Origin of the sequence: Mesorhizobium sp. J428 (assembly GCF_024699925.1) — a bacterium.
Lineage (GTDB): Bacteria > Pseudomonadota > Alphaproteobacteria > Rhizobiales > Rhizobiaceae > Mesorhizobium_A.
Map to the genome: position 1 here is coordinate 1,340,001 of NZ_JAJOMX010000001.1, position 55,581 is coordinate 1,395,581.

The 55,581-nt window shown below is 65.7% G+C and carries 53 protein-coding genes, 1 tRNA gene and 5 pseudogenes (1 of these 59 cut by a window edge); 18 read left to right on the forward strand and 41 right to left on the reverse strand.

The window, feature by feature from the left end; translation table 11 throughout:
• Positions 1-201 precede the first annotated feature (201 nt).
• The gene (locus tag LRS09_RS06640; RefSeq protein WP_257810139.1) at positions 202-2,160 is read left to right on the forward strand and encodes a M23 family metallopeptidase; all 1,959 of its coding nucleotides are present in this window, start codon (positions 202-204) and stop codon (positions 2,158-2,160) included.
• Between the two features lie 33 nt (positions 2,161-2,193).
• Here the strand turns inward: LRS09_RS06640 and LRS09_RS06645 are convergent, their stop codons facing one another.
• The 6 genes from LRS09_RS06645 to LRS09_RS06670 form a co-directional block, all read right to left on the reverse strand.
• A complete protein-coding gene (locus LRS09_RS06645; RefSeq protein WP_257805005.1) occupies positions 2,194-3,714 on the reverse strand; it encodes an MFS transporter in 1,521 nt (506 codons plus the stop codon).
• A gap of 89 nt (positions 3,715-3,803) precedes the next feature.
• Entirely contained in the window at positions 3,804-5,201 is a 1,398-nt protein-coding gene (locus LRS09_RS06650; RefSeq protein ID WP_257805006.1) for a L,D-transpeptidase, read from the reverse strand.
• Positions 5,202-5,325: 124 nt separating this feature from the next.
• A complete protein-coding gene (locus tag LRS09_RS06655) occupies positions 5,326-6,003 on the reverse strand; it encodes a BA14K family protein (protein WP_257805007.1) in 678 nt (225 codons plus the stop codon).
• 158 nt (positions 6,004-6,161) lie between these two features.
• On the reverse strand, positions 6,162-7,478 hold the full coding sequence (locus tag LRS09_RS06660; RefSeq protein ID WP_257805008.1) for a flavin-dependent oxidoreductase: 1,317 nt from the start codon (positions 7,476-7,478) through the stop codon (positions 6,162-6,164).
• Between the two features lie 87 nt (positions 7,479-7,565).
• Positions 7,566-7,964 (reverse strand): SH3 domain-containing protein, encoded by a 399-nt coding sequence (locus tag LRS09_RS06665; protein ID WP_257805009.1) that lies wholly within the window; start codon positions 7,962-7,964, stop codon positions 7,566-7,568.
• A 31-nt stretch (positions 7,965-7,995) separates the two neighbouring features.
• Positions 7,996-8,421 carry an EF-hand domain-containing protein gene (locus LRS09_RS06670; protein WP_257805010.1) on the reverse strand — a complete coding sequence of 142 codons (426 nt, stop codon included), beginning with the start codon at positions 8,419-8,421 and terminating at the stop codon, positions 7,996-7,998.
• Between the two features lie 251 nt (positions 8,422-8,672).
• Here LRS09_RS06670 and LRS09_RS06675 point away from each other — a divergent pair, with 251 nt between their 5' ends.
• The 5 genes from LRS09_RS06675 (at position 8,673) to LRS09_RS06695 (ending at position 10,703) form a co-directional block, all read left to right on the forward strand.
• Positions 8,673-9,077 carry an EF-hand domain-containing protein gene (locus LRS09_RS06675; RefSeq protein WP_257805011.1) on the forward strand — a complete coding sequence of 135 codons (405 nt, stop codon included), beginning with the start codon at positions 8,673-8,675 and terminating at the stop codon, positions 9,075-9,077.
• Between the two features lie 162 nt (positions 9,078-9,239).
• Positions 9,240-9,737 (forward strand): RNA polymerase sigma factor, encoded by a 498-nt coding sequence (locus LRS09_RS06680; RefSeq protein WP_257805012.1) that lies wholly within the window; start codon positions 9,240-9,242, stop codon positions 9,735-9,737.
• Complete coding sequence (locus tag LRS09_RS06685; RefSeq protein ID WP_257805013.1) at positions 9,689-9,862, forward strand: sigma factor-like helix-turn-helix DNA-binding protein; 174 nt, start codon at positions 9,689-9,691, stop codon at positions 9,860-9,862. The genes LRS09_RS06680 and LRS09_RS06685 overlap by 49 nt, the downstream gene beginning before the upstream one ends.
• Entirely contained in the window at positions 9,859-10,314 is a 456-nt protein-coding gene (locus LRS09_RS06690; protein ID WP_257805014.1) for a hypothetical protein, read from the forward strand. The genes LRS09_RS06685 and LRS09_RS06690 overlap by 4 nt, the downstream gene beginning before the upstream one ends.
• Before the next feature lie 23 nt (positions 10,315-10,337).
• Positions 10,338-10,703: a periplasmic heavy metal sensor gene (locus LRS09_RS06695; protein WP_257805015.1), complete on the forward strand. Its 366-nt coding sequence runs from the start codon at positions 10,338-10,340 to the stop codon at positions 10,701-10,703.
• Positions 10,704-10,749: 46 nt separating this feature from the next.
• Here LRS09_RS06695 and LRS09_RS06700 read toward each other — a convergent pair whose 3' ends face one another.
• The 10 genes from LRS09_RS06700 to LRS09_RS06745 form a co-directional block, all read right to left on the reverse strand.
• A complete protein-coding gene (locus tag LRS09_RS06700; RefSeq protein WP_257805016.1) occupies positions 10,750-11,676 on the reverse strand; it encodes a hypothetical protein in 927 nt (308 codons plus the stop codon).
• Positions 11,624-12,787, reverse strand: a complete 1,164-nt coding sequence (locus LRS09_RS06705; RefSeq protein WP_257805017.1) for a radical SAM protein — start codon at positions 12,785-12,787, stop codon at positions 11,624-11,626. Before LRS09_RS06705 ends, LRS09_RS06700 begins: the two co-directional genes overlap by 53 nt.
• 12 nt (positions 12,788-12,799) lie before the next feature.
• Entirely contained in the window at positions 12,800-13,072 is a 273-nt protein-coding gene (locus LRS09_RS06710; RefSeq protein ID WP_085466837.1) for a hypothetical protein, read from the reverse strand.
• 147 nt (positions 13,073-13,219) lie between these two features.
• Entirely contained in the window at positions 13,220-13,450 is a 231-nt protein-coding gene (locus LRS09_RS06715; protein ID WP_257805018.1) for a hypothetical protein, read from the reverse strand.
• 204 nt (positions 13,451-13,654) lie between these two features.
• Positions 13,655-16,264: an ATP-dependent chaperone ClpB gene (gene clpB, locus LRS09_RS06720; protein WP_257805019.1), complete on the reverse strand. Its 2,610-nt coding sequence runs from the start codon at positions 16,262-16,264 to the stop codon at positions 13,655-13,657.
• A gap of 203 nt (positions 16,265-16,467) precedes the next feature.
• Positions 16,468-17,136 carry a DUF4167 domain-containing protein gene (locus tag LRS09_RS06725; RefSeq protein ID WP_257805020.1) on the reverse strand — a complete coding sequence of 223 codons (669 nt, stop codon included), beginning with the start codon at positions 17,134-17,136 and terminating at the stop codon, positions 16,468-16,470.
• A gap of 293 nt (positions 17,137-17,429) precedes the next feature.
• Entirely contained in the window at positions 17,430-18,287 is an 858-nt protein-coding gene (prmC, locus tag LRS09_RS06730) for a peptide chain release factor N(5)-glutamine methyltransferase (RefSeq protein ID WP_257805021.1), read from the reverse strand.
• A 256-nt stretch (positions 18,288-18,543) separates the two neighbouring features.
• Positions 18,544-19,620: a peptide chain release factor 1 gene (prfA, locus tag LRS09_RS06735; RefSeq protein WP_257805022.1), complete on the reverse strand. Its 1,077-nt coding sequence runs from the start codon at positions 19,618-19,620 to the stop codon at positions 18,544-18,546.
• Positions 19,621-19,628: 8 nt separating this feature from the next.
• Positions 19,629-21,899: a phosphoenolpyruvate--protein phosphotransferase gene (gene ptsP / locus LRS09_RS06740; RefSeq protein WP_257805023.1), complete on the reverse strand. Its 2,271-nt coding sequence runs from the start codon at positions 21,897-21,899 to the stop codon at positions 19,629-19,631.
• A gap of 75 nt (positions 21,900-21,974) precedes the next feature.
• Complete coding sequence (locus tag LRS09_RS06745) at positions 21,975-23,249, reverse strand: aspartate kinase (protein ID WP_257805024.1); 1,275 nt, start codon at positions 23,247-23,249, stop codon at positions 21,975-21,977.
• 228 nt (positions 23,250-23,477) lie between these two features.
• Between LRS09_RS06745 and LRS09_RS06750 the strand changes: the two genes are divergently transcribed.
• Positions 23,478-24,170, forward strand: coding sequence for a gamma-glutamylcyclotransferase (locus tag LRS09_RS06750; protein ID WP_257805025.1), 693 nt, complete (start codon positions 23,478-23,480; stop codon positions 24,168-24,170).
• Here the strand turns inward: LRS09_RS06750 and LRS09_RS06755 are convergent.
• Both LRS09_RS06755 and LRS09_RS06760 read right to left on the reverse strand, forming a co-directional pair.
• Entirely contained in the window at positions 24,160-24,921 is a 762-nt protein-coding gene (locus LRS09_RS06755) for an ABC transporter permease (RefSeq protein ID WP_257805026.1), read from the reverse strand. The genes LRS09_RS06750 and LRS09_RS06755 overlap by 11 nt on opposite strands.
• A complete protein-coding gene (locus LRS09_RS06760; protein ID WP_257805027.1) occupies positions 24,918-25,844 on the reverse strand; it encodes an ABC transporter ATP-binding protein in 927 nt (308 codons plus the stop codon). Before LRS09_RS06760 ends, LRS09_RS06755 begins: the two co-directional genes overlap by 4 nt.
• 224 nt (positions 25,845-26,068) lie before the next feature.
• On the opposite strand from LRS09_RS06760, the pseudogene ubiG reads away from it, so the two are divergent.
• Positions 26,069-26,820 (forward strand): annotated as a pseudogene (ubiG, locus tag LRS09_RS06765) (bifunctional 2-polyprenyl-6-hydroxyphenol methylase/3-demethylubiquinol 3-O-methyltransferase UbiG).
• Positions 26,821-26,881: 61 nt separating this feature from the next.
• On the opposite strand, the gene LRS09_RS06770 reads toward ubiG, so the two are convergent.
• The 6 genes and pseudogenes from LRS09_RS06770 to LRS09_RS06795 all read right to left on the reverse strand — a co-directional run bounded on the left by LRS09_RS06770 (position 26,882) and on the right by LRS09_RS06795 (position 30,006).
• Positions 26,882-27,295 (reverse strand): type II toxin-antitoxin system VapC family toxin, encoded by a 414-nt coding sequence (locus LRS09_RS06770; RefSeq protein WP_257805028.1) that lies wholly within the window; start codon positions 27,293-27,295, stop codon positions 26,882-26,884.
• Positions 27,292-27,541: pseudogene (locus tag LRS09_RS06775) on the reverse strand (plasmid stabilization protein). Before LRS09_RS06775 ends, LRS09_RS06770 begins: the two are co-directional and overlap by 4 nt.
• A 112-nt stretch (positions 27,542-27,653) precedes the next feature.
• Positions 27,654-28,079: a DUF1178 family protein gene (locus LRS09_RS06780; RefSeq protein ID WP_257805029.1), complete on the reverse strand. Its 426-nt coding sequence runs from the start codon at positions 28,077-28,079 to the stop codon at positions 27,654-27,656.
• Complete coding sequence (locus LRS09_RS06785; protein ID WP_257805030.1) at positions 28,076-28,933, reverse strand: carbon-nitrogen hydrolase family protein; 858 nt, start codon at positions 28,931-28,933, stop codon at positions 28,076-28,078. Before LRS09_RS06785 ends, LRS09_RS06780 begins: the two co-directional genes overlap by 4 nt.
• 11 nt (positions 28,934-28,944) lie before the next feature.
• Complete coding sequence (grxC, locus tag LRS09_RS06790) at positions 28,945-29,202, reverse strand: glutaredoxin 3 (RefSeq protein WP_257805031.1); 258 nt, start codon at positions 29,200-29,202, stop codon at positions 28,945-28,947.
• Between the two features lie 30 nt (positions 29,203-29,232).
• Positions 29,233-30,006 (reverse strand): ComF family protein, encoded by a 774-nt coding sequence (locus LRS09_RS06795; protein ID WP_257805032.1) that lies wholly within the window; start codon positions 30,004-30,006, stop codon positions 29,233-29,235.
• A gap of 97 nt (positions 30,007-30,103) precedes the next feature.
• Between LRS09_RS06795 and LRS09_RS06800 the strand changes: the two are divergent.
• Positions 30,104-30,977, forward strand: a pseudogene (locus LRS09_RS06800) (methyltransferase domain-containing protein).
• Positions 30,978-30,989: 12 nt separating this feature from the next.
• Here LRS09_RS06800 and LRS09_RS06805 read toward each other — a convergent pair.
• The 6 genes from LRS09_RS06805 to LRS09_RS06830 all read right to left on the reverse strand — a co-directional run bounded on the left by LRS09_RS06805 (position 30,990) and on the right by LRS09_RS06830 (position 34,474).
• The gene (locus LRS09_RS06805; RefSeq protein ID WP_257805033.1) at positions 30,990-31,160 is read right to left on the reverse strand and encodes a Flp family type IVb pilin; all 171 of its coding nucleotides are present in this window, start codon (positions 31,158-31,160) and stop codon (positions 30,990-30,992) included.
• A 94-nt stretch (positions 31,161-31,254) separates the two neighbouring features.
• Entirely contained in the window at positions 31,255-31,626 is a 372-nt protein-coding gene (locus LRS09_RS06810; RefSeq protein ID WP_257805034.1) for a hypothetical protein, read from the reverse strand.
• 46 nt (positions 31,627-31,672) lie between these two features.
• On the reverse strand, positions 31,673-32,101 hold the full coding sequence (locus tag LRS09_RS06815) for a (deoxy)nucleoside triphosphate pyrophosphohydrolase (protein WP_257805035.1): 429 nt from the start codon (positions 32,099-32,101) through the stop codon (positions 31,673-31,675).
• Positions 32,102-32,114: 13 nt separating this feature from the next.
• On the reverse strand, positions 32,115-32,891 hold the full coding sequence (locus LRS09_RS06820) for a GNAT family N-acetyltransferase (protein WP_374684899.1): 777 nt from the start codon (positions 32,889-32,891) through the stop codon (positions 32,115-32,117).
• A complete protein-coding gene (gene argJ / locus LRS09_RS06825; RefSeq protein WP_257805037.1) occupies positions 32,888-34,129 on the reverse strand; it encodes a bifunctional glutamate N-acetyltransferase/amino-acid acetyltransferase ArgJ in 1,242 nt (413 codons plus the stop codon). The genes LRS09_RS06820 and argJ overlap by 4 nt, the downstream gene beginning before the upstream one ends.
• Positions 34,130-34,204: 75 nt before the next feature.
• The gene (locus tag LRS09_RS06830; RefSeq protein WP_257805038.1) at positions 34,205-34,474 is read right to left on the reverse strand and encodes a hypothetical protein; all 270 of its coding nucleotides are present in this window, start codon (positions 34,472-34,474) and stop codon (positions 34,205-34,207) included.
• Between the two features lie 98 nt (positions 34,475-34,572).
• On the opposite strand from LRS09_RS06830, the gene LRS09_RS06835 reads away from it, so the two are divergent.
• Both LRS09_RS06835 and LRS09_RS06840 read left to right on the forward strand, forming a co-directional pair.
• The gene (locus LRS09_RS06835; RefSeq protein ID WP_257805039.1) at positions 34,573-35,166 is read left to right on the forward strand and encodes a TetR/AcrR family transcriptional regulator; all 594 of its coding nucleotides are present in this window, start codon (positions 34,573-34,575) and stop codon (positions 35,164-35,166) included.
• A 461-nt stretch (positions 35,167-35,627) separates the two neighbouring features.
• Positions 35,628-36,077, forward strand: a complete 450-nt coding sequence (locus LRS09_RS06840) for a hypothetical protein (protein ID WP_257805040.1) — start codon at positions 35,628-35,630, stop codon at positions 36,075-36,077.
• A gap of 253 nt (positions 36,078-36,330) precedes the next feature.
• Here the strand turns inward: LRS09_RS06840 and LRS09_RS06845 are convergent, their stop codons facing one another.
• Positions 36,331-37,206 (reverse strand): peptidylprolyl isomerase, encoded by an 876-nt coding sequence (locus tag LRS09_RS06845; RefSeq protein WP_257805041.1) that lies wholly within the window; start codon positions 37,204-37,206, stop codon positions 36,331-36,333.
• Between the two features lie 237 nt (positions 37,207-37,443).
• On the opposite strand from LRS09_RS06845, the pseudogene secA reads away from it, so the two are divergent.
• Positions 37,444-40,169: pseudogene (gene secA, locus LRS09_RS06850) on the forward strand (preprotein translocase subunit SecA).
• A gap of 1,696 nt (positions 40,170-41,865) precedes the next feature.
• Positions 41,866-41,934: pseudogene (locus tag LRS09_RS06855) on the forward strand (SEC-C metal-binding domain-containing protein); the annotation flags it as partial.
• A gap of 32 nt (positions 41,935-41,966) precedes the next feature.
• On the opposite strand, the gene LRS09_RS06860 reads toward LRS09_RS06855, so the two are convergent.
• From LRS09_RS06860 to LRS09_RS06875, 4 genes are all read right to left on the reverse strand, one after another.
• On the reverse strand, positions 41,967-42,449 hold the full coding sequence (locus LRS09_RS06860; protein ID WP_257805042.1) for a hypothetical protein: 483 nt from the start codon (positions 42,447-42,449) through the stop codon (positions 41,967-41,969).
• A gap of 181 nt (positions 42,450-42,630) precedes the next feature.
• The gene (locus LRS09_RS06865; protein WP_308240349.1) at positions 42,631-43,839 is read right to left on the reverse strand and encodes an aminotransferase class I/II-fold pyridoxal phosphate-dependent enzyme; all 1,209 of its coding nucleotides are present in this window, start codon (positions 43,837-43,839) and stop codon (positions 42,631-42,633) included.
• A gap of 523 nt (positions 43,840-44,362) precedes the next feature.
• Positions 44,363-45,448, reverse strand: a complete 1,086-nt coding sequence (locus tag LRS09_RS06870) for a helix-turn-helix transcriptional regulator (RefSeq protein ID WP_257805043.1) — start codon at positions 45,446-45,448, stop codon at positions 44,363-44,365.
• A 79-nt stretch (positions 45,449-45,527) separates the two neighbouring features.
• Entirely contained in the window at positions 45,528-45,836 is a 309-nt protein-coding gene (locus tag LRS09_RS06875; RefSeq protein ID WP_257805044.1) for a hypothetical protein, read from the reverse strand.
• Between the two features lie 160 nt (positions 45,837-45,996).
• On the opposite strand from LRS09_RS06875, the gene LRS09_RS06880 reads away from it, so the two are divergent.
• Together LRS09_RS06880 and LRS09_RS06885 are read left to right on the forward strand one after the other, a co-directional pair.
• The gene (locus LRS09_RS06880) at positions 45,997-47,406 is read left to right on the forward strand and encodes a lipopolysaccharide biosynthesis protein (protein WP_257805045.1); all 1,410 of its coding nucleotides are present in this window, start codon (positions 45,997-45,999) and stop codon (positions 47,404-47,406) included.
• Positions 47,406-48,689: a GNAT family N-acetyltransferase gene (locus LRS09_RS06885; RefSeq protein WP_257805046.1), complete on the forward strand. Its 1,284-nt coding sequence runs from the start codon at positions 47,406-47,408 to the stop codon at positions 48,687-48,689. The genes LRS09_RS06880 and LRS09_RS06885 overlap by 1 nt, the downstream gene beginning before the upstream one ends.
• Here LRS09_RS06885 and LRS09_RS06890 read toward each other — a convergent pair whose 3' ends face one another.
• Positions 48,690-50,327: an AMP-binding protein gene (locus LRS09_RS06890; RefSeq protein WP_257805047.1), complete on the reverse strand. Its 1,638-nt coding sequence runs from the start codon at positions 50,325-50,327 to the stop codon at positions 48,690-48,692.
• A 354-nt stretch (positions 50,328-50,681) separates the two neighbouring features.
• Positions 50,682-50,766 (reverse strand) — tRNA-Leu (locus LRS09_RS06895).
• 176 nt (positions 50,767-50,942) lie between these two features.
• Between LRS09_RS06895 and LRS09_RS06900 the strand changes: the two genes are divergently transcribed.
• On the forward strand, positions 50,943-51,449 hold the full coding sequence (locus LRS09_RS06900; RefSeq protein ID WP_257805048.1) for a disulfide bond formation protein B: 507 nt from the start codon (positions 50,943-50,945) through the stop codon (positions 51,447-51,449).
• A 32-nt stretch (positions 51,450-51,481) separates the two neighbouring features.
• Here LRS09_RS06900 and LRS09_RS06905 read toward each other — a convergent pair whose 3' ends face one another.
• Complete coding sequence (locus LRS09_RS06905) at positions 51,482-52,039, reverse strand: HNH endonuclease (protein WP_257805049.1); 558 nt, start codon at positions 52,037-52,039, stop codon at positions 51,482-51,484.
• A 111-nt stretch (positions 52,040-52,150) separates the two neighbouring features.
• Positions 52,151-52,819 (reverse strand): DNA-3-methyladenine glycosylase, encoded by a 669-nt coding sequence (locus LRS09_RS06910; RefSeq protein WP_257810143.1) that lies wholly within the window; start codon positions 52,817-52,819, stop codon positions 52,151-52,153.
• A gap of 56 nt (positions 52,820-52,875) precedes the next feature.
• Here LRS09_RS06910 and gluQRS point away from each other — a divergent pair, with 56 nt between their 5' ends.
• Positions 52,876-53,796 carry a tRNA glutamyl-Q(34) synthetase GluQRS gene (gluQRS, locus tag LRS09_RS06915; RefSeq protein WP_257805050.1) on the forward strand — a complete coding sequence of 307 codons (921 nt, stop codon included), beginning with the start codon at positions 52,876-52,878 and terminating at the stop codon, positions 53,794-53,796.
• Here gluQRS and LRS09_RS06920 read toward each other — a convergent pair.
• Positions 53,793-54,089, reverse strand: a complete 297-nt coding sequence (locus LRS09_RS06920) for a hypothetical protein (RefSeq protein ID WP_257805051.1) — start codon at positions 54,087-54,089, stop codon at positions 53,793-53,795. The genes gluQRS and LRS09_RS06920 overlap by 4 nt on opposite strands.
• Before the next feature lie 120 nt (positions 54,090-54,209).
• On the opposite strand from LRS09_RS06920, the gene LRS09_RS06925 reads away from it, so the two are divergent.
• Positions 54,210-55,082, forward strand: a complete 873-nt coding sequence (locus tag LRS09_RS06925) for a DMT family transporter (protein WP_257805052.1) — start codon at positions 54,210-54,212, stop codon at positions 55,080-55,082.
• Here the strand turns inward: LRS09_RS06925 and LRS09_RS06930 are convergent.
• Positions 55,065-55,581, reverse strand: the 3' portion of a protein-coding gene (locus LRS09_RS06930) for a YihY/virulence factor BrkB family protein (protein ID WP_257805053.1). It continues 335 nt past the right edge of the window; the window shows 517 of its 852 coding nt (coding positions 336-852); its start codon lies beyond the right edge, outside the window — the gene reads right to left on this strand; the stop codon is at positions 55,065-55,067. The two genes, LRS09_RS06925 and LRS09_RS06930, sit on opposite strands and share 18 nt — an antisense overlap.

A 55,581-nucleotide genomic window follows, 5' to 3' on the forward strand; every position in this document is an offset into this window, starting at 1 on the left:
AGTCGTACTCAGGCCGCATTTCGCCGGCACTCCTCCTCATAAGGGATAGCCGACGGGATCCGGTCGCTCGTCCCACGCTTGCGCAAGGCGTGTGAAAGACGAGCTCAATCAGGCCGGTTCGTTGACTTGGCCCAGCGGGACAGGCAATTGTCTCGCCCACAAAAACGAAACGGGATGCACGCGGGGAAAACGCCGTCCTTCATGCCCTATATAGAGGACACCATAGAAGCGCTCGGCAACGAGCCGCCCCTGCTCGCGGATGGCCGCGGCGGGCCGCCCGATCGGCGTGAGGTGTCCGCCCGCTGGTTGTCGGGGCATGCGTTCCTTACCGGTTTGACGTCGAGCGTGCTGATGGGCGTGGCGCTTCTGGCCGCCCTCGACGGCCGCGAGCAGCTCGCGACGCCGCCCGAGATCGCAACCATCAACAAGGCTGCGAGCGACGGTCAGTCCGGTGAGGCGGCAAAGACAACCCGTCTCGTCGTTGCCCGCAGCGCGCCTAGGGCGCGCGACCGCCGCCGCATGGAAGTTTCCATGATGAGCAAGGTCGGTGACCGCAACGTGGTGCGCACCCTGCCCTTCGTCCAGGTGAAGATGGCGCTCGGCGCCGGCCACACCACCTCGCGCAGCTATCCCCCCTTCGATCCGCTCAGCGTTTTCTCCGACGACGATACTCCGGGACCGGCCCCGGCCGAGGCGTCGGGCGTCATCTACGGCGCGAAGGTCGAGAGCGAAGTCAGCCTGCGCACGATCGACTTCCCCGTGGCGACGGCTGCCTTCGACGAGAAGAGCGCGCTGAGCGCCGACGAGATCGAAGAAGTGGTGCGCGAGACAGGCATCGCGCTGTCGGACGGCGCGGTCCAGGTCGCCGCCCTTCATTATGTCGATCCGGAACGCTTCGGACAGTCGCTCGGCGGCCCCGGCATCGGCCAGTCCTACGCCCGCATCATCCCCGAAAACGTCTCGACCGCGATTCGCGCGCCGATGGACGGTGGTTCGGTCGGATTCTCCGAGGATTACGCACCGATTCGCGCCGAGAAGGATCTCAGCGCTGCCTTCAAGGACGCCGGCTACGACGAGGACATGTCGTCCGGCATGGTGAAGGCGCTCGCCTCCCACCTCGGTGGACCGGCGATCAAGCAGGGCAGCGTGCTGCGAATCGGCGTCGAGTCGACCGGCACGCAGAACAGGATCGTTCGCTGCAGCCTTTATGACGGCCAGCAGCATATCCTTTCGATCGCGATCGACGACCGGAACAGGTTCGTTCCGGCCGACGAACCTGAGACGACTCCGGAACTTGCGAGCGCCTTCGACGATTCCCCGGCGCCGCTCAGGGCCCGCGGCGACCTGCCGAACGTCTATGACGGCATCTACCGCGCCGCCTATTCCTACGGCATGTCGCGGCCGATGACGCAGCAGCTCATCCGCCTGCTCGCCTCGGACGTCGACTTCCAGTCGCGTCTGAACCCGTCCGACCGGATCGAGGTGTTCTTCTCGCAGCCTGCAGACGACGATTCGGCCTCGGACGAATCGGAGCTTCTCTATGTGAAGGCCTCGTTCAACGGCAACACGCGCACGCTCTACCGTTTCCAGATGCAGGACGGCTCGGTCGACTATTTCGACGCCGACGGCCGCTCGGCTCGCCAGTTCCTGCTGCGCAACCCGGTGCCCAACGGCAAGTTCCGCTCCGGCTTCGGCGGCAGGCGGCACCCGATCCTCGGCTATGTGCGCATGCACACCGGCGTCGACTGGGCGGCGCCGCGCGGCACGCCGATCATCGCGGCCGGCAACGGCGTCGTGGAAAAGGCCGGATGGACCGGCGGCTACGGCCGGCAGACCATCATCCGCCACGCCAACGGCTACGAGACTTCCTACAACCACCAGAGCGCGATCGCCCAGGACGTCGTTCCGGGCGCCCGCGTCCGCCAGGGCCAGGTGATCGGCTATGTCGGCTCGACCGGCCTGTCGACCGGACCGCATCTCCACTACGAGCTGATCGTCAACGGCAACAAAGTCGACCCGATGCGCGTGCGCCTGCCGGTCGGCAAGGTGCTGAAGGGCGAGGAGCTGGAGGCCTTCAAGAAGGAGAAAGAGCGCGTCGACACGCTGCTGGCGGACGACGAGAAGAATCCGCTCAAGGTCGCGGAAGCCGCCGCGAAATAGCGCGGCGCGAACCGGCCTCCCCGGACGGCTCGACTATTCTTCCGATTCGGTCCGCTTCGGCGAGCCCGGTACTGTCGCGAGCGCGACGAGCGCCGACAGTACGCACAATCCGGCATTGAGGAACGCGACCGTGGCGAAGGCGCTGTCGCCCGCCGCGATTCGCGCTGCCTCGCTCGCCGCGTCGAGCGCCGTCTCCGGCGCAACGCCGAATTCGGGCACTTTGCCCGCGAGATCCCCGAGGGCCGCGGCATACCCGAACGCGGTGACGACCCCCATCGCCGCCACCGCAATCAGACCGGCGATGCGCGATACGGCGTTGTTGATTCCGGACGCCGCTCCGGTCTGCTTGTCCTCGACCACCGTCATGACGGCGGTCGACAAGGGCGAGACGACCAGCGCCATGCCGAGCCCCATGACCACCATCATTGGGAAGACGCCGGCCCAGAACGAGTGATACTGCGCCAGCGCGACGAAGCCGAGGGCGGCGAATGCCGCGCCGACGATCAGGCTGCCGATTGCGATCGGCAGCCTTGGTCCGATTCGGTCGGATAGTTTCCCGACGATCCCGGACAGGAGCGCGATGAAAACCGAAAGCGGAAGAAAAAGAAAACCGGTCTGCGCCGGGCTGACGCCCCAGCCGGCAATCAGCAGCATCGGCAGATAGAACAGGATCGCCGACAGCGCGAAATAGAGGAAGAATGTCGAAACGTTCGCTCCACTGAAGGCGCGGTTGTCGAACAGGCCGAGGTCGACCATCGGCTCCGACGCTCGGCGCTCCCAGAAGACGAATGCCGCGATGATCGCCAGTCCTGCGACGATCGCCAGCACGGACTGCGTCGGCGAGGCGCCGTTCTCGCCCTCGGTCAGTATCGTCAATCCAAAGGCGAGCAGGCCGAAGCCGACAGCGGCGAGCACCGCGCCGTTGAGGTCGAGCGCCTTTTGGCTGCCGGGCGGGTCCGCCGGAACACGGGCCGCCAGGAGCCAGACCGCCACCGCGCCAAGCGGCAGGTTGATGGCGAAGATCGCACGCCAGATCGAATCGTCGAAGGCCGAGAGCGCAAGCCCGCCAAGAACCGGGCCGAGCGCGGTGGTCATGGCAGACGCCGCCGCCCAGATGCCGATCGCCCTGCCCCGCTCCGCCTTCGGATAGGCCTTGGCAATTATCGCCAGGCTGCACGGCACCATGATCGCCGCGCCGACGCCCTGTACGGCGCGGAATACGATGAGCAGCGCCGCATTGGGCGCCAGCGCACAGGCGACCGACGCGGCGACGAAAAAGGCGATGCCGGCGATGAAGGTGAGCCTGAGGCCGAATCGATCGCCCGCCGCGCCTCCCGTCAGGATCAGCGCCGACAATGTCAGAGCATAGGCGTTGGAGATCCATTGAGCGTCGGCGAGCGAAGCGCCGAGATCCGCGCGGATCGCCGGCATGGCGATGGAAACCACCGATCCGTCGATGAAGCCTATGCTCGACGCGAGGATCGAGGCGGCCAGCACATATCGCCGGCTTGAAGACGGGCAGAAGGTCGATGCGGAAGCGGACGATACGGCCATGAAGGCAGTCTAGCCGCAAAAGAATGGAGGGTGGCCGGAATTCGTTCAGGCCAGTGGCCGGCGGCGCGAATCGCCGCCTGCCTCCTGCCCTACTCGACGAACTCCACCGTCACGCCCTTGGTGACCAGCTTGGCGAGCTCCTGCGCGTCCCAGTTGGTCAGCCGCACGCAGCCATGGCTGTTTGTCTTGCCGATCTTGGAGGGATCGGGCGTGCCGTGGATGCCGTAGGTCGGTTTCGACAGCGCGATCCAGACCGATCCCACCGGGCCGTTCGGGCCGGGCGGGATGCGCAGCACCTTCGTATTGTTGCCCTGGGTGAAATTGATCTTCGGATTGTAGGTGTATTCCGGATTGATCGCCACGCGCTCGACCGAATGCGTCCCGCTCGGCGACGGCGTGTCGGACGAGCCGATCGTCGCCGGATAGGCCACCACGAGCCGACCCATCGCATCATAGGCGCGCACCTGCTCGCGGCCCTTGTCGGCAATGATGCTGGCCACCTTGCGCGTGACGTTGCCGCCCGTGTCGGCGACGCGAATCACAGCGCCCGGCCGGAACTCGACGCCCTTGTTGAGATCCTTCAGGTAGGCCTCGCTCATGTGGAAGCGCTCGGCGAGCATCTCCACCACCGAGGTGTAGCTCATTGCCTCGAGCTGCGCCTTCTCGCCATAGTCGGCCGGGATCGACGCGACATACGGACCCGCGACATCCTCCGGCGTGATCGTGTAGTCCATGAAGGCCTCGCCGCCGCGTGCGGCGAGCTCGCTCTCGACCGTCGCGAAATCGACCATCGACAGCTTCACCCCTGTGATCTCCTGATAGGCGGCGACCGCCTTGTCGACATTGCCGCCCATGTGGCCGTCGATCACTCCGGGCGACACGCCGGCGCGGTCGAGCAGCACTTGGAGCTTGGCCACGTTGAGGTCGGCCTTCTTGGAAATGGTCGGCTGGTCGGCCGGCGCCGAGGGCGACAGCCTCGGCTCGTCCGAGGGTGTTGGCAGCGCGCGGCGTTCGACGGGCTCGTCATAGACGGCCCCGCCGGGTGCCGGGGGGAAATAGGTGCCGTCGATCGAGGCTTCGTCGCCGGGATAAGCCTGGTCCTCGTACGGATCGGCATAGGCCGGATCGTATTCCTCGCGCGACACGCCATAGCCGCGAGCGCGGTCTTGCTCCAGGCGGCGCATGTCCTCCGGGTCGTCCAGATAATAGCGCCCGCCGCGCTCGGCATATGGGTCCTGGTAGCGCGGCTGGCCGGGCGGCACCGATCCGGTGGCGCGGCGGTCGAGGTTGCGCGGCCGCTCGATGCGCAGGATCTCGCCCGTATAGGCGTCGCGGATCACCCGGCGGCCGTACTGGTCGTAGTAGACCTCGATCTCGCGGGCTTGGGCGAGACGGTAATCGTCCTGCGCAAAGGCCGGAACGGCGGACAGCGAAGTGGAGGAAATCGCGGTTGCGAGGACCGGCAGCAGGATGGTCTTGAGCTTCATGCGGCGAAAACTCGTTAGATCGGATCAGGTTGCGGGACGCAGATGATTTCTCCCGCGCTCTCCTTCAATGCGCAGATTATGGTTTCTCGAAGATGAACCGGGGATGAAAGTCGACAGTCTCATCCTATTGGCACTGGCGGCGCGGGCCGCCGCCGTAAGGCTGGTAGGTATTGTCCTCTGGCCGATATGACCGATAGCGGCTGAAACAATACTCGATGTGATCGCCGTCGAGTCCCTCCGACGCATAGGCGACATCGGTGGCCGATAGATCCTCATCGGCAACGGCATAACCCTCCGCCTCCGGCTCGGCGGAGACCGGCATCGCCACGAATCCCTGTGCGCTCTCCGAGTAAGGAGAGATGCACCGGCGCCGCCCCCCATTATAGGGTGTGTAGCTGTCATCGCGGGGTCGATAGGAGCGGTAGCGGTCGCCGCACCATTCCGCATGCGCGGCTGCCATGGCCTCTACATCCGGCGACCTTAGAGCCGGGTCGCCCGCGGACGGGAGCGCCGCGGTGGTAAGCGAATCCACTTCACCTCCGTCCGGCACGGCTGCCGCTTCCTGGACCGGACGCGCCTGCTTGCCTTCCGGATTTGTGTCCTGCATGTCGACCCGCTCGAATGTCTGGTCGGCGGGATCGACCTTTGTGGGTTCAGCGGTCCACAGCCCTGCCACTTCCCGGTTGGCGGGACCGGTAGCCACCGGCTTGGCGTGGAAATACGTGATCGACATGGCGACGCCGCTCGCGAAAATCGCCAGCGACAGGACAAATCCGCCCACGAATGCCAGGAAGGGTCTCATTCTCTGATCCTCTCGCTCTACCGACCGCCAAATGTGCGGGACCGCCCTTCGGTTCCCGCCGCGGCCGCAAGCGTGTTGAATAGGATCGACGCCGCCCCGATGATGACCACCGGAAGACGGATCGGGGTAGGAGGAAGCTGACCTGCCTCGCGTGCCGGTCAGGTGACCAGCGCGGCGCCGCGCCTAAGCTGTGCACCGACCTTCGCGCCCGGCGCGATTGTCGGCGGCGCGGCGTTGAGCGCGTCGATGGCAAATCCCGCCGCCTTTTTGTAGCCGGCCATGAACGCGGCGCGTTCCTCGGACGGGATCACGTCATCTATATTGTCGAACCTGCCGCCGCAGCGCTCGTCGACCAGATTGAGAAGGCCGAAGGGCCCTGCCCCGCGGTTGCGCAACACGAGTTGCGAGATCGGGCCGCAGAAGCGCGAATCGTAAGCGGCGAGCGCCGACTCGCCAAGTCCATGCTCGACCAGCGACGCGCCCAGCGCGCGGGTGTCGACGATCGCCTGGCTCGCGCCGTTGGAGCCCGTCGGATACATCGGATGCGCCGCATCGCCGATGAGGATCACCCGCCCGTCCTGCCAGGTTGGGACCGGATCGCGGTCGATCATCGGGTTCTCGTAGGCGCCGGCCGCGCCGGAAAGCAGAGCGGGAACGTCCAGCCAGTCCCAGGTCCAGCCATCGAAATGATGGATGAAGTCGTCGATGGCGACCGGCCTGAACCAGCCGGAATTCTTGCGCCCCTCGGCCGCGTCGACCGTGACCTCGGCGATCCAGTTGATGGTGGCGAGGCCCGTCACCGGGTCTGGCGGCGAGATCGGGTAGAAGACGAAGCGATGGCGGTGGGTGCCGAGACCGACGAAGGAAGCGCCGGAGCGGATCGGCACGCCCTGGCTGACGCCGCGCCACATGATCGCGCCGCCCCAATGGATCGGCGGCTGGTCAGGGTGCATCTGCGCGCGCACCGCCGAGTGCATCCCGTCAGCGCCGATCAGCAATGCACAGCGGAATGCGGAGCGGCTCCCGTCGGTCGCCTCGACCGACGCGGTAACAGCACCGTCGGCCTCGTTGCGATAGCCGACGACCCGCTGGCCGGTGCGTACCGCGCCAGGGCCTATCCGCTCGACGACCTCGCGATAGAGCAGCATCTGCAACTCGCCGCGGTGGACCGCATATTGCGGCCAGCGATAGCCGGCGAGAAGTCCGCGCGGCTCGGAATAGATGTCGTTGCCGTTCAGCCCCACCAGCGCCCATTCGCGCGCCGGCATGCCGATGCGGTCGAGGTCCTCGACACCGATGCCGAGATCGCCGAGCTCGCGCACCGCGTTGGGCTGCAGGTTGATGCCGACGCCGAGCGGCTTCAGCTCGCGCACCTGCTCGAACACGATGCAGGGCACGCCGATCTGGTGCAGCGTCAGTGCCATGGCCAGGCCGCCAATGCCGGCACCGGCGACCAATACGGGCAACTCTGTCATATGATCCCTCCGCCGGCTCTCCTAGCGGATCATGGCGGCGGAGGGAACAGGGGCCTCGCGAGCGGATGGTTGTTCGCGTCTTCGCGCTCAGTCTCCGGTCCAGCGATCCCATCGGCGGTCCATGCGCCGATTGACGCGGTATTGCACCCGCGCGTCGCGGCGGGCATCGACCCAGGGAGAGGCGGCCGGAACACGGTGGTACACGGTGGTGACCGGCACGGAATAGCCCGGCGCCGTATAGTATATATGACTGGCAGACACCCAGCCGCGACGTCCCGCCCAGACGACATCGCACCAGGACGAGCCGGGAAGGCAGCCGATTATTGTGATCGACTGGCTGGACGGGACGACGACGATGACGGCATGCCGGGTGCTGGGGCCGGCCCGCATATTGACGGTCCCCGTGGTGAGGCCCGGGCTTGCAAGAGCGTCCACGCCGGACCAGATGAGTGCCGACAGAGCGACGAAGATCAGTTTCAGTTTCATGATTTTCTCCTGTCGGTCGGTTCGCCGGGCACTATCGCCGCCGAAGCGCCCTCAGCTCCGAGATCGACAGAGACCCATCGCCATTGGCGTCGGCGAGCCTGAGCCGGTCGGGAACGAACGTTGAGAATTCCTCACGCGAGATGCGACGATCGCGGTTGGTATCCATCTGCGCCGCCTGCGCCGTCATGTCGTCGGCCTGGTCCATTGCGATGTTTCGCCGGTCCTCCAGCCGCCGCGCCGCCGCGTCCAGTTCAGCGGTGTCGAGGAAGCCGTCGCGGTCCGCATCGAGCCGGTCGAAAAATACGCCGCGCGCGACTTGTACCTCCGAGAACTGGATCGCCCGATCGCCGTTCGCATCCAGCTTTCGGAACATCTTTCGGACATTCTGGACGTCGGAAGCCCAGGCGCCGCTCGCAGCGAGCAAAAGCGGGGCGAGAAGAAGAAGCTTCGTTTTCATGCGTATCCTCTATGCAATAGGGCGTTCTTGACCCTGTCTGCATCCTCCTACGCAGCCGAATGCCTGCTCCTACGCTCAGGCGATTGGATTTCCTGTCGCCCGACAGCGTCGGCGAGGCGACGGTATTCTCCACCCGAAACGTAGGAGTGGGCGCTTCCACGCGTATGGGGGGATAGCCGCTTCGCGACGGCTCGTGGAAAACGAAAGGGATATCAGTCATGCGACCTGTATCGGCGGCGCTCGCCGCCTTCATGATCGGCGTGGTGACGCCCGACGCCCTATGGGCCCAGGCGACGACGTCATCGACACGTCTCGATCGCCTTGACACCGATGGCGATGGGTTCATTTCGCGCGACGAGATCGTGGCGGCGCGCGACCGCCTGTTCGAAAGACTGGACGGCAACGGCGATGGCAGGCTCGATGCCGAAGAAATCGAGGAGTTGCGCGATGCCATCATGGATCGCGCCGTCACTGCACAGGCACGGCTGGCCAATCAATCACGGCGGATGGATACGAATGGCGACGGAGCGACGTCCAGGGATGAGTTTCGCGCCCGGACCCTCCTGTTCGACCTGGCCGACCGCGACGGCGACGGCCGGCTTTCGGCCGGCGAATTCGTCATGATACGCGGCCTCCTCGGCGGGCGCGGCGGTTGACGACGACGGCACTTTTCTCGTTGGCTGGCGGGAAGGAGCTCAGTTCCCGGTGAAACGCTCGTTCCAGTTCCGTCCGCTCGCGCTCGGCTTGACGATCCCCGCGCGGATCGGCGCCGGTACCGCTGAGTGGAGCCGTAACTGCCACCGGAGGCTAGAGCCAGCGTGAGCGGTGCGGAAGGGTCCGACGATGGACGGCGGCAGGAGCCTCGCGAGGATGACGATCTCCTCGTCCGCGTCGGCTTGGGCGATGAAGGTGCGCTTGTGCGGCTCATCGATCGTCAGGGGCGGGGCTTGCGCCTGTTCGCTGCCCGCTATCTTGGAAGCACCACCGATGCGGAGGACATCGTGCAGGATGTGTTCGTCGCGGCATGGAAGCACGCTGGTCGTTTCGATCCCGCCAAAGGTCGGGCCACGACGTGGCTCTATCGCGTCGCGGCGAACCGTTGCATCGATGCGCACCGCAGGCGCTTCTTTCGTGTCTTCATCGGCCTCGACGAGGTGCACGACGCGATCGCCGGCGAAGACCCGGACGCCGAGGCGCTTGTAGGCGCGCGCCAGGAACTCGCCGTCGTCCGTAATGGCCTGTCGTCGTACTCCCCGAGCGGCAGCGCATGGCGCTACTGCTGCGCGCCGTCGCCGACCTCGACGTCCCGGCGATAGCCCAGGTCATGGGTGCCAGCGCCGGCTCCGTGGAGCAGTTGCTCGTGCGGGGCAGAAGAGGCTTGAGAGATCACCTGGCAAGAACGCAGCAGACAGACCGGGATCGCGAAGGGACATCCAAATGACCGAGGAAGAATTTAAGAGCCTGAAGCGCCGCTTCGGCGACGATATCGCCGTCTGGCCCGCGCCTTACAGGCAGGAGGCGCACACGTTCCTCGCGCGGGAATCCAAGAAAGCGGGCGTCGGCAGCGACGCTCACCTCGATCGGCTTGTTCTTGAATCTGCGCTGGCGGAAACGGACGAGCAGGCGACCGCGCGAAAGGTTCTGGCGCGGATCGACCGGGCGCCCGTTTTCCGATTCCCTCTCATGCTGCCGTCATGGCGGCTTCCCGTCGCGGCGGCCAGCTTCGCCATCGTTCTTGTCGCGGCCGGCATAGCTGGTTACTCGGCAGCGGGGTCGGACCTTTGGCAGATCGATCGGGCGCTGCTCGCTCTTGCGACCGGCGAACCGGCGGTGACGGAGATCGATTGGCCGGAAAACGCCGGCCAAAGCCTCGGCGAGGAGGATCTGCTGTGACCCGCCGTTCCACGCTGCAATTGGTGCTCGTCGCAGCACTCGCCCTGTCCGTGATCGCGAACGGGTTTCTTCTCGGTTTCGTCGCGCGGAGCATCGGCGCAGGCGGCGGCTTGGCTGTGCTTTCCGAGAGCATCGGCAGTGCCTATCCGGCCGAGGTGCGCGCCGAGTTTCGCCGCCTGTTGCGCGAAAACCGGCCGCGCACTCGTGCGGCGCTGCGCGATCTGCGGCAGGCGCGCCAGAAGCTGGCAGCGACGGCAAGGGCTGCCCCTCTGAATGAGGCGGAAGCCAGGCGCGCAATGCAGGAGGTGCGGGTCGCAACCGATGCGCTTCAGAGCCTCGTGCAGGAATTGCTGTTGGAGGCCTTGAAGCGGACCCGCGGCGCAAGCTGAACATCGCCGCATCGCAAGCAGGCCTGACGCAGACGGAACCGCCCTCTCAGGCCCGTGCCGCCGACGCCTCGTCGCAGGCCCTGAGGATCGCCAGGAACTCCGGATCGACATTCTCCTCGATCGTGTCGAGCACGCGTTGCGCACCACGGTCGCCCTGCGCATCGCGAAAACCCTTCGCCGCACGGCGGCGCTCGTCGCTGTCGGGGTCGGCCTCGTCCCAGTAGGCGAGCAGCACGTGCCAGACGACCAGCGCCTGGACAAACTGGTAGGGATCGAGCGGATTGCCCGACCAGGGCGAAACGATCGGCGTTCGGCCGGTTTCGTGGACGAGCTGCCGGCCGGTGGCGCATTCGGCAAGGAACATGATGCCATGCACCGCCTCGTGGATCAGCCCGTTCACCTGCGGATTGTCGAAGCGTGCCTCTTCGCCGACGCCCACCATCGAATAGCCCGGCAGCGACGAGATGCTGCTCGAACCGACGCAGTTGGGCGCGAGCGCGAGGCGGCGAGTGCCGCCGGCGACGATCGCGGCATAGGCAGGCCCGTCCATGATCGCCGCGAAGGCATCCCTCACCCTCCGCACCAGCGCGGAAGAGGCGGGATAGGACCTCGCATAGGTCGCGCGCTCGGCCTCGTGGCCGCCGGAGACGACGATCGGTGCCACGCCCGCGCCGTCCCACTGCATCAGCGCTTCGCCCGGCATCGCCATCAGCGCTTCGAGATTGGCGACGATCTCGTCGCGGTCGAAGCGCAGGCGGCTGTAGGAAGCGCCGATGAAATAGGGATCGTTGGCGATCAGCGCCTCGCGCGCCGGCGAGATGTCCGCCTGGCCGCGCAGCGGCTGCAGCAGCTCGCCGACATAAGCCTGCGTGCGGGGTGCCAGCGTAGCCTCCAGCCCGCGCACCATGGACAAGACCGGGTTAGGCCGCAGGTCGATGAGCGGTTCGAGAAGCCGAAAATCCTGGTCCGACATTGATCCTCTCCAGTTCGGTCGCGATCTCGCCGGCCATGCGCTCGAGCAGCGCATCCCAGACGTCGCAGTAGATCGAGGGTTGCGAAAAGTCCTTGCCGGTGAAGCGGTGCGGCAGGTAGCCGCCGCCACAGGCGGGCAGCCAGCGGCAGTCGGTGCATTTCGCCGGCAGCCGCTGCATGAGCGCGATGTCCTCGCGCTCCTGGTGGGCGCGGAATTCGTGGGTCCGCACGTGGTGCACGTCCTCGTTCAGCGGCGCGCAGATGCGGCCGACATCCGAGATGCCGATCGAGCCGTCGGTCTCGACCACCAGCATGGTCCTCAAGTCCCCGCCATGCGCATCCATGCCGGACTTCTCGCCGACAAGCCCGCGCAGCAGCGTGCGCAAGGTGCGGATGCGCGGCGCCGCCTGCCCGTAGGCCGACCACCTGTCGTAGACCTCGATCCAGAACCGGGCGAAGTCGGCAGGGTCGAAGTCCGGGCCCGGCAGGTTGGCGTGGTTGCCGTCCGGCAGCAGGAAGTCGATATCGCGCACACCGTTGCGCACGAACCAGTCGAGCAGCTCGCCGCCGTGCGGCAGCGGCTTCGAGACGACGCACAGGATCCCGCCGAACAGGCGGTGGAAGCTGCGCTCGGTCGAGAGGTCGTGCAGGATCGAGGTGAGCCGGTCGCTGGTGCCGCGGCCGAAATGGTCGACGCGGTTGCGATCATGCAATTCCGGCGGCCCGTCGAGGCTGATGCCGAAGGAGACGTCGAGGCGATCGAGTAAGCCGAGCCAGTCCCGGTCGAGCAGCAGGCCGTTGGTCTGCATATGGAAGCGCAGATCGACCCTGGCATGTTCCTTCAGCGTCGCGCAGATCGCCTCGAAGCGGCGACGTCCGACCAGAAGCGGCTCGCCGCCGTGCAGCTCGACATGGAACTCCTTGAGGCCGAATTCCTCGGCCTGACGGCGGATCCGCTGCGCCACCGCCAGCACGATCTCGTCCGACATCACGGCGGGACGACCCTGCCAGCTCGTGTCGCCGCGATTGTAGACGTAGCAATAGGTGCAGTTGATGTTGCAGCGCTGGGCGATCTTGAGGATCGCCCAGTTGACCACCGGCGCGGAGCCCATGCCGGCCACCGCTCAGCGGATGCGCTTGACGAAGTCCTTGGCCGCGAGCTTCTTCGCGCCCTGGACCTCGGAAAACAGCTGCGCGGGCAGCACGACTTCTTCCGCGGTGAGCAGGAACGAGATCGCCTTGTCCTTCGAGTGGTTCGAATAGTGCCGGTCGTGCGAGGCGAGCTCGTCGCCGCCGATCATGGGCTGGATGACGTTGGCGATCGCGAGATTGCGGAACTTCGCGATCTCCTCGGGCTTCGCGTCGGTCAGGTCGAATGCGATGGTCTTGCTGGCCATGGTGGCTACTCCTCTGTGCCGTTCAGTCGCGTGACCGGTTGCCGGGGCCACGACGATACGGCGGCCCGTGCAGAACGATCACGTCACGGTAGGAGTGGTCAGGACGACCGAATATAAGGCGCTTCACATTGCGAAATGGCCGATCTCTCAGCCCGAAAACGCCACCTTCACACCGCGCTGGCGGAAATAGGCCTGCATCAGCTTGCGGCCCGAGCGGTTGCCCTGGGCCAGCTTTGCCGGATCGAAGACAGCCTCCTTCACGCCCTCGCGCGCCATTGCCGCCTTCAGGGTCGCGATATGGATGTCGAGGTCCTCATTGTTCGCCTGGAGCGATCCATAGATGCTCTCGATGGCCTCGGCCACGGTCGGCTCGCTCACGGGTAGTCTCCTGCGGTAGATGATCGGCCAGGATGGCTAGGATCGGCTGCGGCCGGACAGCCGGCGACAGCGGCTCCCGTTAGCAGGACCGGCGCCGGATGAGAAGCGGCCTGCGGCGGAAACGCTCTGCCGAATATGGCCCCAACAAGAAAGACGCCCCGGGCTTGCACGCGGGGCGTTCTGTTTTCGGGTCGGCGTCAAGCCTTAGGCCGCTTCGGCCTCGTTCTTCACGCTCTGCGGCCCGGTCCGGAAGTTCAGCCGGTCGGAACCCGCGGTCACCACCACCCGCGCGCCGTCGCGGATGTCGCCGAGCAGGATCTTCTCGGCCAGCGGATCCTGCAGTTCCTTCTGCATGATGCGCTTGAGCGGACGGGCGCCGTAGGCGGGATCGTAGCCCTTGGAGGCGAGCCACTCGATTGCCTCCTCGTCGAGGTCGAGCGTGATCTTGCGGTCCTCCAGCAGCTTTTCGAGCCGCTTGAGCTGGATCCTGACGATCTGGCCCATGTCCTTGCGCCGCAGGCGATGGAACAGGATCACCTCGTCGATGCGGTTCAGGAACTCCGGCCGGAACGACGCCTTCACCACCGCCATCACCTCGTCGCGCGCGGCGTCGACATCCTGGTCCTCGCCGAGCGAGACCAGATATTCGGCGCCGAGGTTCGACGTCATGACGATCAGCGTGTTGCGGAAGTCGACCGTGCGGCCCTGGCCGTCGGTCAGGCGACCGTCGTCCAGCACCTGCAGCAGCACGTTGAACACGTCCGGATGCGCCTTCTCGACCTCGTCGAACAGCACGACCTGGTAGGGCCTGCGCCGCACGGCCTCGGTCAACGCACCACCCTCGTCGTAGCCGACATAGCCGGGAGGAGCGCCGATCAGCCGGGCCACGGAATGCTTCTCCATGAACTCCGACATGTCGATGCGCACCATCGCCTGCTCGTCGTCGAACAGGAAGGAGGCGAGCGCCTTGGTGAGCTCGGTCTTGCCGACGCCGGTGGGGCCGAGGAACATGAACGAGCCGATCGGCCGGTTCGGGTCCTGCAGCCCGGCGCGCGCACGCCGCACCGCCTTGGACACCGCCTGCACCGCCTCGCCCTGGCCAACGACGCGCTTGGCGATCTCGTCTTCCATGCGCAGCAACTTCTCGCGCTCGCCCTCCAGCATCTTGTCGACCGGAATGCCGGTCCAGCGGGAGACGATGTGCGCGACATGGTCCGGCGTCACGGTCTCTTCGACCATGCCGGCCTTGCCGTCCTGTGCCTCGGCCTCGGCGAGCTTCTTCTCCAACTCGGGGATACGCCCATAGGCAAGCTCGCCCGCCTTGGCGAAGTCGCCCTTGCGCTGCGAGATCGCAAGTTCGTTGCGGGCATCATCGAGCTGCTTCTTCAGGTCAGCCGCCAGACCGAGCTTCTGCTTCTCGGCCTGCCACTTCGACGTCAGCGCGTCGGACTCCTCCTCGAGGCCGGCGAGTTCCTTCTCCAGCTTCGACAGGCGGTCCTTCGAGGCCTCGTCCTTCTCCAGCTTCAGCGCCTCACGCTCGATCTTCAGCTGCATGATGCGGCGGTCGATCTCGTCCAGCGCCTCCGGCTTCGAATCGACCTGCATGCGCAGGCGCGAGGACGCCTCGTCGACCAGGTCGATCGCCTTGTCGGGCAGGAAGCGGTCGGAGATGTAGCGGTTCGACAGCGTGGCTGCCGCCACCAGCGCGGAGTCGGCGATGCGCACCTTGTGGTGCTGTTCGTATTTCTCCTTCAGCCCGCGCAGGATCGAGATCGTGTCCTCGACCGTCGGCTCGTTGACGAAGACCGGCTGGAAGCGGCGGGCAAGGGCCGCGTCCTTTTCGACATGCTTACGGTATTCGTCCAGCGTGGTCGCACCGACGCAATGCAGCTCGCCGCGGGCAAGCGCCGGCTTCAACAGGTTCGACGCGTCCATCGCGCCCTCGCCCTTGCCGGCGCCGACCAGGGTGTGCATCTCGTCGATGAACAGTATGATGCCGCCCTCGGCCGCGGTGACCTCGTTGAGCACGGCCTTCAGCCGCTCCTCGAACTCGCCGCGATACTTCGCGCCCGCGATCAGGGCACCCATGTCGAGCGCCATCAGCTTCTTGTCCTTCAGCGTCTCGGGCACGTCGCCGTTGACGATGCGCAGCGCCAGACCCTCGGCGATCGCCGTCTTGCCGACGCCGGGCTCACCGATGAGGACAGGATTGTTCTTGGTGCGGCGCGACAGCACCTGGATGGTGCGGCGAATCTCGTCGTCGCGGCCGATGACCGGATCCAGCTTGCCTTCGCGGGCATCCTTCGTCAGGTCGCGCGCATATTTCTTCAGCGCATCATAGCCCTGCTCGGCCGAGGCGGAATCGGCGGTGCGACCCTTGCGGATGTCGTTGATCGCGGCGTTCAGCGCCTGTGCAGTCACGCCCGCCTTGGAGAGGATGTCGGCGGTCTTGGCCGACTTCTCGACCGCGAGCGCGGTGAGCAAGCGCTCGACCGTGACGAACGAGTCGCCGGCCTTGGTCGCCATCTCCTCGGCGGTGGAAAAGACCTTCGCCAGCGGCTGCGACAGGTAGAGCTGGCCGTTGCCGCCCTCGACCTTGGGCAGCGTGTTGAGCGCGCCCTCGACCGCGACGAGCACCGCGCGCGGATCGCCGCCAGCACGGGAAATCAGCGACGCGGCAAGACCTTCCGGATCCTCGACGAGGACCTTGAGCAGGTGCTCGGGCGTGAACTGCTGGTGGTTGCGCGAGAGCGCCTGTGTCTGGGCGGACTGGATGAAGCCGCGGACGCGCTCGGAATACTTCTCGATGTTCATGTATGTGTCTCCTTCCCTCCCCGGCCCTTCAAGGCGCCGGATCGGCCTGATGACGAACCCCCAAATGCGGCAGGCTCTGATCGGCTGGATATGGGTATGCCCTTTCGACCTCTCAAGACGCCTTGACGAAGGTCAAACAAAAAGCCGGCGGGAGGGTTTCCCCTGCCCGCCGGCTGATGCTCTTCCGTGCGCGACGGCTGCGGTCAGGCCGCTTCGTCGGACGGCTCCGACGCCATGGCCGGCTCGGCCGCCGGCGCGGCCTCTGCCTCGGCGGCACCTTCCCCGGCCTCGTCCTCGCGGTTGGCGAAGTCACGGCTGCGGCGGCGCGGACGGCGGGCGCGGCGCGGCGCGGCCTCCTCGCCTTCCTGCGGCTGGCCGTTGCCGTTTGGCTGCGGCCGCTGCTCGCGCGACTGTTCCTCGCCCGAAGCCTCGGGGTTCAGCGCCACCTCGGCCGGAATGCCGGCGATCTCGGGCTGTGGCCCGGTGCCGTCGTTCTGCTGGCGCTGCGGCTCGAACGACTGCTGCGGGACCGGGTTGTCCTGGTCCTCGTCGTCGTCCTGGTCGTCGCGCTGGTCGCGGTTGAACTGCTGCGGCATCTGCGCCTGCGCCGCCGCGATGATGCGGTTGTAGTGCTCGGCGTGCTGCAGATAGTTCTCAGCCATGACGCGGTCGCCGGCGCCCTGCGCATCGCGGGCGAGCTGCATGTATTTCTCGGCGATCTGCTGGGCCGAGCCGCGGATCTTCACGTCCGGGCCGTTCGACTCATAGCTGCGGGTAAGCGGGTTCGGGCCTTTGCGGTTTTGATTCTGATTATTGTTATTATTGTTGTTGTTGCGGCCGCGCATGCGCCTGTTCTGCTGTTGTGGCCTCATTAGACACTCTTGTTGGAGATGTTGCGAAACACGACATGCCGGCCTGGGAGGGACCTGGTCTGTCGCCTTGTTTCCGACGGTCGGGCGCCTGTATCAACGCCGCCGCCATCCATTGTGTTTCCGGTTCGAGCCTGCCCGGACGTTCCCCACGCGACGCACCAAGCATCGCTTACGCATGGAGGCAGTTTGTTTTCAACGGGGACCGAATCGACAACGGCACTGCCTGCTACGTCTTGTCCGGTGACAGAAACGTAGCGACATTCCATTGGGATGCAAGCCTTTTCTTGCGCGGGTCATTGTCGCAGGAAGAAGAGCGCCCGCTCGTGGCCGCCGAGATCGCGGCGCGAGCCGGCCTGGCGAAAGCCCCGTTCCGCAAAGATGCCGGCTACATCCGGCCCTTGCCCGGCGCCGATCTCGACCATGACCGCGCCGCCGGGCGCGAGGTGCCCTCCGGCGTCGCGCGCGATGATTCGATAGGGCCCCAGCCCGTCCGCCCCGCCGTCGAGCGCGCGCAGCGGATCGAACGAGCGAACCTCGGCTGCGAGCGACGCGATCTCCGCCGACGGAATGTAGGGCGGATTGGAGACGATCAGGTCGAATGTCCCCTCGACGCCGCCGAACCAGTCCGACAGCACGAACTCCACCCGCTCCGACAGGCCGAGCGCTTTGGCATTGGCCTTCGCCGTCTCCAGCGCGCCGGGTGCGATGTCGGTCGCGACGGCGATAGCGCGGGGCTCCGCCGAAAGTATCGCCAGCGGAATTGCCCCGGTGCCGGTGCCGAGGTCGAGAACGCGGCAGACGCCGCGTTCGACGCAGACCGACGTCACAAAGGGCAGTGCCAGGTCCACCAGAGCCTCGGTATCCGGTCGCGGCTCCAGCGTGTCGGGTGAGAGCGACAGGCGCAGCCCGTAGAACTCGCGCGCGCCAAGGATGCGATGCACCGGCTCCCCCGCCGTCCGCCGCTCCAGCGCGGTCGCCAGCTTTTCGGTGATCTCCGCCGCGAACTCCATCTCCGGCCGCGCCAGGAGATCGGTGCGGGTCGTGCCGGTCAGCTCCTCTACGAGAATCCGCGCATCCAGCGCGGCATCGGCGATCCCCGCCTCGGCAAGCGCCGCGCGGGCGATGCGGTGGAGCGCGGCAAGGGTGGTCATGAGCTTCGCCAGCCAGCGCAGGTCGACAGGCAGCTGGACGGCCCGATACCCCCCTCCGGCCTGCCGGCCATCTCCCCCTCAAGGGGGGAGATTCTCCCTCGAATCGGCTTTCGCCAAACTCCGAGGCTGAAGAGAAGGCGACGCGGCCAAAGCTTCCAATCTCCCCCTTGAGGGGGAGATGGCCGGCAGGCCAGAGGGGGGGTCATCAGACGCGAGGACATCTCCAAATAGTCGGTCGCGATGCGGGCCACCCCGCTCAATTCGTCCCGAACTCCGCCAGCAGCTTCGACTGGTGGTCGGCCGTCAGCGCGTCGATGATTTCATCGAGATCGCCCTCCATCACCCGGTCGAGCTTGTAGAGCGTCAGGTTTATGCGGTGGTCGGTCAGCCGCCCCTGCGGGAAATTGTAGGTGCGGATGCGCTCCGACCGGTCGCCGGAGCCGACCTGCGTCCTGCGCGATTCCGAACGTTCCGAATCCGCCTTGCTGCGCTGCAGATCGTAGAGCTTGGCGCGCAGGATCTGAAAGGCCTTGGCGCGGTTCTGATGCTGCGAGCGGCCGGCCTGCAGCAAGACGATCCCGGTCGGAATATGCGTTATGCGCACCGAGGAATCGGTGGTGTTGGCGTGCTGGCCGCCGGCGCTCGACGCGCGCAGGGTTTCCAGCCGAACGTCTTCCGGCTTGATTTCGACGTCGACCTCTTCCGCCTCCGGCAGCACCGCCACGGTTGCGGCCGACGTGTGGATGCGTCCCTGCGTCTCGGTGTCGGGCACGCGCTGGACCCGGTGCACGCCCGATTCGAACTTCAGCGCCGCGAACACGCCGCGCCCGGAGATCGAGGCGATGATTTCCTTGTAGCCGCCCTTCTCGCCCTCGCTCGCGGAATCCAGCTCGACTTTCCAGCCCTTGGATGCGGCATAGCGCTCGTACATGCGGAACAGATCACCGGCAAAGAGCGCCGCCTCGTCGCCGCCGGTGCCGGCACGGATTTCGAGGATGGCGCTGCGCTCGTCCGCCATGTCGCGCGGCAGGAGCAGGATCTGGATCGCCTTCTCCAGCCGCTCGATCCGCTCGTTCACCTCGTCGATCTCGGCCTCGGCAAGCTCGCGCATCTCCTTGTCGGTCGCGGCATCCGCAAGCATCGCCTCGATACCGGCCTTGTCGGCCTCGGCCTTGCGCAGTTCGCGCACCTTCAATGCCATGTCCTGAATCTCGGCATATTCCGACGAGAGCTTGACATAGGCGTCCGGGTCGACGCCGGCCGCCATCTGGGCCTCCAGCATCTCATAGCGCTTGACGACCTGGTTCAGTCGTTCCGTGGGCAATTCGGTCATGGTTTGGCTCAGAGCGGGACGCCGTTTTCCGCGGCGAAGGCCTGCAGGTCGCGACGAAGATTGCGGAAGGCGCCTCCGGAGGCGAGCGCGGCGGACAGGAGCTCCTCGAGCCGGCCGACCTGAAGCTCGCACAGCATCGCCTTGACGGGGCCGATCGCGGCCGGCGACATCGAGATCGACCGGTAGCCGAGCCCGATCAGCGTCATGGCGGAGATCGGCCGCCCGGCAAGTTCGCCGCACAGCGTCACCGGCGTGTTGGCGCGGGCGCCGGCATCGGCGATCTGCTTGAGGACACGCAGGAACGGCACCGACAGCGGATCGAAACGATCCGACAGCTGCGCATTGCCGCGATCGGTCGCCATCACGAACTGGAACAGGTCGTTCGAGCCGACCGAGACGAAATCCACCGCCTCCATCAGCTCGTCGAGCTGCCACAGCAGCGCCGGCACCTCGACCATCGCCCCGACCTTCAGCGTCGTGGGCAGCAGATAGGCGTGGCGCGACAGGTGCCGCACCTCCCGGTCGATGATCTCGCGCGCCTGCGTGATCTCGCCCAGTTCCGTCACCATCGGCAGCATGACGCGCAGTTCTCCCCCGCCGGCCGCGCGCAGCAGCGCGCGCACCTGGGTGCGCAGCAGGCCCGGCCGGTCGAGCGTCAGGCGGATCGCGCGCCAGCCGAGCGCCGGGTTCTCCTCCTGCGCGGCGCCGCGGAAATAGGGCAGCACCTTGTCGCCGCCGATGTCGATGGTGCGGAAGGTGACGGGCTTGCCCTTCGCCGAATCGAGCACGTCGCGATAAAGCCTTTCCTGCGCCTCCGCGCGGGGGAAGGTCGCCGCGACCATAAACTGCAGCTCGGTTCGGAACAGACCGATGCCCGCCGCGCCCGATTCGGCGAGCTGCGGCAGGTCGACCGCGAGCCCCGCATTCATCATCAGGTCGACATGCACGCCGTCCTTCGAGACCGACGGCCTGTCGCGCAGCTCGCGGTAGAGCTCCTGCCGGCGAGCGCGGAAGCGCACCTTCTCGGCATAGGCCGCCTCGACGTCGGGCTGCGGCCGCAACTGCACGGTGCCGTCCTCGCCGTCGACGATGATGGCATCGCCGTTCTCGGACATCGACACCACGCCCTTGAGCTGCCCCGCGACCGGGATACCCATCGCGCGCGCGACGATCACCACATGGCTGGTGATCGAGCCCTCCTCCAGCACCAGGCCGCGCAGCTTCTCGCGCGGATAGTCGAGCAGTTCCGCCGCGCCCATCTGCCGCGCGACGACGATGGCGTCCTTCGGCAGGGTCGCAGCGACCATCTCAGGCCCCCGCCCCATCAGCTGCCGCAGCAGCCGGTTGGCGAGGTCGTCGAAATCGCTCATCCGCTCGCGCAGATAGGGGTCGGTCATGTGCGTCATGCGCGCCCGCATGTCGCTCTGCACCTTCTCCACCGCCGCCTCGGACGACAGGCCGTTGTGGATCGCCTCCTCCAGACGGCGCACCCAGCCGCGGTCATGGGCAAACATGCGATAGGCCTCGAGCACCGCGCGGTGCTCGCCCTCGAAGGCCACCTCGCGGCGGGACATCATGTCGTCGATCGACAGCCTGAGCGAGCCGAGCGCCGCGTCGAGACGCTTCAGCTCCTCCTCGATGTCCTCGTTGAACAGGTTGGTGACGACGATGCGCGGCTCGTGCAGCACGACATGGCCGAGCCCGACGCCGTCGTTGAAGGCCAGGCCCCTGAAGCTCGCCGGTCGCGTCAGGTCCAGCTCCATGCCGGGCCTGATCAGCCGCGCGAGATCGCCCGCCGCGATCATCTCGGCGATCACCATCGCGATCGTCTCGAGCGCCTCGACCTCGTCGTCCCGATAGATGCGCTTGGTCTTGTTCTGAACGACCAGCACGCCCAGCGTGCGGCCGGCGCGCAGCACAGGCACGCCGAGGAAGGAGTTGTAGATCTCCTCGCCCGTCTCCGGCAGGTAGGCGAAGGCCGGGTGGTTCTGTGCGTCGGAGAGGTTCAGCGCCCTGGCGCTGGCGGCGATCGTGCCAACAAGACCCTGCCCGAGGCGCAGCTGCGCCAGGTGCACCGAGCCGGGGTTCAGGCCTTCCGTCGCATAGAGCTCGAGCACCGAATCGGCCCGCAGCACGTAGAGCGAGCAGACCTCCGCCACCATGTTCTTCGCGATCTCGCGCACGATGCGGTCGAGGCGCGTTTGCGGATCGAGCGCCTCCGCCATCAGCTCGCGGAGCCGTCTCAGAAGCGCGCGCGGACCGGGCACGTGATCGGGCATGTCAGGACTCCAACGGGCAACCGCGCCGGACGCCTCCCGCGCCGACGCGATCAGACCCGCATCGATCTTTTCAGACTACTGCTTATCCAGACCGTAGACGGAATGCAAAGTCCGAACGGCGAGTTCGGTATAGGGCCCGTCGATCAGGATGGAGATCTTGATCTCCGACGTGGTGATCGCACGGATGTTGATCCCCTTCTCGGCCAGCGCCTTGAAGGCGGTCGCGGCGACGCCCGCATGGCTCCTCATCCCGATGCCGATTACCGACACCTTCGACATGCCGTCGTCGTGCTGGACGACGTCGAAACCGACCGTCTCGCGCACCTTGTCGAGGATCGCCAGCGCCTTGGCGACGTCGCCCTGCGGCACGGTGAAGGTCATGTCGGTGCGCGAGCCGTCCTCGGAGATGTTCTGGACGATCATGTCGACATTGATGCCGCCCTCCGCGAGCGGCCCGAAGATGCCGCCGGCGACGCCGGGACGGTCCGCGACGCGGCGGAGCGAAATCTGCGCCTCATCCTTGGCGTAGGCGATACCGGTGACGACCTGCTGTTCCACGATTTCATCCTCGTCGCAAATGAGGGTTCCGGGCGGGTTGAGAAGATCGCCCATGCCCGGAGCATCCGGATCTTCGAAGGAGGAGCGCACGAAGGTGCGCACCTTGTGCACCATGGCGAGCTCGACCGAACGCACCTGCAGCACCTTTGCGCCGAGCGAGGCCATCTCCAGCATCTCCTCGAAGGAGATCTTGGCAAGCCGGCGCGCCTTGGGCTCGATGCGCGGGTCGGTCGTGTAGACCCCGTCGACGTCGGTGTAGATGTCGCAGCGGTCCGCCTTCACGGCAGCGGCGATGGCCACCGCGCTGGTGTCCGAGCCGCCGCGCCCGAGCGTGGCGATGCGCCCGTCCGGCGCTATGCCCTGGAAGCCGGCGACCACGGCGACCTGGCCCTGGCCGAATCGCTGGATCAGCTTCGAGCCGTCGATATCGGCGATGCGCGCCGCGCCGTGCGAGCTGTCGGTGGTGATCGGGATCTGCCAGCCCTGCCAGGAGCGCGCATCGACGCCGATCGACTGCAATGCGATGGCGAGAAGCCCCGCAGTCACCTGCTCGCCCGACGCCACGACAGCGTCGTATTCGCGCGCGTCGTAGAAGGGGGCGTTGGAGCCTGCGACCTTGGGCATGTTCTGCACCCAGGCCACGAGCTCGTTGGTCTTGCCCGACATGGCGGAGACGACGACGGCGACCTCGTGGCCGGCGTCGACCTCGCGTTTGACGTGCCGCGCCACATTGTGGATGCGGTCGAGGTCGGCGACGGAGGTTCCGCCGAACTTCATCACGATGCGCGCCATGGCGGTCGAAAGGTCCTGATTCCGGCCGTGCTGCCAGGCGCGGCTCTCTATGGTTGGGGCGCCGCACTCCTCCCCGGACCGCGGCGCGCGGCTTCCTTAGCCAAATCGCCTCCGATCCGCAAGGCGAGCGGGCACGGCCGTCTGGCGCGCGATCGGAACGCGATGATATGCTGCGCGCGAGCGGCTTCAGATGGTCGGGTGGCGATGGATAGGAACGCGAAACGGCAGATGCGGCTGAGCCGGGACCATGTCGCGAAAGTGACTCGCCAAATGCCCGATCCCGGCATCCACCTCCTGCCCGGCTTCGTGCCTGCGACCGACGCCGACTACGACCGCGTCGTCGCGGAGATTATCGCCGGCGCACCAAATGACGGCTTCTGGGTCTTCGCCTACGGCTCGCTGATCTGGAACCCCGACTTCGACTTCACCGAGCAGCGCAAGGCGGTGGCGCGCGGCTGGCGGCGGCGCTTCTGCCTCGGCTGGGATTATCGCTGGCGCGGCAATCGCGAGCAGCCGGGGCTGATGCTGGCGCTCGACCGCGGCGGCCAGTGCAACGGCGTCATCTTCCGCCTGCCCGACGCCGCGATCGAGGCGAACATGCATCGCCTGATCCGCCGTGAGATGAGCATGGTGCCGAGCGCCTTCCCGCCGCGCTGGATACAGGTCGAGACGCCGGAGGGGCCGCTAAAGGCGCTCACCTTCGCGATGAACCGCAACAGCGGCCGCTATATCGGCACGCTGGACGACGAGGCCACCGCCGACGTGCTCGCGACCGCTTGCGGCTTCCGCGGCTCGATGGCGGAATATCTCCATGCCACGGTGAGCCACCTGGACATGCTGGGAATCCGCGACCGCCATCTCTGGCGGCTGCAGGAGATGGTCGCCGAACGGCTGGAACGTGAGATGCCCGTCAGTTCTTGAGCCTGTAGCCCGTCCGGAACATCCAGCCGGTAACGGCGAGGCACCCGACAAGGAAGAGCACGGTCATCGCGAGGCTCGTCCAGACGTTCACGTCCGCCGCCCCGACGAAGCTCCAGCGGAAGCCGCTGACCAGATAGACCACCGGGTTGAACAGCGACACGGCCTCCCAGAACGGCGGTAGCATCTCGATCGAGTAAAAGGTTCCGCCGAGGAAGGCGAGCGGCATGACGATGAGCAGCGGGATCAGCTGCAGCTTCTCGAACCCGTCGGCCCAGATGCCGATGATGAAGCCGAACAGGCTGAACGAGAACGAGGTCAGCACCAGGAACAGCAGCATGACGAGCGGGTGCTCTATCCTGAGCGGCACGAAGAAGGCGGCCGTTGCAAGGATCACGAGGCCGATGATCACCGACTTGGTGGCGGCCGCGCCGACATAGGCGGCGACGATCTCGAGATGGGAAACGGGCGCCGACAGCAGTTCATAGATGGTGCCGGTGAACTTCGGGAAATAGATGCCGAAGGACGCATTCGAGATCGACAGTGTCAGGATCGACATCATGATCAGTCCCGGCACGATGAACGCGCCGTAGCTGACGCCGCCGATCTCCGGGATGCGGGAGCCGATCGCCGCGCCGAACACCACGAAATAGAGCGCGGTCGAGATCACCGGGGAAACGATGGACTGGAGTATGGTGCGGAAGGTGCGCGCCATCTCAAATTTGTAGATCGCCTGGACAGCACGAAGGTTCATGTGCGGGCCTCCAGAAGGCCGACGAATATCTCTTCCAGCGTGCTTTGCCGGGTCTCCAGGTCGCGGATCGCGATGCCTTCCCGGGCAAGGTCGAGGAACAATGCGTTGATGCCTGTCCGGTCTGCGGTGGCGTCGTAGGTCGAGACGATCGCGTCGCCGCCATCTGCAAGGTGCAGCCCCTGCGAGGAGAGAGACGGCGGCAGTTCCGTCAGCGGCTCGCGCAGCTCGATGCGCAGCTGCTTCTTGCCGAGCGTGCGCATCAGCACGTCCTTGTCCTCGACCAGGATGATCTCGCCCTTGGAGATGATGCCGACGCGGTCGGCCATCTCCTGCGCCTCCTCGATGTAATGCGTGGTCAGGATGATGGTGACGCCGGTGTCGCGCAGGCCGCGCACCATCGCCCACATGTCGCGGCGCAGTTCGACGTCCACCCCGGCTGTCGGCTCGTCGAGGAAGAGGACCTCCGGCTCGTGGGCCAGCGCCTTGGCGATGAGGACGCGCCGCTTCATGCCGCCGGACAGCGTCATCACCTTCTCCTTGCGCTTGTCCCAGAGCGACAGCGATCTCAGCACTTTCTCGATGTGGGCCGGATCGGCCGGCTTGCCGAACAGCCCGCGGCTGAAGGAGACGGTGGCGAAGACGGATTCGAAGGCGTCGATCGAAAGCTCCTGCGGCACGAGCCCGATCATGGAGCGCGTCTTGCGATAGTCGCCGACGATGTCGTGCCCGCCGACCGTCACGCTGCCGGTGCCGGGATTGACGAGACCGCACACGATGTTGATCAGCGTCGTCTTGCCGGCTCCGTTCGGCCCCAGCAGGGCGAATATCTCGCCTCTGCGCACGTCGAGACTGACGCTCTTCAGTGCCTCGAAGCCGTTGGCATAGGTCTTCGACAGATTGGAGATCGAGATGATCGGCTGCATCGGTGACGGCTTTTCTGAATCGGAGCGTCGGATGTCGGATATAGGCCGAATGGCGGCTCGTCCCAACCTGACCGAAACGATAGCTGACAGGCCCTGACAGCCGTTCGGTTGCGCCGCCGGCGAACCGTAGCAAGCCCTGGCACCCCTCTCCCGACCGGAACCAACCGCCTTGACATCGAAGCCTCATCGCCCGACTTGTGTGGCCGAAGAGGGAGATGAACGACATGGCCGAAGCCCGACGCACGACCATCGACGCCGACGAAGTGGAACGCTTCTCCCGCATGGCGGCGGAATGGTGGGATCCGAACGGCAAGTTCCGCCCGCTGCACAAGTTCAACCCGGTCCGTCTCGCCTACATCCGCGACAAGGTCGCCGAGCGATTCGGCCGTGATCCGCGCGCGCCGCACCCCTTCGAGGGCCTGCGCATCCTCGACATCGGCTGCGGCGGCGGCCTCCTGTGCGAGCCGATGGCGCGATTGGGCGCCGAGGTCGTCGGGGCCGACGCATCCGCCACCAACATCGAAGTGGCGAAGCTGCATGGCGTGGAGAGCGGCCTGACCATCGACTACCGCGCCACGACCGCCGAGGCGCTCGCCGACGAGGGCGAGAAGTTCGACGTGATCCTGAACATGGAAGTGGTCGAGCACGTTGCCGACGTCGACCTGTTCCTCGCCAAATGCGGGCAGATGGTGAAGCCGGGCGGGCTGATGTTCGTCGCCACGATCAACCGCACGCTGAAGGCGCTGGGGCTCGCGATCATCGGCGCGGAATACGTGCTGCGCTGGCTGCCGCGCGGCACCCACCAGTTCGGCAAGCTCGTGCGCCCCGACGAGCTGGAATCCGGCCTGGGCAAGGCCGGCCTCACCATCATCGACCGCACTGGCGTCGTCTACACCCCCTCGGCGACCGCTGGCAGCGCTCGAAGGACATGGACGTCAACTACATGGTGCTGGCGGAACGGCCTCAGCCTAGCTAGCGATTATCCTTGCAATTCTGGAGTGGCGCTCCCGATTTGCTAGGTTGGCGACAGCGTGTCCCTACTCGGTCCACGGATTGATCAGGTCGAGGCCGCAATGCTCGAAATGGGCAATATTGCGGGTCGCGAGCCGTCCGCCGTGGATGCGGGCAATCGCGGCGATCATGCCGTCCATCGATTGCATCCCGCGGCCACGACGAGCCGCGTCGCCCATCATTTCGCCGTAGACGAGCGCTGCTTCCTCGGTGAACGGGAAGATCCGACCCGTGAAGCGACGTCGCCACTCAGCAAGACCGAGTGAAAGGCGCCGTGCGCGCTGTTCCGGACTGATTTTCGAGATGCCGAAGGAAATCTCGGCAATCACGACGGTCGAAAGCACGAGTTCCACATCATGTCGCGTAAGCCAACCCAGCACTGCCGGACTTGGCTCCGGTCGGAGGTCCTCGGAAACGACGTTCGTGTCGAGGAAGATCAAAGGTCGATGCCTGGATGAGGCTTCCGGCCTTCCTTGATGACCTCTTCAAGGTCGATGTCGACGCCGTATTGTTCGGCTATCCGCCTATAGAAAATCTCCGCCGGCTCGCGGCCCGTGGATTTGAGATCGTAGTCCTCCAAGGCGCGCTCCACGATGCTGGCGACGGTGCAGGTTCTCGCGCCGCGCGAGACGATGGGCAATCTCGCTCGCCTTGGCGCTTCGGACGGAAAGCTGTCGTTCGGCCATAAGTGACCTCCATAGCTGCTCGTCGAAAAGATAAAGCCGATGCCGGCTGCCATCAAGATGGCAGCTGATGGCTGGCCGTCAGCTGCCCGGCTGAGACCGGACAAGGCGATCGTCAGTTCCTGTCGTCCGGAAACACCGGCAGCGGCATGAATTCCACGCCGTCCTCGATCAGGCCACGTGCTTCCTCGGGCGTCGCCTCGCCGTAGATGCCGCGCGCCTCGGTCTCGCCGAAATGGATCTTCCGCGCTTCCTCGGCGAACTTGTCGCCGACGTTCTCGGCGTTCTCGCGCACCTGCCTCGACATTTCCTTCAGCGCCGCCATCAGCTTCTTCTGCTCGGCGTTCGCCGCAAGCGCCATCTTTTCCTTCTTGCGGCCGGTCGAGACGGCCGGCGCCATCAGCGACTTCGACACCTTGTGCGAGCCGCAGACCGGGCATTCGACGAAGCCGCGCTTCGACTGCGTGTCGTAGTCGGCATTGTCGCGGAACCAGCCCTCGAATTCGTGGGCCTGGTCGCAGTGGAGGGAGAAGCGGATCACGATGCGGCTTTCAGGGCAGGTTCGGGACGCGCGACCTCGACCGAGAATTCGCGCGCATTCTTCAGGTTCGGGATCTTCTTGCGCGCCTCGGCGGAGGCGGCCGTGTCGATCTCGGCATAGATAATGCCGGGCTCGGCGTGGTCGGCCTCGGCGACGACGCGCCCCCACGGGTCGACGATGAGCGAATGGCCGTAGGTCTCTCGGCCGTCCTCATGCGTGCCGCCCTGCGCGGCGGAGATTACCCATGCGCCGTTCTCGATGGCGCGGGCGCGCAAAAGCACGTGCCAGTGCGCCTCGCCGGTCTGGCGGGTGAAGGCGGCCGGCGTGGTCAGCACCTCTGCCCCGGTCAGCGCCTGGGCGCGGAAGAGCTGCGGAAAACGCAGGTCGTAGCACACCGCCATGCCGAGATTGGCGAAGGGTAGCTCGGCCACCACGGTGCGCCCGCCAGGCTGGTAGGTTGCCGATTCGCGCCAGCTCTCGCCATTGTCGAGGTCGACGTCGAACATGTGGATCTTGTCGTAGGTTGCGATGTCCGCGCCATCCGGACCGACCAGGAACCCGCGGTTGGCGATCCTGTCGCCGGCCGCGATCGCCGTCGAACCGACATGGATGTAGACGCCGAGTTCGCGCGCCAGCCGACGCGCGGCCGACGCGATAAGATCGCCCGCATCGTCCCTGAGCGACGCCCTGAGCGCTGCGCGGTCGCGCATCAGCGCGCCGGTCATCTCCGGCGTCTGGATGTAGGCCGCGCCATTCGCAGCCGCCTCGCGCACCATAGTCTCGAAGGTCTCGGCGTTCCTCTCGACCGAGGTACCCGACCGCATCTGGACGGCGGCTGCCTTGAAGATCGTCATGTCGCGGCTCCTCAGGCGGCCAGCAGCGGGTCGAGCCTGCCGCTGCGGTCGAGCTCGTAGAGATCGTCGCAGCCGCCGACATGCGTCTCGCCGATGAAGATCTGCGGGAAGGTCGAGCGGCCGTTCGCGCGCTGGATCATCTCCTGGCGCAGCTCCGGCGAGTAGGTCGCGTCGTGCTCCTGGAAGTCGACGCCCTTCTCCTTCAGCAGCCGTTTCGCCGCGGCGCAGTAGCCGCAGAAATCACGCGTGTAGATCGTAACCTGTGCCATGTTCCGTCCAGCCTTCGCCGTCGATGCCAACTATATAGTGTCGTCTTCTTCGGGCCGGAAGTCCCCCGGCAGAACACGCGCGAAGGTGAGCACGTCGACATGCGCCGCCTTTGCCCTGCGCAGCGCCTTCGCCACTGCCGAAACGGTCGCGCCGGTGGTGTAGACGTCGTCCACGACAAGGATGCGCCGGCCGGCCACCTCGATCTCGCGCTCCGCCGCCACCTTGAAGGCGCCGCGCACATTGTCCTCCCGCTGGCGCAGGCCGAGGCCCACCTGCTGGCGCGTCGGCTTCACGCGGTTGAGCACGTCGGGCGAGAACGGCACGCCCGACAGTCGCGAGATCGCCCGCGCCAGCTCCGCCGACTGGTTGAAGCGGCGCGACAGGAAGCGCATGCGATGCAGCGGCACCGGCACGATAAGGTCCGCGCCGGGCAGCAGTTCGCGCCCCGCCCGCACCATCCAGCGCGCCATCCAGGGCGCGAGGTCGGTGCGGTCTCCATATTTCAGCCCGTGCACCATGCGCCGCGCAATGCCGCCATGGGCGACGGCTGCCCGCGCGCGGTCGAAGGGCGGCGGATTGGCGATCGCGTCGGCCGACAGCATGCCCGGCCCCATCTCATGGCTGAACGGCGTGCCCATCACCTCGCACCAGGGCTGCTCGAGAAAGCGCAGGCCCCGCCAGCATTCGCCGCACAGCGCGCCGGGCTGGCTGACGAGGCGGCGGCATCCCGCGCAGGCCGGCGGGAACAGAAGCCGCGCCGACATCGACGCGGCCCGTGCCGCGAGGCTCTTGATCTCCTGCATCCGATCGGCCACCTGAGAGACGACACAGGCTAGCATGCGATGGGCCTGCCGCAAGGGCAGTCGCCCACCACCCCAGCCAGAAGCCCGGACCGCGCCCTTGGAACCGATTATCGACACCGATCTCGCAACGCGGCGCAAGCTGCGCGCGGCGGCGCTGCCCGTGGCGGGCGCCGACTTCCTGCTGACCCGGGCGGCCGAGGATCTCGCCGATCGGCTGGCCACGGTCGCACGCCGCTTCCCGCGCGCCGTCACGCTGTTCTCGCCCGGCGGCGCGGCCGCGCCGCGCGCTCTTGGCGAGCGGCAAGGTGGACGAGGTGCGGGAGATCGTCGCCGATCCCGCACTCGCCGGTTCCGGCGAACCCCTGCTCGGCGTCGCCGAGACGCTGCCGCTTGAACCCGCTTCACTCGACCTCGTCGCCTCGCTGATGGCGCTGCATGAGGCGAACGACCTGCCCGGCCTGCTGATCCAGGCGCGCCGCGCGCTGAAGCCTGACGGACTGTTCCTCGCCGCCTTCCCCGGCGCCGGCACGCTGGCAGAGCTGCGCGACAGCCTGCTGGCCGCCGAAACCGAGCTGACCGGCGGCGCCAGCCCGCGTGTCCTGCCCTTCACCGATGTCAGGGACGCCGGCGCCCTCCTCCAGCGCGCCGGCTTCGCGCTGCCGGTCGCGGACATCGAGACGGTGGTCGTGCGCTACGATTCGATGTTCGCCCTGATGCGCGACCTGCGCGCGATGGGAGCGACGAACCCGCTCCTGGCGCGGCTGCGCAGGCCGACCGGCAAGGCGCTGTTCCTGCGCGCGGCCGAAATCTACGCGGAGCGGCATTCGGACCCCGACGGGCGCATCCGCGCCACCTTCGCGACCATCTGGCTGTCGGGCTGGGCGCCGGACGCGTCGCAGCAGAAGCCGCTCAAGCCCGGATCGGCGAAGATGTCGCTGGCGAAGGCGCTGGGCGACGAGTCGGCCGGCTGAGCGCCTAACTGACTACTGCGTCGGCGTGTCGTCGAGGAATTTGGCGATTTCGAGGAACCGCACTTCCATCCTGTTGCCGAAATGTGTGATCCCGCCAACGATCACCAGCGACAGGCAGACGAGGATCATGCCGTATTCGACGGCGGTGGCTCCGCTGCGATCTTTCAGAAAACGGCTCAACATCTTCGACACCCCGCCGACCCTCTCGAAACACCGTAGTCGAAGCCGATTAAGAAAGGTTAACGAGACAGCATTAACCAATGCTGAAAACGGCGGCTTATCCGCAATCGCCGCTGCGCGTTCCGTCGTCGCGGATGATGCAGATCGCCGCCGGCGAGTCCTGCAGCACGCTGCGGCGGATGACGTAGCTCGACCCGCCCCCGCGGCTGACCGAGCCGGTCGACATGCGGTCCAGCCCGTCGGCCGCGCCGACGATGCGCCGGGTCTGGCTCTCGGCCAGCGGCGCGAGGATCACCGCCAGCGCGACGGCGGCGGAACCGAACAGCAGCGCCGCCCGAAGGATCCCGACGCCGGCGATGCCGAGCATCGACGGGCGGTCGCCACGGATGGATTGCCACTCGCTTTCCGGATTTATCGATTGCCCCCGCAATGCGCCGGCGCCGTCCGCGCCGCTATCGAAAGGCAGCATTCTCACGATTGGATAAAGGATCGATTAACGAAACGCGCCGCGACCGCTAGAGGAGGTCGATCAGGAACGGGATCAGCGGCGCGTCGGCGGGCGGCATCTCGTAGTTGCGCATGTCGCGCGGGCGCACCCATTTCAGCCGCTGCCCCTCTTTGCCCACGGGCGTGCCCCAGAAGCGGCGGCAAACGAACAGCGGCATCAGGAGGTTGAAACTGTCATAGGCGTGGCTGGCGAAGGTCAGCGGCGCCAGGCACGGCACCTTGGTCTCGATGCCGAGCTCCTCGGCCAGCTCGCGCACCACCGTCTCCTCGGGCGTCTCGCCCGGCTCCACCTTGCCGCCCGGAAACTCCCACATCCCGGCAAGCTGCTTGCCCGGCGGCCGTTCGGTGATCAGCACGCGCCCGTCGGCGTCGACCAGCGCGCAGGCGGCGACGAGCAGCAGCGGCTTGGCAGGCTTGGCGGGGCTCGTGTCGGTCATCGCGGGCGTCCGGTCATTTCGGCGGCTGCCGGTAATGGTAGTCGTAGACCCGGCGGAAGCCGAGCGACGTGTAGAGCGCGAGGGCCACGGTGTTGCTCGCCTCGACCTGCAGCCAGCCGATCTTGGCGCCGCGCAGCCGCGCCCATTTCAGCGCCGACAGCACGACGCGCCGTCCGTGCCCCTTGCCGCGCACGCCGCTGAAGGTCGCCACCTCGAACAGGCCGGCGAGGTCGCCGTCATGCACGCAGATCGCGCTCGCCACCGGCCGGTCGTCGTCCTCCAGCAGGAAGAGCCCGCTCTCCGGCTCGATCGAGCTGACGATCTCCGACAGGCCGGGTCGTATCGACGGCTCGAAATCGTGCACCGTCATCGCGGCGCTGATGAAGCGCGCCATGTCCTTCATCGGAATCTGGCTGAGCACATTGTCGAGATCGACGGCCGAAAGGTCGATCGACATCACGACCGATTCGGAAAAACGGCTCCACCCTTCCTGGTCGAGATAGGCGGAGATGAACGCGCCGCCCAGCGGCGACATGCGGAAGGTGGTCGGCCGGCCATAGGCCTCGAAGCGGCGCGAGGCGCGCGCGATGCGCTCCGTCAGGTTGTCGCAATCGCCCGGATCAAGCGGATTGATCGAGTTCAGCCGCTTGGCCGGATGTCCGGCCGTTAGCCGGATCACCCAGGTGCCGTCATAGTGCACCGACGAGGCCGGCCAGGCGCGGAATCCGGCCGCCTCGAAGCGGCGGACGATCGGCAGCAGGTCTGCATCGAACTGCGGCACGCCGGTCAGCTTCTGTAGTCGCCGTTGATCGCGACATATTCCTTGGTGAGGTCGCAGGTCCACACCGTCGCCTTGCCGCGGCCGAGCCCAATGTCGGCGCGCACCCGGATGCGGTCCTTCTTCATGTAGGCGGAGGTCTCGGCCTCGGAATAGTCGGGGTCGCGCTCGCCCTCATGCGCGACGCGGATGTCGCCGAACCACACCGAGAGGCGGTCGCGGTCGGCGGGCTCGCCGGCCTTGCCGACGGCCATCACGACGCGGCCCCAATTGGCGTCCTCGCCGGCGACGGCCGTCTTCACCAGCGGTGAATTGGCGATGGACAGCGCGATCTTCTTGGCCGAGCGCGCCGATTTCGCGCCCGTCACCGTCACCTCCACCTCCTTGCGCGCGCCCTCGCCGTCGCGCACCACCTGCAGCGCCAGGTTCTTCAGGATCTTGTTCAGCGCGCGACGGAAGGACTGGAGCCTGGGGTCCTTGACGTCGTCGATGCGCGGCGCGCCGCGCTTGGCCGCCGCCCCCGTCGCGAAGAGCAGCAGCGTGTCGCTGGTCGAGGTGTCGCTGTCCACCGTGACGGCATTGAACGTCTTCGCCGTGCCCTTCGACAGAAGATCCTGCAGCACGGAGGCCGCGATCGGCGCGTCGGTCGCGACGAAGGAGAGCATCGTCGCCATGTCGGGCGCGATCATGCCCGCGCCCTTGGCGATGCCGTTGATCGTCACCAGCGTCTCGCCCAGAAGCACCGTCTGCGTGGCATATTTCGGATAGGTGTCCGTGGTCATGATGGCCTTGCCGGCCTCCGGCCACAGCGCCGGCTCGGCGCGCTTGGCCATGTCGGCCAGCAGATGCGTGAACTTCGCCGGGTCGAGCGGTTCGCCGATCACGCCGGTCGAGGCCAGGAAGACTTCCGATGAGGCGCAGCCGGCGGCCGACGACGCGGCCTTGGCGGTCGCCTCCGTGGTCGCCCTGCCCTTCTTGCCGGTGAAGGCATTGGCGTTGCCGGAATTCACTACCAGCATGCGGGCGCTGCCGCCCGGCAGGTTCGCCCGGCAGAGGTCGACCGGAGCCGAGGGGCATTTCGAGCGGGTGAAGACGCCCGCGACCTGTGTGCCTTCGTCGAAGACCATGGCGAGCAGGTCGGTCCGGCCCTTGTATTTGATGCCCGCCTCGGCGGTGGCGATCCGCACGCCTTCGATCGGCGGCATCTTGGGTTGGGACTTCGGTGCAAGCGGCGAAACGGCGGTCGACATGGCGTGTTCCGGTGGCTGGATCGGTCGCGCTCGTTTGCCCGACCGATCACGCCCGCGCAAGCCCAATCGGCGGTTTCACTGCCTCACGACGGGGTTGATGAAGCGGTGAAAGCGCTTCTGGACGGCGGGGATCAGCCCCCACACCATCGTCATGACCACGATCGGCACGAGGATCAGCGTCCGCTGCCAGATCGTCCAGCCTTCGGTGAGCGGGAAGATCAGGTAGAGCAGCCCAGTGACCAGCGGATAGACGCCGAGCAGGACGAGGAAGGCAAAGCGCGGCCGCGAGAAGCGGACCGCACCAGTCTGTGCGGAAATGGTCTGGGAGGAAAAGGTCTGCGACATGGCGGACTCCATCGATACGATACGTTCCGTTAAATAAAACGGGCCGTTTCGTTTCGTCAAGAGACGTGCTAGGAAAATTTCCGGAAGGAGCCGTTCGAATGGAACAGACGGAGGCGGAAGGCCGGCGCTCGATCGGCGCGAGGCGCAATCCCGAAAGTGCTGAAGCGATCCTGGAAGCCGCGGAGGCGGTGTTGCTCGAATCCGGCTATGCCGGCTTCTCGATCGAGGCCGTGGCACGGCGCGCCCGCGCCGGCAAGCCGACCATCTACCGCTGGTGGCCGAGCAAGGCAGCGCTCCTGCTCGATGTCTACCACCGGCAGAAACGCCACGTCGTCTTCCCTGACAACGGTCCGCTCGAAGAGGATCTTTTTGTCTTCGCGCGCAGCCTTTTCGCGCAATGGCACGGCACGCCCGTCGGCGAGATCTTCCGCTCGATCATCGCCGAGGCGCAGTCCGATCCGAAGGCCGCCAGGGCGCTGGAGGAGTATTACGCCGAGCGCCGGCGCCAGTCCGGCCGGATCACCGAGCGCGCCATCGCACGCGGCGAAGCGCGGCCCGACACGAACCCGCAGGTGGTCGCCGACCTCGTATCCTCCTACGCCTGGACCCACCTCCTGACCAACCGCCTGGACGAAGACGACGCCACGCTCCGCGCCGCCATCAGGACCGTCGTCAGAGGCGCACTGGCCTGACGCGCGCGAACAGGGGGACATCCTCGATCCCGCCCCTGCACTGCGCATGGTCCTTGCCGGGGCGAACAACCTGTCACGACTGTCCCGCGCGACTCCTCTCCTGAGCGAGCGTCTCCTATGCGATCGTCATCCCGGCCGCCGGAGGCGAGCCGGGATCTATTCCTCTCTCCGGTTACACGCCGAAAACACCCCTCGCGATCGCAGAGAAGGCTCAGCGCCGACCCGCCAAGGCCAATCGATCCCGGCTGACCTCCGGTCGCCGGGATGACGATCGCGGACGATGTGCGCTGTCTTGAGAAGAGCCGCAGAGGTCAGTTCTGGCACATGATCCGATGGATCGATTTCCACCTCTTCCGTCGCCAACCTCTTGACCCGCTTGGAGATTCTCACAACCGCCAACTTTTTCATCCCCACCCCTGCCAGCTTGCCCGAAACTATGTCCGGTCAAACGGGAGCCGGCGATGGGCTGGAGGGCGAAGGCGGGGAGGGAACAGGCGTTAAAGGCGAGGATCGTCATGCGCCTGTTCTCGATCGCCGACATGGCCGAACAGGCCGCCGGCCGCTCGTTCTGGGTCCGCTGGTGCGTGCTGTGGGCCGCCTGGCAGGCCAACGAGCTGCTCAGGGGCTATGTCGAAGGCACGCTCCGCAGCTCCGAGCGCGGAACCTGGACGCCCGTCCCGATGCCGGCCGGCTTCGGCAGCAATCCCTTCGATGCCGAGGACATTGCCGACTCGCTCAGGGCATTCGGGCTCTACATGCAGGCCATCGCGGCGCATCTGTGCCGTCTGTCGTTCCTGCATCGGGGGCAGGCCTCCGACGAGGCGGGCAATGAGGGTGGGCTACACTGTGCCGACCTTCAGCGCCTCGCCGACGCGACCATCTCGCCGATCGAGCTGCGCGATACGTCCTGAGAAGCCCCTGACCTGCGCTCTTGCAGGGAAAGTGAATGCTCCCCAACGATCCTGCCTTCGTCCGTGACAAATTGCACCGCGGTCGACGATGTCGCATGGCCGGAGAGTTGCGCCTCTCTCCCCGTTCACGAAAGAGATATCCGGCAAAACAGTGAGGGGCAGCGCGAAGCTCGATAGCTCGCACCGCCCCTCATCCGCCACTCAGGCACCTTCTCCCGATGAACGGGGAAAAGGAAACTTCAAGACCGCCGAATCACTCCGCCGCGCCGGCCTGCTTCTCGATCTCCTCGACGCCCTTCTTGAGCGCCTCGTCCTTGATCTCGACCTGGGCGCCCGCGCGCAGGTCCTTCACCGTGGCGAAGTAGAGGTCGCGGAACACGAGCTGGCGGATCTGGTCCTTCACCTGGTCGAACGGAACCGGCGGCTGGGTGCGCTTCTCTTCAACCTTGATGACGTGGAAGCCGAACTCGCTCTTCACCGGCGTCTTGGTGTAGGAGCCGGGCTCCAGCGCGAAGGCCGCGGCCTCGAACTCGGGCACCATCTGGCCCTTGGCGAAGAAGCCGAGGTCGCCGCCATTGGCGCCGGAACCCGGATCATCCGACTTCTCCTTGGCGATCGCCTGGAAGTCGCCGCCCTCGTCGAGCCTCTTGATCACGTCCTTGGCCTCTTCCTCGGTCTTCACCAGGATGTGGCGGGCATGGACCTCCTCGACCGGCGGACGCGCGCCGATTTCCTTGTCGTAGCGCGCCTTCAGGTCCTCGTCGGTGACCTTCGGCGAGATCTCCTTCTCGATCACCTGGGCATGCAGGGCGCGATCGTTGAGGAAGGCGAGCTTGCGCTTGAATTCATCGTCCTGATCGAGCTTGGCGGCCTTGGCCTTCTCCGCCATCAGCCTGATCTCGATGATGGCCGACAGAGCGGCCGCCCGCTTCTGTTCGGGCGACAGCTGCGCGAACTGCTGGTCGAGTTCGCTGACCGCCATCTGCACGTCCGCCTCGGTGACCGGCTGGCCGCTGACCGTCGCGACGACCGTGTCGGTCTGGGCGAGGGCGCCGAACGTCGCCGACGCAAGCAGGCCGAGCGCCAAAGCAACGCGCGCGGCCGGCCGCTTCCTGAGAGTGATATTCATACAACTGTTCTCCTGTAGAGCTCCGAGGCGCCTTCGAAACAGGCCCGATTTGTGGCGGATTTTCGGTGCGTCGCGCGCTCTGGCGCAACGTTGACATCAGGGTTGCCCCCTCTTATCTGTCCTTCGACTTGGCGTCCAGAACCGTTTTCCGGACGCTTTTTTGATTGTCGGCAGGCCGGCGCCCGCCAGGCTACGATCCGGCGGCCCGCCGGACAGTCTCTGTTGAAAGGACCAGTTATGGTCAGTCTCGGCGGCCTCGCCCGCAAGATCTTCGGCTCCGCAAATGACCGGCGTGTCAAGGGCACCCGTCCTCGCGTCGAGCAGATCAATGCCCTCGAGGAGGAGATGCGGGCGCTCTCCGACGAGCAGCTCCGCGCCAAGACCGCCGAATTCAAGCAGCAGCTGGCCAACGGCGCGACGCTCGACCAGATCCTGGTGCCTGCCTTCGCCACTGTCCGTGAAGCAGCTCGCAGAGCGCTCGGCATGCGCCCCTTCGATGTCCAGCTCATCGGCGGCATGGTGCTGCACGAAGGCTCGATCGCCGAAATGCGCACCGGCGAGGGCAAGACGCTGGTCGCTACCCTTCCGGTCTACCTCAACGCGCTGGAAGGCAAGGGCGTCCACGTCGTCACCGTCAACGACTACCTCGCCACCCGCGACTCGGGCTGGATGGGCCGCGTCTACGGCTTTCTTGGCCTGACCACCGGCGTGATCGTGCACGGCCTCACCGACGAGCAGCGCAAGGCGGCGTACGCCTGCGACATTACCTACGCCACCAACAACGAGCTCGGCTTCGACTACCTGCGCGACAACATGAAATACGACCGCGCGCAGATGGTGCAGCGCGGCCACCACTATGCGATCGTCGACGAGGTCGATTCGATCCTGGTGGACGAGGCGCGCACGCCGCTCATCATCTCCGGCCCGCTCGAGGATCGTTCGGAGATGTACAACACCGTCGACCGCTTCATGCTGCAGCTCAACCCGGAAGACTACGAGGTCGACGAAAAGCAGCGCACCACGATCTTCACCGAGGTCGGCACCGAGAAGCTCGAAAACCTGCTGACCGAGGCCGGCCACCTCAAGGGCGAGTCGCTCTACGACGTCGAGAACGTGGCAATTGTCCACCACGTCAACAATGCGCTGAAGGCGCACAAGCTGTTCCAGCGCGACCGCGACTACATCGTGCGCAACGGCGAGATCGTCATCATCGACGAGTTCACCGGCCGCATGATGCCCGGCCGCCGCTATTCCGAGGGCCTGCACCAGGCGCTGGAGGCAAAGGAGCACGTGGCGATCCAGCCCGAGAACCAGACGCTCGCCTCGATCACCTTCCAGAACTACTTCCGCATGTACAACAAGCTGGCCGGCATGACCGGCACGGCCAACACGGAAGCCGAGGAGTTCGGCAACATCTACGGCCTCAACGTGGTCGAGATCCCCACCAACCTGCCGGTCAAGCGCATCGACGAGGACGACGAGGTCTACCGCACCGTCGAGGAGAAATACCGCGCGATCACGAAGGAGATTCGTGAGGCCCACTCGCGCGGCCAGCCGGTCCTGGTCGGCACCGTCTCGATCGAGAAGTCCGAGCTTCTGGCAGACCGCCTGCGCAAGGACGGTTTTACCGACTTCCAGGTGCTCAACGCCCGCCACCACGAGCGCGAGGCGCAAATCGTGGCGCAGGCCGGCAAGCCGGGCGCGATCACCATCGCCACCAACATGGCCGGCCGCGGCACCGACATCCAGCTCGGCGGCAATGCCGACATGCGCATCGCCGAGGAGCTGGGCGACATGCCGGCCGGCCCGGAGCGCGCCGCGAAGGAAGCCGCCATCAAGGCCGACATCCAGGTGCTCAAGGAAAAGGCGCTGGCCGCCGGCGGGCTCTACGTGCTCGCCACCGAGCGCCACGAATCGCGCCGCATCGACAACCAGCTCCGTGGCCGCTCCGGCCGCCAGGGTGACCCGGGCCGCTCCAAGTTCTTCTTGTCGCTGCAGGACGACCTGATGCGCATCTTCGGCTCCGACCGTATGGACGGCATGCTGCAGAAGCTCGGCCTCAAGGAAGACGAGGCCATCATCCATCCCTGGATCAACAAGGCGCTGGAGAAGGCGCAGAAGAAGGTCGAGGCGCGCAACTTCGACATCCGCAAGAACCTTCTGAAGTTCGACGACGTCCAGAACGACCAGCGCAAGGTCGTGTTCGAGCAGCGCCTCGAACTGATGGACGCCGAAACCGTGTCCGACACCGTGGCCGAGATGCGCCAGGAGGTCATCGAGGACATGGTCACCAAGCACATCCCCGAGACGGCCTATGCCGAGCAGTGGGACGTGAAAGGCTTGCGCGAGGCGGTGCAGACCAATCTCAACCTCGACCTGCCGGTGGAGGAATGGGCCGCCGAGGAAGGCATCGACGAGGAAGCGATCCGCGAGCGCATCACCGCTGCAGCCGACAAGGCCGCCGCCGATCGCGCCGAACGCTTCGGGCCGGACGTGATGGCCTATGTCGAGAAGACGATCGTGCTGCAGACGCTCGACCACCTCTGGCGCGAGCATCTGGTCAACCTCGACCATCTGCGCTCCGTCGTCGGCTTCCGCGGCTACGCGCAGCGCGACCCGCTGCAGGAATACAAGCAGGAGGGCTTCGAGCTCTTCCAGGCCATGCTCGGCAATCTGCGCCAGGCGGTGACCGCGCAGCTGATGCGCGTCGAGCTCGTGCGCGAGGCGGCCGAAGCCCCTCCCCGCAGGTGCCGGACATGTTCGGCCACCACATCGACGGCACGACCGGCCAGGACGACTTCGGCGAGGGCGCTGGCACGGTGATGCTGGCGCAGGAAGTTGCGGTGTCTGCCGAGGACCGCAACCCCAACGACCCCACCACCTGGGGCCGCGTCGGCCGCAACGAACCCTGCCCCTGCGGCTCAGGCAAGAAGTTCAAGCACTGCCACGGCGCGTTCGTGTGATGGGGTGGCGCTAGTAGGCAGCTTTGCACGTTCGGCGGGCGGAATCCATTGTAGCTGCAACACGAAACTAACGAGGCTGTCGCTGAACGCCGCGACAGCTGGCCCTGCAGGCGGTCATTCGAACCGGAAGTCCACCGCAACGCGGTGCTGAGTACGTCCGCGAGACATTAAGTCACTCAGGCTCCTTTCGGCGGAGAATTCCGAGCTGAAAGCGTAGCACGTCAGAGACTGCGGCCGAATCCCGTTCCGCTTGAGGTAAGAATAGAAGCGTTTCGCCGCCTTTGAGCTTTCACTTCCTCTGCCGCACTCGTTCTCGCTGCGCACTGGGAATGGACGGGCGTGAATAGTATAGCGGGGATCCTGCACATTCACCGAGCAGTCCGCGGCGATGCAGGTTGTCAACCGCCCTCCCCAACTTGCATTGCAGCCGCACCAGACTTCCTCCGCGGTCGCCGAAAATACGGGCGCCAGTGCCGACAAACACAGGCAGGCGGTCAGATTTTTGCCCCGAGGCACAATCATCAAGACTCGGACTAGGGCGAGTATGGTCTTCATCATTTCAGACGTTGATTGACTGAGCACTACTTCAATCCTGGCAGGGCGGATCGAAGCTCTTGCATCCACGGCTGGTCACGAAACCGCAATGCTGAGCATTATCGCGACAGATCATGATACAAGAATTGGGTCCCGAGCATTGCTGTTGCGCCCATAGTACCGAAGACAACGGAATTGACTTTCTGACCTGCAGATTGTCGTTGGGCTCCAGGAGGTTGCTACCTCCTGGCCCAACGCTTGCGGCAAGCGCAATGCATGAAAGAAGAATAATGTGGACTCTCATGGGAAATACCCGGCCGATGATGCGTGGCGAGAAGTTATCTCAGCTTGCTCACACGTCGCAGCATCGGTCGTAGTCCCAGCAGACGCAGTAGTTCGTGCTGCCCCGCCAAGGAGTCACGTTCTGCACACCGCCGTTGGGTGAGACCGTGTCCATGCACCCACCACCCCCAGAACAATACCCCTGGTCTCTCCAGCGGACATTGATACGCCGGTCACAGAAGTTGCGGAATTGGGTTACGCCCGATCCGGCCATGTGCTGGATTGTCAGGCACGACTGTTGAGCGACCGCAGGCTTCTCCGTCAGCAGAACGCCGAAGGAGCAGCCTGTCACCGTGAGCACAGCCGATAGGAAGGTACGAAGCATCTCTTGTCTCCTTGAAACACGCCATCTGCCGAGCCGGCAGTACCTAGCTGCAAGAGCAATTGCCGCTATTCCAGGTTCCACCGTTTGCTTCGCAGCGGTCGCGCGCCTCGGCATTGCACGTTTGTGCCGTGGAATAAGACGTGGCGCACAGAAGTGCTGCGACAATCAGCAGATACTTGCGCATGCTGGTTTCTCCTTCCGATTGGACTACAGCGCTTAGTCAAGCAGCTTTGCCGGTGTGGCGAATGAACCAAATGGGCTATTACTCGGGCCGACCTGAAGTGTTCTCGCGCGTCTTTCATAGGAACGACGGAAAGGTCGAGTTAATCTATCGCTCAGCTCGGAGCGTTCGTCCCGGCGCGATCAGTTGGGTCAGAAGCCGCGCCAGAGTCATCTGCCGGCGGCAGCCAACCTTGGCGAGCACGCTCTTCATTTGATTGCGGACCGTCTCGACGCTCCTGGCGTATTCCGCGAAATGTCATCAATGATGCGCCCGGCCGCAACGAACCCTGCCCCTGCGGCTCAGGCAAGAAGTTCAAGCACTGCCACGGCGCGTTCGTATGAGGTGATTGGCGAGCCGCACCTCACTCGTGCTCTCAGGGGAGCGGATACCGCTGGCCCTGGAAGCGGAGCGTCACATTGCAGCTCTCCTCGAAACCGTTGATGTAGATCGTGCTCGACAACACCGCGGTCCCCGCAGCCGGCGCGGCCGGGACCTGCCCGGCGATACGCCCGCTGGCGCTATAGGTGAACATCCCGTTGCCGATGCCGGAAGCCTGAAGCGGACGCATCACGGTGCCGACCATGGAACCCGAGGCATAGGTGAAGTTCTGGGCATAATAGCCCCAGTAAAGCGACAGAGCCGTGCGGTTGGGATTGCCATTCCAGTTTGGCGGCGAGAAGCGCGCCGAACCGCAGTTCCCCACCGACCAGCCGACTGCTGCGCATGCAGCCGATGCGGTGATGATGCAGGCATTGCCGCGGAACTGATTGGCGGCTGCGGCATCGGTCGCTGCACCGCCGATGAGCAAACCGGCAAGCGCCACTGCGGCGGAATAGGAAATCTTCTTCTGCGTCATGGAATGTCCCCTTTCGTGCGGTTTCTGCACTTTCGACTCGAGTGCGCCGGATGTCGGCCTCCTCCCGATCCAGCAAACGGTCGGTTGGCCAGCCACCACAGATCATCCAATGGTGAACCGCGCCGGATTTGCGTGACCCATCTGGGCTATTCGGTCTGAAACCCTAGGATTTCGTGCTTCGTCAACTCGCCTTAACGGCCGTGCGCTCGATTGATCCGCCGACCCCGAGGATGATATCCGCGATCTTGGAACCGATCTCGCGCAACGGAAGGTCACGATGGTCCGGCGTCACCTGCAACCGCAGGCGAGATGAGCCCGTGGCGACTGCTGGATACTCGATGAAGTTTGCCAGAATGCCGTTCTGGCCAAGCTGCCGCGCAGCCTCGCGCCCAATCACCTCAAGGCCGGTCAGGACCGGGACCAGGGCGGAAGGAATACCGAAGCAGATCAGCCCTCGTGAGGTAATGACCTCCCTCAGTTCTCGCGAGGCCTGGAGTACGTCACGACGCAGCTTGTCCCCCTCTGATGAAACGACGATCTCAAAAGCGGCAAGAGCCGTCGCTGCTTGGACGGGACCGAGCTGGTTGCTGAACGTGTTGGCCTGGCCGTATGCTTGGACAGATAAGGTGCACTGGCGCCATCGTGATATCAGGAAGCCACCCGTGGTGGCGAACACCTTGCTAAAGCTTCCGACTACGAAATCGACTTCGCCAAGAACTCCGGCGTCAGCCATCAGGCCCGCCCCTGACTTGCCGAACACTCCGAGATCGTGTGCGCAATCCACGAGCGTATGGGCACCGTATGCCCGCGCAGCATCGATGATGCCTCTCAGGTTGGGTCCATCAGAATCCATCGAGTATAGCGACTCGATCACCACGAGGATGGCCGCATCGGGATTGCTTGATCGCGCTCGTTCGAGCGCGGCAGCGAGGGACTCCGGATCATTGTGATCGAAGGCTGCCATTTCGGCGCCCGAAGCCAAGGCACCCTCACGCAAGCAGTTGTGAGCAAGCTTGTCGATCACGACAACGTCCGACCTACGCATCAAACCGCGTATTGCAGCATAGCCCGCCGCCCAACCGGTAGGAAACATGATGCAATGCTCAAGATTCAGCAAGCGCGCGAGGCGGAGCGCGATCTGCTCGACAGGCCAGGTGGTTCCACCGTTGACTTCGCTCCCCGCGCCGTGAAGCCCATACTGCTCGATCGCATCATGGGCGGCCTGAATTACACGGGGGTGATGAGAGAGGCCGAGATAGTCCTGGGCGGCGAAGTTTATCCCGGAATGGCGCGTTCCGTCCCATCCCCGGTAAGCGCCACGCGTCCCGCTTCGCGATTCCTGGGTCCGGCAGAAAGACCATGCCCCTCGCCGAGGCGGCCAAGCATCCAGTCATATAGAGGCTGGCAGCGCTCGGGCAGGCTCCGGCCGCGTGCGAGTGCGAATCGTGCGAATGAATCGGAGCGCATGCGAGTATCCGTGTGTGGCGAGTGTGACCGGAACATCCATAGCTGGTCGCATGCTTTAGCTTTGGAGTTGACAAACCTCGTTGATGCCGTCTGCGGCCACGCCGAAGGGATTCGTGTTGTGATAAATATTGGAGATACGGTCGCGTCCCCGCACATTTGGGGCCCGCAGACTTGCAGGCTGCAAACGTCGTCGCGTTCGGTATCGCTATCTGCGTGCCGTTGGCCAATATGACCGCACAGTAGGTGATAATCGCCGCCGCTGTAACCGTCTTGACTGCCGCGAATGAACTAAGACCGAGTCCGATCAACGCCGTCGCCACAAGACACGAGATCTTCCGTTTCATTTGTGATCCTCCGCGTCCACGAAATTCGAAGGGGAGACTATCTTGGAGGACATTAGACGCATGACCCATCTGGGCTATACTTCAATGCAAAGGCCTTGGCACTTATCCCGGCACGAGCCGCGCCAAGAGCCGCGCCAGATCGACCTGGCGGCGGCAGCCCGTCTTGGCCAAGACGCTCTTCAGCTGGTTGCGCACGGTCTCGACACTCTTGGCGTCCCCGAGCGCGATTTCGTCGACGGTTCGACCGGCCGCAATGAACGCCGCAATCCTTGCCTCTGTGGGCGACAGATCGAACAGCGCTTGGAGCAGCGGCGTCGCACCGGTCGGTTCGTCCGACGCCGTCGTCAGCACCAAGATGGCCATGGCCTGCGCAAAGAGATCGTGCGCAGCGCGGCGGATCGGCACGACGTGCAGGACCGCTGGCGGAGCGCCCTCTCTTGACGCGATCGGCAGCGAGCGCACGCCCTGCTCGGTCGAGATCAGGCGGAGCGCGTCGCCGAGCTGCGCGTCGGCGCGCCGGTCGTGCAGTGCGATTCGGTCGCCGCCGCGCGTCGTCCATATCCCGGTCTCGTTGGCGAACTCGCCATTCGCCACGATCACCGCACCGGACTGGCGGACGGCGCAGGCCGGAAGGCCGAGGCCAGCCAGAGTTTCGACCGCGGTTCGCGCGCGATCGAACGCCAGGCGTGCCGACAAAAGGGTCGATCTGGCGAGATGCGGCCTAAGCGAATCGAGCCATCTCACCTTTTCCTTGCCGAACGGCTCACCGGTAAACCGGCCTTCGGCATGGACGACCACAGTCTCGCCGCTCGGCATCGGAATCACTGTCGCCGCTCCGTCGCCATGTCCGCGTGGAATGAAGAAATCCCGGAATATAGGAAGGTTCTCGCGTTCGCCCGGCGTGAATACGTCAAAGTCGGTCACGAAGCCTGCATGCTGAGCGGCGAACAGACGGCGGGTTCGCTCGCTGTCCGGATAGAGGGTGAAGAACTCCATCGCATCCTTCGCATACTCGTCGGATGATGCGACGAAGCGGACATCGGCGCCCCGAGAGGAGAAAATAATGGCATGCCCGCCTGTGACCGTGCTGGCCACGTCCGCGAGCAGGCCCCGCCAGAACTCCGGCAGGACCGATGCTTCATAGATCTTGTCAATAAACCCCGCATCGGTCACGAGTGATCTACTCATGCCGAACTCCCTTCAACGCCCCCACACAGAAGTTATCCGATGGCATTGCGTTGGCAAGAGATCGCGCCGCTGTTTGCGCTCAGATGCCCGAGCCGTCCAGCTCCATGTCGTCACCCTCATAGGGCCCCGGCATTGACGCCTCGGACTCGCCCGCGGCCGCGTCCGGCAGCGGCATCCAGCATTTGAGTTCCGGATCGGCATAGCCGATCACCGCGCCGGGAGCAGAGTCGGCCGCGCGCCAGCCCTCGATGCCGTATTGGTCGGCACGCGCCCAGTAGGCGACGTCGACATCCGCCAGTCCCTGCTCGACAGGCCGCACGGTCACGAGGATGCGCGTGCCGTCCTTCGGCGCGCTCGACATGTGCCGCCATTCGCCCGCTGCTTCCATTGCTCGCCTCCTCGCTCGTTGCCTGGCCATGAAACGGTTCCGCAGCCGTCCGGTCAATGCCGCAGATGCGGCCGGCCGGAGAACGGAACGGCGGCCTTGCGCTTCCCACCGTTTTTTAAGCACTGTCTGCTATCGCTCGCGCAGCAAGGAGTCTGAAGCGTTGCGTTTTTCAGCGGCCACCACCGCCGATCGCCTGTTGCCGCCCGGCTTGGCCGATCGCGCCCGCCCCCTCATGGGGAAGGTGGACGCTGTGCTGTTCTCCGACGACGACAGGGCCGAGGCCGGTCGCGTCTCGATCATCGCCTTCGCCATCCGCATCCTCAGCGCATTCATCGCCTTCGTGAGCCAGGTGCTGCTGGCGCGCTGGATGGGCGCCTTCGAATACGGCATCTTCGTGCTGGTCTGGGTGACGATGATCATCCTCGGCAACCTCTCCTGCCTCGGCTTCCACACCTCGATCATCCGCTTCATCCCGGAATACCGCGAGCGCGGCGAACTGAACGAACTGCGCGGCGTCATGCTCGCCAGCCGCCTCTTCGTGCTGATCGCCTCGACAGTGATCGCGCTGATCAGCGCCGGGCTCATCCTGCTCTTCGCCGACCGGATCGAGGACTACTACGTCATCCCGTTCCTGATCGGCATCTTCTGCCTGCCGATGATTGCCCTGTCGGACGTCGTGCAGGGCATCTCGCGCGCCAATGCATGGGCCATCTCCGCGCTGTCGCCGACCTATATCGTCCGGCCGGTGCTGATCATCGCCTTCATGGGCGCGGCCCTTCTGGTGGGCTACGAGCCCAATGCGAGAACGGCGCTGATTGCGGCGGTCGCGGCGACCTATGCGACGACGCTCTGGCAGCTTGCCACCGTGACGACGCGGGCGGACCGCGGCATCGAGAAGGGCCCGCGCACGACCGACATGCGCGGCTGGATCGCGGTCTCCCTGCCGATCTTCCTGATCGAGGGCTTCGCCTTCATGCTGACCAATGCCGACGTGCTGATGGTGGGCATATTCCTGCCGCCGCACGACGTCGCGATCTATTATGCGATGGCCAAGACACTGGCGCTGGTGCATTTCGTCTACTTCGCAGTGAAGGCCGGCGTGGCGGCGCGCTATGCGCAGTTCACCCATGGCGCGCGGGACAAGCTCGGCGATTTTGCCCGCGAGACCGTGAACTGGACCTTCTGGCCCTCACTGGCGATGGGCATCTTCGTGCTGGCGATCGGCCAGCCTATTCTCGCTTTGTTTGGACCGGGCTTCGAGGAAGGCTACCCCTACCTCTTCGTGCTGGTGCTGGGCGTCCTCGCCCGCTCCTCGGTCGGACCGGCCGAGAGCCTGCTCACCATGAGCGGCAACCAGAACGTCTGCGCAGTCGTCTACGGGCTCACGCTTGCCCTCAACGTGATCCTCAACGTGATCCTGATTCCGCGCATCGGCCTCTGGGGCGCGGCGATCGCCACCTCGGTCTCGATGGCCTTCGAGGCGGCAGCACTCTCTCTTGTAACCTGGCGCCGGCTGGGCATCGTGATGATCGTCTTTGCGCCGCGTCGCCGCGCCGGGGAACTCGACTGATGGCCGCCAAACCGATCCTGGAGGAGATGAGCGGCAGCGCCGCGGGGCCGATGATCGCCGGGCTGGCCGGTTATTCAGAAGAGCCGCACAGCCTCGCCTTCCAGCAGATCGTCGCGCAGGACAGGCGCCCGCGCCATCTGGCGATCTATCCGGCCTCCGCCGGCTTCGAGCTGGTGGAGGAGCTGGAGCATCTGAGCGCCCGCACCATCGAACCCAACGTCTTCTTCAATCCGCGCTTCCTGGCGCCCGCCATGCCGCGGCTCGAGGACCGCGAGGTGAGGCTGGCCGTGATCCGCGACGGCGACGAGAACAGGAGCCGGCTGCGGCTGCTCGTGCCGTTTTCCATCGAGAAGCCGCCGGTGCCGCTCGGCGTCACGCTCATGCGCGCCTGGTCGAGCCCCTTCGGCCCGCTCGGCACCCCGCTGATCGACCACGACGACCCGGTCTCGGTGGTTGAGGATTTCCTCGACATGCTTGCGCGGCCGCGCCTCAAGCTGCCGAAGGTGCTGGTTCTGCCCGACATGCGGCTCGACGGGCCGGTTGCGCATGTCCTGCGCACAGTGGCTCTGGGCCGCAACCTGTCGTTCCATGAGACGCTGAAGGTCGAACGGCCTTTCCTCGAAAGCACGCTCGACGGCGACACCTATCTCAAGAACTCGTTGCGCGCCCATCACTACCGCGAGTTCCGCCGCCTCAAGCGCCGGCTCGGCGACCATGGCGCGGTCGAATACACGATCGCCCGCCAGCCGGACGAGATCCGCCACGGCGTCGAGGCGTTCCTGTCGTTGGAGGCATCCGGATGGAAGGGTCGGCAGCGCACCGCCATGGCGATCGACCGCTACCGCGCCGCCTTCGCCCGCGAGGCGGTGCATGGCCTGGCGGAGCGCGACATGTGCCGCGTGCACATGCTTACCCTCGACGGCAAGGTCATCGCCTGCCTGATCGTGTTCATCGAGAACGGCTGCGCCTACACCTGGAAGACGGCGTATGACGAAGAATATGCGGCCTATTCCCCCGGCACCCTGCTGATGATCGAGGTGACCAAGACCCATCTCGACGATCCCAACATCGTCGCCACCGACAGCTGCGCCGTGCCTGACCACCCGGTGATGAGCCGCATCTGGAGCGAGCGCAAGCCGATCGGCACCTTCGTGCTCGCCCTGACGCCGGAGGCCGACCGTGCCGCGCGGCAGGCGACGAAGCAGCTGCATCTCTATCAGGAGACGCGCAACGTGGCGCGGATCATCCGCAACCGGTTGCGCGTCCTGCTCGGCCGCAACTGATCAGCCGCTCTCCGTCTCGCGCTTCGCGCGGTCCCGGAAGATGCGGCGGATCACCTTGCCGGTGGTAGTGAGCGGCATGGAATCGACGAACTCCACCTCGCGCGGATATTCGTGCGCCGACAGCCGCTCGCGCACGAAAGCGCTGATCTCGCTCTTCAGCGCATCGCTCGCCTCCACCCCGTCCTTAAGCACGACATAGGCCTTGACGATTTCGGTGCGCAAAGCGTCGGGTTTGCCGACGGCCGCCGCGAGCGCGACGGACGGGTGGCCGACGAGGCAGTCCTCGATCTCGCCGGGGCCGATGCGGTAGCCGGCAGAGGTGATGACGTCGTCGTCGCGGCCGAAGAACTGGATGTAGCCGTCGGCATCCATGATCCCCTGGTCGCCTGTGGTCATCCAGTCGCCTATGAACTTCTTCGCGGTTGCCTCGGGACTGTCCCAGTATTCGAGGAACATCACCGGATCGGGCCGCAGTACCGCGATCTGCCCCGGCTCACCGGCTGGCATCGGCCGCCCGTCCGCATCGATGATGGCGACAGTATGGCCGGGCACGCCCTTGCCGATCGTGCCGGGGCGGCTGACGCCGACGATCGCAGAGGAGGCGATCACGGCATTGCACTCCGTCTGGCCGTAGAACTCGTTGACCGGCAGCCCGAGCGCGCCCTCCGCCCATTCCCAGGTCTCGCGGCCGAGCGATTCGCCCGCCGAGCCGACACTTCTCAGCACATGCGAGAAGCGCGCCGGGATGTCCGGCACCGACTTCAGCATCCTCAGCGCCGTCGGCGGGATGAAGGCGTTGCGCACTTTCATCCGCTCGACGAGGAGAAGGGCGGCTTCCGGATCGAACTTCTCGAACCGCGCGCAGACGACCGGAATGCCGAGGTAAAGCGACGGCAACAGTGCGTTGAGCAGCCCACCTGCCCAGGCCCAGTCGGCCGGCGTCCACATCAGGTCGCCCGCCTGCGGCAGGAACTCGTAGGCCATCTGGAGACCCGGCAGATGGCCGAGCAGCACCCGGTGCCCGTGCAGCGCCCCCTTGGGAGGGCCGGTGGTGCCGGAGGTGAAGATCATCATCGCCGGATCGTCCGGCGTGGTGTCCTCCGGTTGAAAGGAGATAGAGGCGCCGGCCACGAGCGCTTCGAAGCCAAGGGCCCTGCCGTCCCGTCCGTCGACGGAAACGACCAGTTCCAGAACCGGCAGTCGCGCGCTGATGCGCGAGACCTTCGCCAGCCCAGCCGCATTGGTGACGATCGCCCTGACGCCGGCCGTCTGCAGCCGGTATTCCAGCGCCTCGACGCCGAACAGCAGCGCCAGCGGCACTGCGATCGCGCCGAGCTTGTAGATGGCGACATGCGCGATCGCGGTCTCGAAGCTCTGCGGCAGAAGCAATGCGACTCGGTCGCCGCGGCGCACGCCGCGCGCCTTGAGCGCATTGGCGAAGGCGTTGGAGCGTTCGGCAAGCGCGCCGAAGGTCAACGTCCCGGGCTGCTCCTCGCCGCGATATTCGATCAGCGCGACGCGGTTCGGCTCTTGGCGCGCCCAGGCATCGGATACGGAAACGCCGATGTTGAAGTGCTCGGGGATCTGCCAGCGGAAACGACTGGCGAGGTCGGCATAGTTGTCGCTGCGCTGGAGCAAGGTCGTGGAAAGCCTCCGCCGCTGGTCGTCCGGGAACGGCGCGAACAAAACGCCCGTCGAAAGCGGGTGTCAATGTTTCTTTCGCAGCGCAACAAAAAAGCCCGCCGCGGGAGGAGGTGCGGCGGGCTTGATTTGATTGCGGCGCGGGAGGAGGTGCACCGCAACTCTGTTGGCTCTCTGGGAGGAGGTAGATCACCAACAACGCGAAGATAGGATTCGGCCCCGATTCAAACAAGCGCCAATTCTGCATGGCTGATCTGCAATTTTGCAATGCAACATAACTGTTAGCGCATGCAGCATGAGCAATTGCCCGCAGAGTGGGCGAAAACGACATGTGGAGGGGAAATGGGCCGTTGGTGCCCCCTGCCGGGATCGAACCAGCACTCCTTTCGGAACCTGATTTTGAGTCAGGCGCGTCTACCAATTCCGCCAAGGGGGCGCGCCACCGGACGAAATCCGGGGCGACGGCTGCGGACTATACGTTCGCGCCCCTTTCCGTCAACAGCTCTTCGCACTGCGCGCGGAAGTCGCGGGCTTGTGAAGCTTCTCGGCCTTGCATTTAACGCGAACATGGCGTTGCTCGCGGCGGATATCATTGCCGGAGCGACCCGACCCATGTCCCTAGCCACCCCGATCGGCGAAACCCAGAAATGGGCGGCACTTGCCCTTCTCCTCGGTATGGCGGCGACCGTCGGCACCGCGCTCGGCTTCGAGCACATCGGCGGCTACATCCCCTGCATGCTCTGCCTCCAGCAGCGCATTCCCTACTACGTCGGCGTGCCGGTGATGGCGCTGGCGCTGGTTGCAGTCTGGCTGCGCTGGCCGCCGGTCGTCGCCCGCCTGCTGCTTCTGGCAGGCGCACTGCTGATGACGGTCGGCCTCGGCCTGGCGATCTATCACTCGGGCGTCGAGTGGCACTGGTGGCCGGGTCCCTCGAGCTGCGGCGCGGTCGTTGCCCCGCAGGGCAGCGGCAACGGCGTTCTCGACCAGTTGAACACGCTGATCCCGCCCTCCTGCGACGAAGCGGCCGGCCGCTTCCTCGGCCTGTCCTTCGCCGGCTGGAACGTGCTCGCCAGCGCGCTCTGGGCGGCAGTTGGATATCGGGCAGCGTTCGGGCGCTGATTCCTTCTCCCCGCGAACGGGGGAGAGGAAGGCTAGGGCTCCAGTTCCACGTCCCAGTAGAGATAGTCCATCCAGCTTTCGTGCAGATGGTTGGGTGGGAAGAGCCGGCCGTTATTGTGCAGGTCGTGCACGGTCGGGTGGAACGGCTTCTGCATCGGCCACATCTTCGCCTGAGCCGGCAGCATGCCGCCCTTCCGGAGATTGCAGGGCGAGCAGGCCGCAACCACGTTCTCCCAGGTCGTTGCCCCGCCGCAGCGGCGCGGGATGACGTGGTCGAAGGTGAGATCCTCCGGCGAACCGCAATACTGGCACTGGAAGCGGTCGCGCAGGAACACGTTGAAGCGGGTGAAGGCCGGATTACGCGACGGCTTTACATAGCTCTTCAGGCAGACCACCGAAGGCAGCTTCATCGAGAAGGTCGGCGACGAGACGGAGTGCTCGTATTCGGCGACGATGTTCACCCGGTCGAGGAACACGGCCTTGATCGCGTCCTGCCAGGACCAGAGCGACAGCGGGTAATAGCTGAGCGGACGGTAGTCCGCATTCAGCACCAGTGCCGGCAAACCATCTGGCGAGACATGAACTGTCACGTCGCGTTTCTCCTGAGGCCCGAAGCGTTCGGCGCGGATACTGTAAGCGAGACGTGACAGGATTGTGAAGCGAAGAAAGTGGCCGGACTGTTGCCGCAAAGCCCCATTTGTTCAGTTTTTTTCTAGGTTTAGCGCCGTTTCGGCGGCTGGCGCGGCCTCACGCCCCCTGAGATGGCGGTAGTAGGCCCAGAACAGGCGCGCCGCGACCGCCCGCCACGGTGCCCATGATTCGGCGATCGCAATCAGCGTCTTTTCACCCGGACGGGGGTCGATGCCGAGCGCGGCGCCCACCGCCGACTGGAGCGCAACGTCGCGCGCGGGGAACACGTCAGGATGCCCGGCGCAGGTCAGCAGATAGACCTCCGCCGTCCAGCGCCCGATGCCCGGAACGGCGCTCAGCGAGGCGATCGCCGCCTCCCCGTCCGCCTCGCACAGGTCGAAGAGATCGAGCCCGTCGTGGACCGCGCGCGACAAAGCAAGCATCGTTGCCTGTTTTGGGCGCGACAGGCCCGCCCGGCGGAAGAGATCCGGATCGGCCGCAAGCACGGCCTCAGGTGTCAGCGGCGCGACGAGCGAGACAAGCCGGCCGAGAATCGCGTCCGCGCTGGCCCGCGACACCTGCTGCGAGACGACGATCGAGACCAGACTCGAAAAGCCCGGCGAGGACAGCCGCAGCGGAATATCGCCCGCAGCAGCGCGCACCGCGGCCAGCCGCGGATCGGCGCCGATGAGCGCGTCGAGCGCCGCGACGATGTCGGAATCACTGGAAATCCGCCGCATCCGCTTCCTTTTCCTCCAACGCAAAAAGCCGTAGCAATGAACCGGCGAAGGCGGCAATGCCTTCGAGTCCCATTCCACCCAGCAGGACAGACGTGGCGAGTCCACCCGTTTTCCGTTTTGCCCCGAGCCCCAATGGCGAGCTTCATCTCGGCCACGCCCGCTCGGCACTGCTGAACCAGCGGCTGGCGCGTGAGGCCGGGGGGCGATTCCTGCTGCGCATCGAGGACATCGACCTTGCCCGCTGCACGCCGGAGTTCGAGGCCGGCATCTACCGCGACCTCGAATGGCTGGAGATCGAATGGGAAAAGCCGGTGCGCCGCCAGTCGGAGCATTTCGCCGACTACGCGGCAGCGCTCGACCGCCTGAAGGCTATGGGCGTCGTCTACCCCTCCTTCATGAGCCGGGGCCAGATCCGCGACCACATCGCCGAACACGAGACGCCGGTGCGCCGCTGGCCGCGCGATCCGGACGGCGCGCCGCTCTATCCCGATGTCGACCGTGCCCTCACCCGCCGCGAGCGGCAGAAACGCATTGCGTCCGGAGCGCCGCATGCCTGGCGCCTCGACGTAGCGGCCGCGATGGAGACGGCCGCGGAGAAACTCACCTGGACGGAACTCGGCGCGGGACCGCTGGGCGAGACTGGAAAGGTCACGGCCCGCCCCGAGATCTGGGGCGACGTGATCCTGTCGCGCTCCGATGCGCCGGCGAGCTACCATCTCTCGGTCACGGTGGACGACGCGATCCAGGGCATCACCGACGTGGTGCGCGGCCAGGACCTCTTCCACGCGACCGCGATCCATCGCCTGCTGCAATCGCTGCTCGGCCTTCCCGTGCCGCGCTATCGGCACCACAGCCTGATCGTCGGCGAGGACGGCCGCAAGCTCGCCAAGAGCCGACGCGACACGGGGCTCAGGGAGTTGCGCGAGAGTGGGATTAGCGCAGAGGAAGTGCGCGCGCTGGCGCTGGAAGGCCTTTAGGAGCGCATTGCTCGTTCTATGCCGGCCTTTGCGAGCGAAAGCAGCAGCAGCGCCAGGAACGCCCCGCCGAGACCGGTCGCGACAGCAATTTCGAGCGCGCCGAACCGGATGCCCCAGCGGTTTGCCGCGAAGATACCGAGGAAGAAGCCGGCGGTGATGACGATCATGTTGCCGAAAGGGCCGAACCCGTCGTCCTGCATCAGGCCGTCAAGCGCCATGCCGAGCATCAAGGAGAGAATCGCGACGATTGCGATCGCGAAGACAAGCGAACTGGTATCCAGACTGGAAAGCATGCACCGCCTTCTTGCGTAGCCCTTCCCGTTCGCCCCCACACAGTGTGTGGACCATTCATTTCACTTTGCTTGCCCGGATTGCATCAATTAGAGCGATCCGCCCACTGGGAACGATATCTGATGTTTTCGCCGGCCTCCTTCGTTCCCGCGCTGTTCGTCGTGCTCTGGGCGACGGGCTTCATCGGGGCGCGCTATGCGATGCCCTGGGCGGAGCCCTTCTCGTTCCTGGCGGTGCGGTTCGGCCTGACCATGCTCATCATCGGAGGGATCGCGGTCGCGACCGGCGCACGCAGGGCGGACCGGCGCGGCGCGGCCCACGCCACCTTCGCCGGCGCGCTCATGCACGGCGTCTATCTGGGGGGCACGTTCTGGGCGATCCGCCACGGCATGACGGCGGGCTTCGCCGCGCTCATCGTCGGCCTGCAGCCGCTGATCACCGCCCTCGTCGCGAGGATGGCGCTCGGCGAGCGTATCGATCCGCGCAATTGCGCCGGGCTCGGGCTGGGCTTCGTCGGCGTAGTGATCGTGATCTGGCCGAAGCTGGGCGCCGCGACGGATGCGCTCACGCCCGCCGCACTCGGCGCAATGGTGGTTGGCGTCATCGCGATGAGCGTCGGCACCATCTGGCAGAAGTGCTTCGTCGGTCGCCTCGATCTCGTCACCGGCAGCTTCTGGCAATATGTCGGCGCAACCGCCCTGATGGCGGCGATGTCGCTGCTGCTGGAAACGCGAACCTTCATGGTGACAGGCGAACTGGTCTTCGCACTCGTCTGGCTGGTGCTCGTCCTGTCGATCGGCGCGATCTTCCTTTTGATGTATCTCATCCGCGAAGGATCGGTCGCGAAGGTCTCGTCGCTGTTCTATCTCGTGCCCGCGGTGACCGCGCTGATGGCATGGGCGCTGTTCGGCGAGACGCTCACGCTGGTGCAGATCCTAGGCATGGCGGTCGCGACCGCCGGCGTGGCGCTCGCCACCTCATCCCGCGATGCGTGAGCGCGCGTCGAGGTAGCGGCGGATCGCAGCGTTGAACTCGCCGCCGAGGATGAAGATCACCGAGATGATGTAAAGGAAGATCACCGCGATCATCACCGAGGCGAGGCCCGCATAGGTCGAGACATAGGTCGAGAACTGCCTCAGATAGGCGGCGAAGATGCTCGAGCCAGCGAGCCATGCGGCCAGTGTGAAGACGATTCCGGGGATGACGTTGGCGAAGGACCGGCGTCCTGCGGGCAGCCAAAGATGCACCGCGAACAGGCCGAAGACGATCACACCGGAGGCGATCACGTAACGCCAGAGCGTGATCGTGCCCATGTAGGGACCGATCCATGTCAGGTTCTTCTCGGCGACATCTGCGATGAGCGGTGCCAGCACGAGCAGCACCGAGATCGCGAGGAAACCGAGCGTCGCGATGAAGACGAAGGCGAGACTCTGTATGCGGCGGAACAGGAAGGAGCGCGTGTCCGCCACCCGATAGGCGCGGTTGAGCGACGTC

Excerpts from the sequence above, each read along its gene's own strand:
- LRS09_RS06640 (WP_257810139.1), top strand. The coding sequence starts at position 202 with ATGCCCTATATAGAGGACACCATAGAAGCGCTCGGCAACGAGCCGCCC.
- LRS09_RS06645 (WP_257805005.1), bottom strand. The coding sequence starts at position 3,714 with ATGGCCGTATCGTCCGCTTCCGCATCGACCTTCTGCCCGTCTTCAAGC.
- LRS09_RS06650 (WP_257805006.1), bottom strand. The coding sequence starts at position 5,201 with ATGAAGCTCAAGACCATCCTGCTGCCGGTCCTCGCAACCGCGATTTCC.
- LRS09_RS06655 (WP_257805007.1), bottom strand. The coding sequence starts at position 6,003 with ATGAGACCCTTCCTGGCATTCGTGGGCGGATTTGTCCTGTCGCTGGCG.
- LRS09_RS06660 (WP_257805008.1), bottom strand. The coding sequence starts at position 7,478 with ATGACAGAGTTGCCCGTATTGGTCGCCGGTGCCGGCATTGGCGGCCTG.
- LRS09_RS06665 (WP_257805009.1), bottom strand. The coding sequence starts at position 7,964 with ATGAAACTGAAACTGATCTTCGTCGCTCTGTCGGCACTCATCTGGTCC.
- LRS09_RS06670 (WP_257805010.1), bottom strand. The coding sequence starts at position 8,421 with ATGAAAACGAAGCTTCTTCTTCTCGCCCCGCTTTTGCTCGCTGCGAGC.
- LRS09_RS06675 (WP_257805011.1), top strand. The coding sequence starts at position 8,673 with ATGATCGGCGTGGTGACGCCCGACGCCCTATGGGCCCAGGCGACGACG.
- LRS09_RS06685 (WP_257805013.1), top strand. The coding sequence starts at position 9,689 with ATGGCGCTACTGCTGCGCGCCGTCGCCGACCTCGACGTCCCGGCGATA.
- LRS09_RS06690 (WP_257805014.1), top strand. The coding sequence starts at position 9,859 with ATGACCGAGGAAGAATTTAAGAGCCTGAAGCGCCGCTTCGGCGACGAT.
- LRS09_RS06700 (WP_257805016.1), bottom strand. The coding sequence starts at position 11,676 with ATGTCGGACCAGGATTTTCGGCTTCTCGAACCGCTCATCGACCTGCGG.
- LRS09_RS06705 (WP_257805017.1), bottom strand. The coding sequence starts at position 12,787 with ATGGGCTCCGCGCCGGTGGTCAACTGGGCGATCCTCAAGATCGCCCAG.
- LRS09_RS06710 (WP_085466837.1), bottom strand. The coding sequence starts at position 13,072 with ATGGCCAGCAAGACCATCGCATTCGACCTGACCGACGCGAAGCCCGAG.
- clpB (WP_257805019.1), bottom strand. The coding sequence starts at position 16,264 with ATGAACATCGAGAAGTATTCCGAGCGCGTCCGCGGCTTCATCCAGTCC.
- LRS09_RS06725 (WP_257805020.1), bottom strand. The coding sequence starts at position 17,136 with ATGAGGCCACAACAGCAGAACAGGCGCATGCGCGGCCGCAACAACAAC.
- prmC (WP_257805021.1), bottom strand. The coding sequence starts at position 18,287 with ATGACCACCCTTGCCGCGCTCCACCGCATCGCCCGCGCGGCGCTTGCC.
- prfA (WP_257805022.1), bottom strand. The coding sequence starts at position 19,620 with ATGACCGAATTGCCCACGGAACGACTGAACCAGGTCGTCAAGCGCTAT.
- ptsP (WP_257805023.1), bottom strand. The coding sequence starts at position 21,899 with ATGCCCGATCACGTGCCCGGTCCGCGCGCGCTTCTGAGACGGCTCCGC.
- LRS09_RS06745 (WP_257805024.1), bottom strand. The coding sequence starts at position 23,249 with ATGGCGCGCATCGTGATGAAGTTCGGCGGAACCTCCGTCGCCGACCTC.
- LRS09_RS06750 (WP_257805025.1), top strand. The coding sequence starts at position 23,478 with ATGCGGCTGAGCCGGGACCATGTCGCGAAAGTGACTCGCCAAATGCCC.
- LRS09_RS06755 (WP_257805026.1), bottom strand. The coding sequence starts at position 24,921 with ATGAACCTTCGTGCTGTCCAGGCGATCTACAAATTTGAGATGGCGCGC.
- LRS09_RS06760 (WP_257805027.1), bottom strand. The coding sequence starts at position 25,844 with ATGCAGCCGATCATCTCGATCTCCAATCTGTCGAAGACCTATGCCAAC.
- LRS09_RS06785 (WP_257805030.1), bottom strand. The coding sequence starts at position 28,933 with ATGACGATCTTCAAGGCAGCCGCCGTCCAGATGCGGTCGGGTACCTCG.
- grxC (WP_257805031.1), bottom strand. The coding sequence starts at position 29,202 with ATGGCACAGGTTACGATCTACACGCGTGATTTCTGCGGCTACTGCGCC.
- LRS09_RS06795 (WP_257805032.1), bottom strand. The coding sequence starts at position 30,006 with ATGCAGGAGATCAAGAGCCTCGCGGCACGGGCCGCGTCGATGTCGGCG.
- LRS09_RS06805 (WP_257805033.1), bottom strand. The coding sequence starts at position 31,160 with ATGTTGAGCCGTTTTCTGAAAGATCGCAGCGGAGCCACCGCCGTCGAA.
- LRS09_RS06810 (WP_257805034.1), bottom strand. The coding sequence starts at position 31,626 with ATGCTGCCTTTCGATAGCGGCGCGGACGGCGCCGGCGCATTGCGGGGG.
- LRS09_RS06815 (WP_257805035.1), bottom strand. The coding sequence starts at position 32,101 with ATGACCGACACGAGCCCCGCCAAGCCTGCCAAGCCGCTGCTGCTCGTC.
- argJ (WP_257805037.1), bottom strand. The coding sequence starts at position 34,129 with ATGTCGACCGCCGTTTCGCCGCTTGCACCGAAGTCCCAACCCAAGATG.
- LRS09_RS06830 (WP_257805038.1), bottom strand. The coding sequence starts at position 34,474 with ATGTCGCAGACCTTTTCCTCCCAGACCATTTCCGCACAGACTGGTGCG.
- LRS09_RS06835 (WP_257805039.1), top strand. The coding sequence starts at position 34,573 with ATGGAACAGACGGAGGCGGAAGGCCGGCGCTCGATCGGCGCGAGGCGC.
- LRS09_RS06840 (WP_257805040.1), top strand. The coding sequence starts at position 35,628 with ATGGGCTGGAGGGCGAAGGCGGGGAGGGAACAGGCGTTAAAGGCGAGG.
- LRS09_RS06845 (WP_257805041.1), bottom strand. The coding sequence starts at position 37,206 with ATGAATATCACTCTCAGGAAGCGGCCGGCCGCGCGCGTTGCTTTGGCG.
- LRS09_RS06860 (WP_257805042.1), bottom strand. The coding sequence starts at position 42,449 with ATGACGCAGAAGAAGATTTCCTATTCCGCCGCAGTGGCGCTTGCCGGT.
- LRS09_RS06870 (WP_257805043.1), bottom strand. The coding sequence starts at position 45,448 with ATGAGTAGATCACTCGTGACCGATGCGGGGTTTATTGACAAGATCTAT.
- LRS09_RS06875 (WP_257805044.1), bottom strand. The coding sequence starts at position 45,836 with ATGGAAGCAGCGGGCGAATGGCGGCACATGTCGAGCGCGCCGAAGGAC.
- LRS09_RS06885 (WP_257805046.1), top strand. The coding sequence starts at position 47,406 with ATGGCCGCCAAACCGATCCTGGAGGAGATGAGCGGCAGCGCCGCGGGG.
- LRS09_RS06900 (WP_257805048.1), top strand. The coding sequence starts at position 50,943 with ATGTCCCTAGCCACCCCGATCGGCGAAACCCAGAAATGGGCGGCACTT.
- LRS09_RS06910 (WP_257810143.1), bottom strand. The coding sequence starts at position 52,819 with ATGCGGCGGATTTCCAGTGATTCCGACATCGTCGCGGCGCTCGACGCG.
- gluQRS (WP_257805050.1), top strand. The coding sequence starts at position 52,876 with ATGCCTTCGAGTCCCATTCCACCCAGCAGGACAGACGTGGCGAGTCCA.
- LRS09_RS06920 (WP_257805051.1), bottom strand. The coding sequence starts at position 54,089 with ATGCTTTCCAGTCTGGATACCAGTTCGCTTGTCTTCGCGATCGCAATC.
- LRS09_RS06925 (WP_257805052.1), top strand. The coding sequence starts at position 54,210 with ATGTTTTCGCCGGCCTCCTTCGTTCCCGCGCTGTTCGTCGTGCTCTGG.